Below are 57,671 nucleotides of genomic sequence, written 5' to 3'. Positions count from 1 at the left end.
CGCGTAGTCCGCCTTCGCCCTCCTTGATATTCGGCTCCAGGAGGTAGACCGATGAGCCGTACTTCTTGAGCCGCAAGCGCCGCTCTTCAAGCTTTTCTTCAATATATCTCTTCCCCTGCTTGACCCGGATCGTCGTGCCCACGACCTTTTCATACTGGCCATAAAGAGCATTATCGCCGGCCAGGGGACGGGAATCGAGGAGAGCGGTGCGGGCAGTCAGATCCTGATCAGCGATTTCCAGACAATCGCTGATCGAACGGACACTGAAACCGACCTCGAGTCCGAGATCCCAAAGAAGATACAGGACGCGGTCGGAAATCTCCTTGGCAAATTCCTTCCCTTCCTTCTCTTCGGTCAGAAACATAATGTCGATATCAGAACGCGGATTAAGCTCGCCACGGCCATAACCGCCGATGGCTATGAGGGTCGTCCGATCTTTCGGACCGCACGCCACCCCACCGGAGACACAGGTATACAGGTTGCGAATCAGAGTGTCGGCGACCGAGGTCAGACTCGCCACCACCTTGCGCCCCGAGGCACCGGACCGGTGTTCATCGCGAATACCGGCATGGTGGAAATCGAGGAAGGCACGGGCCGCGACCAGCAGGGCGGCGCGCCGCTCTTCATAAGGGGTGCGGGGATCGACGAGTTCAGGGAGGAAAAAGCGGCCGGAAGAGTGTAGAGGTTCGGTCATTGCTGTGCCACCACTTGTGAACTGCCGTCATAAGCGCGCAGACCGTCGATGATCGCCCTCGTCGTCTCTACCTGGTATTTGCGGGTGGCCAGGCGCGTCTCTTCCTCAGGATTACTGAGGAAAGCGGCCTCGACCAGGACAGAGGGCATATTGGCACCAAGGAGGACATAAAACGGTCCCTGCTTGACGCCGAGATTTTTCACCTCGCCGAATTCACGAGTGAGGCCGATGATCAGGGCGTGCTGAATATCGGAGGCAAGACGGCTCGACTCCTGAATCTTCGAGTGCGCCATCAGATCGAAAAGGATCTGTTCGAGATCGCTCACTGCACGCAGAGTGGTGCCGTTCTCTCGCGCTGCCACCGCCGCCGCCTTTTCATTCTTGGAGAAGTTAAGATAATAGGTTTCGACCCCGTGCGCCGCGCTGTTAGAACTAGCATTGACATGCAGGGAGACGAAGAGATCCGCCCCGACCTTGTTGGCAAGGGCGGTGCGCTCCTCCAGCGGGATAAAGGTGTCATCGTTGCGGGTCAGCACTACGTCCCAGCCGAGTTTATCTTTCACCTCCTCGGCAAGGAGGAGGGCCATGGACAGAACAATATCCTTTTCCAGCAGGCCGGAGGGGCCGACGGCGCCGGGATCCTTGCCGCCATGGCCGGCATCGATGACGATGCGGCGCGATGGACGCGAGGAGACTGGCGGCACGGGACGCGGAGCCAAAATCGCGGGGGGGGCGGCGGCAACGATAGCGGCAATGGGATCTGCCGCCGGCAGAGGCTGCGCTGTTGTTACCGGAATTGTGCCGGCACTGCCGGCAATATCGATGATGATACGAAAGGGATCCGGGAGAGTGAAAATCTTGTAATTATCGAAACTGAGGAGATCGAGAACAACGCGGGTGCGCCCGACTTCCGGTTTACCGGTGCGAATCTGGCGCAGCAGGCCGTCATTGACAACACTCGATTCCGGTAGACCGCCGACCGGCAGCGTTTCAAGAAGATCAAGGAAAAGGCGCGGCGGCGCACCGATGGCGGGATCGGCGGCAAGAAGTGTCGAAGTATAGTCCGTCGGTTGGGAAAGATCGATGACGATCCGGGTGTAGCCGGGGTTGGACCAGGAGCGGACACCGTTGAGTTGGCCACGCTCCCCCTTAACCACCGGTGTAAGCGGTGCAGATGGGGCAGGAGGGGCCGCAACCACCGGGGGCTTCGGGGCGGGCTTAGGGGCATAAACAGCCAGCCGCTTGAGCTCATCCTTTGCTTTGCCGGCATATTTGCTCTGCCCCTGTTCTGTCTTGATCCGCTCATAAACTCGATACGTGGCAGCCGGGTCCTGCAGATTCTTTTCCGTCAACCGGGCGGCGGCCCACAGTCCGTCCGCGGCATATGGACTACTCGGTGCCGCATCGGCAACAGCAAGGTAGGCTTCCTGCGCGGCAGCAAAATCCCCGGGTAAACGGGAGATCAGCGCCATCTTTTCCTGCGCCGTCGCGGCGAGATAAAGAGCCTCGGCACTTTTGCCGTGGCGGGGATGGCGGGCACGGAAGGACTCCAGATCAGCAATCACCTTCACCCAGCGGTCGCGATAACTACGCGCCTTCCCCTTATCGGCATCAAGGCGGGTCAGGGCGGCCTTGGCCGCAGCGAACTCCTTGTCCGGATTTTTGCCCGCAGCGTCAGCACCGGGCGTCAGGAGCGTGCAGAAGAACAGGAGGAGAAGAAAGAATGTCCAGTGTTTTTTCATAGTAACCGTTTCAGTTGATCGAGAAAGTTGAGCGCTTCCAAAGGGGTCATGGTCGTCGGATCGCAGATTTCGAGCTCACGCCGGATCTCAGCACCGCTGCCGCTGTCAAAGAGGGCCATCTGCGGGGTGGGGGCTGACTTCTGCCCTCCCTTGCGGCTCTTGGCGAGGCGCGGCGCCCCTTCTTCCTCGAACTCGCCCGATTCAAGGTTGCGGAGGATCTCCTTGGCGCGTTCGATGATCAGCGGTGGCAGACCGGCGAGGCGCGCCACCTGGATGCCGTAGGAATGACTCGCCGGGCCGGCGACGATGCGGCGCAGAAAGATGACCTGATCGTTCCACTCGCGCACGGCGATATTGAAATTCTTCACCCGCGGCCGGGTCAGGGCAAGATCGGTGAGTTCGTGATAGTGGGTGGCAAAGAGGGTCTTGGCCGCGACGGGTGCGTGGTCATGCAGATACTCCGCCACCGCCCAGGCGATGCTGATGCCGTCAAAGGTCGAGGTGCCGCGGCCGATCTCGTCGAGAACAAGGAGGCTGCGTTCGGTGGCGTGGTGGAGAATGTGCGCAGTCTCGGTCATCTCCACCATAAAGGTCGAGAGGCCGCGGGCGAGATTATCACTGGCACCGACGCGGGTAAAGATGCGGTCGACCAGGCCAATGCGCGCAGATTTCGCGGGGATGGCACTCCCCATATGCGCCATCAGGGTGAGGAGGGCGACCTGACGCATGTAGGTCGATTTCCCTGCCATATTCGGGCCGGTGATGATGAGAATCTGTTCGTCGGCAAGGTTCATCCGCACATCATTGGGGACAAAGCGCTCAGCCAAACTCATGGTCTCGACCACCGGATGCCGCCCTTCGACGATGATCAGATCGCTGCTTTCATCAAGCTCGGGGAGGACATAGTTACGCTCGTGCGCCACTGTCGCCAGACCGAGGAGGACATCGAGCTGGGCCAAAGCCGTGGCGCTCCCCTGCACGCGTTTCCCTTCGGCAGCGACCTGCTGGCGGATCGCTTGAAAGAGCTCGTACTCGCGCTCGACCAGCTTCTCCTCGGCACCGAGGACCTTCTCTTCATAAACCTTGAGCTCGTCGGTGACATAGCGCTCGGCATTAGCCAGGGTCTGTTTGCGCTGGTAATGCTCAGGAATGCGCGCCACCTGCGAACGCGGCACTTCGATATAATAGCCGAAGACCCGGTTATAGCGCACCTTGAGAGTACTGATGCCGGTCTGCTCCTTCTCCTGCAACTCCAGCCGGGCAATCCACCCCTTCCCTTCCCGGCCGATCACGCGCAGCTCGTCAAGTTCGGCATCAAAACCGTCGCGGATCAAGCCCCCTTCCCGCAAAACAAAGGGGGGATCGTCGACAATCGCCGTGGCAATCAGTCCATACAGATCTTCCAGGGGATCGATATCACCACAAAGCGAAACCAGAAGAGGACTGGCGAGATCGTCAAAGCGGGCGCGCAGCGCCGGCAGCCGGCCGAGGGAGAGCCGCAGCGACACCAGATCCTTGGCATTGGCCGTCGCCATGGCGATCTTGCCGTTCAAGCGTTCGAGATCATAAACGCCGTCAAGGTCGCCCTGCAGATCACTCCGCAGCAGACTCTTCTCCACCAGCTCGGCAATCGCCGACTGCCGGGCACGGATCCGACTCAGATCCAACAGGGGCTGCTGCACCCAACGCCGCAGCAAGCGTCCCCCCATCGCCGTCACCGTGTGATCAAGGATGCCGAGGAGGGATCCTTTGCGGCTGTTATCGCGCATCGTCCCGACGAGTTCGAGGTTGCGCCGCGTCGTTTCGTCAAGGAGCATATATTCAGCGACCTGATAAGTCGCCAGAGCCCGAATATGACCGAGCGCCCCTTTTTGCGTCTCCTGCAGATAATGCAGGATGGCACCGGCCGCGCTGATGGCACCGGGGAGATCCTGACAGCCGAAGGCTTCAAGGCGCTCACAGTGGAAGAAATCACAAAGGAGGCCGCTGGCCCGATCGCGGGCAAAGATCCACGCCGGCAGACGGTTAAGCATCCGTCCTTCGAGGAGAAGGGCCAGCGTCTGCGCTGCCGCGAAACCGCTTTCATCATCGGCAATCAGCAACTCCGCCGGATCGATGGCGACTATTTCGCCCCGAGCCCCGTCGAGATCGGCAACTTCCGTCGCCCGAAATTCGCCGGTACTGAGGTCAAGGAGAGCAATCCCCCAGCGTCCTTCTTCCCCGGCGGCCAATGCCAGCAGGTAGTTGTTCTCCTTGGGCCGCAGCAACTCCGCCTCGGCCATAAGACCGGGGGTGACAATGCGGACGATCTCGCGACGGACGATTCCTTTGACCGACTTGGGATCTTCGACCTGCTCACAGATGGCGACCTTGTAGCCGGCTTCGACCATCTTGACCAGATAGGGCTGCACACTGTGATAAGGAATGCCGCAGAGAGGGACTTCGTCAACCGACCCCTTGTTGCGTGAGGTCAAAGTAATATCGAGGATGCGCGAGGCAATGACTGCATCCTCAAGGAACATCTCGTAAAAATCACCAAGGCGAAAGAAGAGGATGGCGTCCGGGCAGCTGGATTTAATCTCCAGATACTGGCGCATCATCGGGGTCAGATTGACCTGAGGGGGCGTTGAGGAGTGAGTTTCTGACATGGCGAAGATACTAACAAAAGGGGTCGCTTGGTGTAAACAGTTTATCCTGCTTGAATGTTGCGGCCCAGACTGACGCAGTCTGCAATTCACTGGAATGACGGGCGAGGAATGATGTGCTGCGGAGAGTTAATTCCGCCACCTTCAACCTTGCAAGCCTGCCTCCTTGCGTTATGAGTCCCGATAGTTTGCTTATTACTGACAACAGACATTAAAAAAACTTGTAGTTAGTTGCAATCCTTATTATAAATTGGAACAGGGTAATTATTAACGCACCCCGTCAGAGGAGAGTGAAACTGATGTTTTTTTCCACCATTGCCAGGGTAACGTTTTCCTTCCTGCTGCTGGTTGGCTTACTGATTCTTCCTGTTGCAGCCCTCTCCATCACGGTGCGGGCCGGGCTTGAGCAAAATCCTCCCCTCTCCTATATGGATGAGCAAGGCAAGCCTGCCGGTCTTCTCGTCGAACTCCTCGACCATGTGGCCGCCCGTGAAGGGTGGGAAGTCTCTTATCAGCCCGATACCTTTGATCGCTGCCTGGAAAAACTCCGCAACGGCGAGATCGACCTGATGGTAACCATTGCATACTCCAAGGAGCGGACTGAGCTCTACGATTTCAACAAAGTCAACATCGTCAGCAACTGGGGACACCTCTACACTGTGCCGGGCGCCAGCATCGAGTCCTACTTCGACCTTGAAGGGAAGAGAATCGCTGTGATGCGCAAGGACACCCATCATCAGGCATTTCGCTCCATGCTCAGCAATTTCGGTATCCACGCTGACTATCTCGAAGTCGACAATTTCGATCAGGTCTTCGCTGCCTTGCAGCAGCACCAGGTCGATGCCGGTGTTGTTGGCCGATTTTATGCCCTGAATGCCGAAAAGGCGTACAAGGTTGCGGCGACCCCGATCATCTTCAATCCCATTGAAGTTCACTATGCCACGCGCAAGGGAGACAACGGCAAGCTGCTGCGGGATATCGACCGCATTCTCCATGAGCTCAAGGCTCAGCCCCAGTCCTTCTATTATCAAGCCCTCGACCGCTGGTTTGGGGGGTTGAGCAAGGCAGCGCTGCCGCACTGGGTCAAACCGACCGTTTTCGGCGGACTCCTCCTTGTCGCCCTGCTCGGGGGATTTATCCTCTTGCTGCGACGTCAGGTACTCAATCGCACCCGCTATCTGGAACGAGAAGTCGCTGAACGCACAAAGGCCGAGGATGCCTTACGCGAAAGTGAGCAGAATTACCGTGAACTCGTGGAGAGCGCCAATGCCATCATACTGCGTCTCGACCCGCAAGATATGAACATCACTTTTATTAACGATTTCGGCTTAAGCTTCTTCGGGTTTTCCCGCGAGGAACTGGTGGGACACAGCATCCTTGAAACCATCGTCCCCGTCCGCGAGTCTGACGGCCGCGACCTGACTCTTCTCTTGGAGGAACTCAGAAAACACCCGGAGGAGTACCTGATCAATGAGAATGAGAACTTGCGAAAAAATGGTGAAAGGGTCTGGATCTCCTGGCGCAACCGGCCTATTCTCAACGCCCGGGGCGAACTCGTCGGCATTCTCTCCGTCGGTCAGGAGATCACCGAGCGCAAGAAGGCCGAGGCGGCAAAGCGCCTCTTCGATCAAGCCAAGGACGATTTCATCAGTACCGCCGCCCATGAACTGCGCACCCCCTTGACCTCAATAATCGGCTACGCTGACCTACTGTCCGGGGGAGATTTTACCCAGAAGGAAAAGAAGGAGTTTGCCCAGATCATTTCCGCCAAGGGTGAAGTTCTGTCGCGCATCATCGACGATCTTCTCGATATCAGCCGCATTCAGAGCGGGGTCTCCCTTCCCCTCCATTGCCAGCATGAGGATCTGCGAGAATTGGTCGTTCAGACCGTCCATAAGTTTGAATTGATGACACCTCAATACCGCTTCGTTCTTGATGTCACAGCACAAGTGCCCATTACCATTTTCTGTGACCGTGATCGTGTAGTCCAGGTGTTGGAGAATCTTCTCGGTAACTCTGTCAAATATTCCCCTTCAGGGAGTACGATTACGACATCGGTTGCCATCGATGGCGAAAAGGTCAGAGTAACCATAGCCGACCGGGGGATCGGCATGACCCCGGAGCAGGTGGAGCACATCTTTGAGAAGTTTTACCGCGCAGACACGACCAATACCGCCATCGGTGGTCTCGGCCTCGGCATGAACATCGCCCGGCAGATTGTCGAGTCCCACGGTGGCAACATCTCGGTCGAAAGCGCTCCCGGCGGCGGTACCCGTGTCAGTTTTACCCTGCCAATCTGTTGATTAAAAATGGTTCTCCATCGACTATCAAACTCCTGAACGATTCGAACAGGCGTTCTTTAAAATAGCAATTCAGGCAATCTCCCATGTCCTCTCTTATGAAGATAACTCCGCTTATTACCGGAAGACGTTGCCTCGCCGCCTTTCGCCTTGACCATGAGCCGTCGTCAACTGTATATGAAGGACAATTTTAAGGAGCGATCATGACCGAAAAAAAAGTCCTATCCATCAACGACCCGGCCTTTGCTGTCGAACATTTTCTCCCCGGCAGCCTGAGCGATGAAATCCGCATTGACCAGCTTATTGTTGCGCTGCTGTCGACCTTCTGCCGCGACTCGGTGACGGCCGGCGTTGATCCCCTGCGCGCCGGCGCGTGGGCCCGCGGCGCGGACTATTTTCTCCGCGACTTTGTTGTCGACCATTGCCGCAACAACCTCTTTTCCCTCCCGGCCGGACAAGTCCGCCACTTTGCCGGTAACTGGTACATCATCAAGACCGTTGAACCGAATCGCGCCGAGTTGAGTGAAATCCTTGAAGGGGTCGAGGCCTTTTACCGCTATCTGCAAGAGCACGGTAAAGTGACAAAAGAATGCTATGAGGAGGTAGCCGCCGCCTGTCACGATCTCGATTATTACGAAACACGGATCAATGCTTTCTGGGAGATCAGCGAAGGGGGCTATCAACCTTGGGATGAAGCCTGCTCACTGCAAAAGGTTACGAGCTGATTTATGGAGCAGAGTGCAAACTCGACCTTAAAACTCCGCGCCGCTCGCTATTCGATCTTCACCGCCCTGACCCTGGCGATCATGAAGTTTGTTGTCGGCCTCCTCACCGGCTCGCTGGCGGTAATTGCCTCGGCCGTCGATTCTCTCCTCGACATTGTCATGTCCGGTGTCAATTTCCTCGCTATCCGTCAGGCCGAACAGCCGGCGGATGACGGCCACTCCTTCGGGCACGGCAAGTTCGAAACCCTGGCTACACTCATCCAGTCGCTGGTAATCTCCGCTTCGGGGGGGTGGATCCTGGTCGAGGCGATTCGGCGCCTGAATGCCGGGGATTACAAGGTACAACAGATCGGCAATGGCGTGATCGTCCTTGCCCTCTCCATGGCAGCCTCCTTCTGGATCAGCCGCTACCTGCGCCGCGTCGGCAAAGCCACCGAGTCCTCGGCGCTGCAGGCAGATGCCCTGCACTTTGCCATGGATATCTACACCAACGGTGCGCTGCTGGCGGGACTGGTAATCCTCTCCTTTGTCGATGCGCCCTGGCTCGACCCGGTCATGTCGCTCTTTGTCGCCCTCTATATCCTCAAGGAAGCCCTCAGCCTCGCCCGCTATGCCCTGCGCGACATGCTCGACGCCGAACTCCCCGATGAGGTGCGCAACGAAGTTATCCGCCTCGTCAATGAGCACCACGGTGAACTCCTCGACATTCACAACCTCCGCACCCGCCGCGCCGGTTCGCAAAAACTCATGGATTTTCACCTCACCGTCTGCAAACACCTCACCGTGCAGGAAGCACACGATCTGGCGGATCGCCTCGAAGAAACAATTGCCAAAGAGATTCGCGGCGCCAACGTGACGATCCACGTCGAACCGTGCCGACGCCCGGATTGTCCCGGAACCGATAAGTGCGTCTCCGTCAAGAATCGTATCGCATAAAAAATGGTGCGCAACGAACTGCGCACCATGAACCTATAGCTCCCCTCCTTTGTTAAGGGGAACCCAACCTCGGGGCCTAAAGGGCTGGGGGTGGTACCCCGGCACCTGCTCAATCGCCGAAACAGATCCCGAGATCACGAGCCGTCAGCACCGTATCGCCATCGACCCGCACCCGCTTGTGGATCTTCAGTGCTTCTGCTAACGGCACCAGTCCGATATCAGGAGACTGGAGAGCAACCATGTGGTCGAATTTCCCCATCTCGATGGCGCGCACCGCACTGGTGCCGAAACGCAGGGAAAGGAGGCGGTCGAAGGTCGTGGGCGATCCGCCGCGCTGCAGGTGCCCGAGGACCATGGAACGTGTATCCTTGCCGGTGCGCTGGCTGATTTCCTTGGCGACAAATTCGGCAATCCCCCCGAGGACAACATGCTGACGACCGGGTCCGGCGGGACTTTTAATAATCACATCACCACCCTTGGGGAGCGCTCCTTCGGCGGCGACGACGATGGCATATTTGCGGCCATGCAGTTCGTTCTCCATGAGCTTGTCACAAACTTTTTCAATGTCGAAGGGGATCTCGGGGATCAGGATTATATCCGCATTCCCGGAAATACCGCTATTGAGAGCGATAAAACCGGCATTGCGCCCCATCACCTCCACCACCATCACCCGATCATGGGACTTTGCTGTTGAATGCAGACGGTCGATCGCTTCGGTGGCGATGCTCACCGCCGTATCGAAACCGAAGGTGAGGTCGGTTCCGCCCATATCGTTGTCGATGGTCTTGGGGACACCGACCAGCGGCATCCCTTTTTGCGCAAAACGGTGGGCAATCTCCATACTTCCGTCACCACCGACTGCCACCAGGGCATCAAAGCGGAGACGTCGGAAGTTATCCATGATCTTGTCCGACATATCCCGCTGCTGGCATTCTCCAGCGACATTGCAAACCGGCATCATGAACGGGTTGCCTTTGTTGGTGGAGCCAAGGATAGTTCCTCCGACACTGGCAATGCCATCGACCTTCTCCGGAGTCAGGGTAATGATCTCATCTGTGTTGAGGAGACCGGTATAGCCTGTTTTTATGCCGTACACTTCCCATTGCCGGGTGTAGGCCGCCATGGTGACCGCCTCGATGACGGCATTCAAGCCCGGCGCATCTCCGCCGCCGGTATTGATACAAATCTTCATCCTTTTGGTCATTTGGTGCCTCCGTAGGGGCGGTTCATGAACCGTCCTTCTGTCGCCGTAACGAATATAAAATCCGGGCAATTCATGAATTGCCCCTACTATTCCAGGGCAATAATCTCCCCCGCAATCCCCTCACCGATAGTCAGGATGCCGAGAGAATGGAAGGGGGCGTTGCGCCGATCGGTGGGGCTGCCGGGATTAAAGAGGAGTATGCCTTTCACGACATGACAGGCCGGTTGGTGGCTGTGGCCGTAAACGATGCAATCGACCTGCTCACCGCTAAAGGCCCGCAAGATCCGCTCTTCGAGATCGTACTTGGCACCCCAGCCATGGATAAGGCCGATCCGCTTCCCTGCAATCGGGATAATCCGCCGCAACGGCAGCTCGGGGGGATCGAGATTGCCGCGCACCGCCAGCATCGGCTGCGGTAACAGCGGCAGAAGTTGCGGATCGACAACATCGCCGGCATGAAGAATCAACTTTGTGCCGGCAAAGTGGTGCTGACAGCAGGCCAGCAAGGCCGCTAGCCGCGTATCACCGAGGGTCAGATGAGTATCGGAAAGGACACCGACGCGCACGGACTCACTCATTTTCGAACCGGTCAGCGCACCAGTTTGGAGAGTTTTTTAAATTCGTCACTCCCCGCCACGCGCAGCAGTTGAAAGAGGGCCGTTTCGGTCGAAGTGATCACTGCCCCGGCCTGCTGTGCCATCGCCAGAGCAATCTGCCAATTTTCCTTTTTTCGGCTCATCACTGCATCGGCAACAACATGCACAATATAACCGGCTTCCAACAGTTGCAGCACCGTCTGCAGGACGCAGACATGCGTCTCCATGCCGGTGATGATGATCTGTTTGCGGGCGAGTTTCCGGAGCTGTTCGGGAAAGGGCTCTTCACCGCAGCAACTGAAGGTCATCTTCTCGACCGCCGGTGCCGTAAAACGCTCCTTCAATGCCGGGATCGTCTCCCCCAGTCCTTTGACATACTGTACGGTACCGATCTGCGGAATCTGTAATTCCTGCGCTGCTTCCTGCAAAATCCCGATCCGCTTGGTCAACCCTGCGAGGACCTTTTCATCCATCGCCTGGCAGAGTTTTTCCTGAACATCGATGACCACCAGCACGGCATCTTGACGATCGAGCATGAATTCACTGACAATTCCCATGAGTGACTCCTTGAAAATGCGACCGTTAAAAATCAAGAACGCCCGGCAGGCAGAAAGCTCACCGGACGTTCAGGATCATAACCTACAAAAAGAGACTATTCAAGGACCATCAGGAGCGCCCCTTGCGGTACCTGCTGTCCTTCCTTGTAAAGGATTTCCTTGACGACTCCATCCTCTTTTGCCTTGATATTGGTCTCCATCTTCATCGCTTCGGTCGCCAGCAGCGTGTCGCCGGCTTTGACGGTATCGCCGACCTTGACGTTGATACGGAAGACCTTCCCCGGCATCGGCGCGCCGATTTCATGATGATTCGCCGGGTCGGCCTTGCGCTGGCTCGCGTCATCGCTCTTCACCGAAAGATCCTGTATCTGCACCTGGCGGGGTTCGCCGTTGAGCTCAAAGTAGATGTTACGGGTGCCGTCCTTCTGCAGTGAGCCGACGGCGTTCAACTGAATAATCAGGGTCTTGCCTGATTCGATATCGATGCTGACCTCGTCACCGACTTCCATCCCGTAAAAGAAGACCGGCGTCGGTAGCACCGAAGTATCGCCGTATTCCTGACGATGCCGATCGAACTCTTCAAAGACACCGGGATAAAGGATGGCGGAGAGGACTTCGCGCTCGCTGATGCTGTGCCCGACCTTCTTCTCGATCTCGATCTTTTTTGCGCCGAAATCCGCCGGTTCGAGGAGCTCGCCGGGGCGGCAGGTCAGAGGCTGCTCCCCCTTGAGAATAATCTTCTGCAGCTCCTTGGGAAAGCCGCCATAGGGTTGACCGATCATCCCCTTGAAGAAGTCGACGACCCCCTGCGGGAAGGTCATTTCCTCCCCCTTGGTAAAGACATCTTCCGGCTGGTAGTTGTTCTGGACCAGAAACATCGCCATGTCGCCGACAATCTTCGAGCTCGGCGTCACCTTGACAACATCACCGAAAAGATCGTTGACCTTGCGGTACATCTCTTTGCACTCTTCCCAACGATGACCGAGGCCGAGGCCTTCGACCTGCGGCTTGTAGTTGGAGTACTGGCCGCCGGGGATTTCGTGATGATAAACCTGGGCGGTGCCGCTACGCAGTTCCGACTCGAAGGGGGCGTAATAAGTGCGCACTGTCTCCCAATAATTGGCGAGCTTCTGCATCCCTTCCTGATCAAGCTTCGGGTCCCAGATCGTCCCTTCCATCGCCGCGAGGAAAGCATTCATGTTCGGCTGCGCCGTCAAGCCCGAGACCGAGGAGAGGGCGAGATCAACAATATCAACGCCGGCCTGGGTGGCGAGCAGGAGCATGGAACCACCATTACTCGACGTATCGTGAGTGTGGAGATGGATAGGGATGCCGATCTCCTGCTTCAATGTCTTGACCAGTTTCTCGGCAGCAAAAGGCTTGAGCAGACCGGCCATATCCTTGATCGCCAGGATATGTGCGCCCATCTTCTCCAGCTCTTTGGCAAGATTGACATAGTAAGCCAGGGGATATTTATCCCGTTTCGGGTCGAGGATGTCGCCGGTATAGCACATTGCTGCTTCACAGACCGCGTCATTCTTGCGGACGGCATCCATGGCCACGCCCATCCCCCGTGTCCAGTTGAGGGAGTCGAAGACGCGGAAGATATCGATGCCGCTCTTTGCCGCCTGAGCGACGAACTCCTGAACGACATTATCGGGGTAGTTGGTGTAGCCGACAGCATTGGAGCCGCGCAGCAGCATCTGGAAACAGATATTCGGGATCTTGGCGCGCAGCCGGTCGAGACGCTCCCAGGGATCTTCCCGCAGAAAGCGCATGGAGACGTCAAAAGTAGCGCCGCCCCACATCTCCAGGGAGAAGAGGCCGCCCCCGAGATAGCTGGTCGCTTCGGCAATGCGGTCAAGGTCATCGGTGCGGAAACGCGTCGCCATCAGCGACTGGTGCGCATCGCGCATCGTCGTGTCGGTGATGAGGATACGGCGCTCACTGCGGGCCCATGCCGCCAATCCTTCCGGTCCCTTTTCGCGCAGGATGTCGCGACTGCCGCGGGGACGCTGTGCGGCGTAAGGGATTTCCGGAACGTCCGCTTCACGCAGATTTTTAAAGTTGAGGACTTTTTCCGGTTTGATCCCGGGGTAGCCGTTGACGACGGTGTGACCGATAAAGCGCAGAGTCTTGCTGGCGCGGTCCTTCTTCACCGGGATCTGCATCAACTCGGGATGGGCATCGATAAAGGAGGTATTACACTTGCCGGCAAGGAACTCCGGATGGGTGACGACATTTTCGAGAAAACCGATATTGGTCTTGACGCCGCGGACGCGGAATTCCTGTAACGCCCGGTACATGCTGCGGCGTGCCGAATCGAAGGTCAGTCCCCAGGTGCTGATCTTGACCAGCAACGAATCGTAATGGGGCGTGATTTGTGCCCCGGCATAACCCTGTCCGGCGTCGAGACGTACTCCGAAACCGGCGGCGGTACGCATTGCCTTGATCGTGCCGAAGTCCGGGGCAAAGTTGTTCTGCGGATCTTCGGTGGTGACACGGCACTGGATGGCAAAGCCGCGCAGTTCAATATCTTCCTGGCTGGCGATCCCGATCTCGGGATCGGAGAATTTGTAGCCTTCGGCGATGCGGATCTGCGCCTGAACGAGATTACGACCGGTGATCTGCTCGGTGACAGTATGCTCGACCTGTATGCGCGGATTGGTCTCGATGAAGTAGAATTTCCCTTCCTTGTCCATGAGAAATTCGACGGTTCCGGCATTGACATAGTTGACTGCAGAGGCAATCTTCAGTGCGTAGGCACAGATTTCCTGGCGCTTTTCTTCGGTGAGATCAAGGGAGGGGGCGAGTTCGATGACCTTCTGATGACGACGCTGAATCGAACAGTCGCGCTCATAGAAGTGGAAAATGTTGCCGTGGGTGTCTCCCATGATCTGTACTTCGATATGTTTGGGATTTTCCAGATACTTTTCAAGAAAGACCGAGGCGTTGCCAAAGGAGGCCAGCGCTTCACTGCCGGCGCTGCGCAACCCTTCGAGGAGTTCCTTCTGATTGCGGGCGACACGCATACCGCGTCCGCCGCCGCCGGCAGCCGCCTTGACAATGATCGGGTAGCCGCACTCCTTGGCAAAGATCAGCGCTTCCTCGTCCGTGGTCACCGGTTTGGCAGTGCCGGGGACAACCGGGATGCCGGCGGCAACAGCGACCTTGCGCGCCGCCACCTTGTCGCCAAGCTGGCGCTGGATCAGCGCCGTCGGTCCGATAAAGACGATACCGGCGCGCTCGCAGGCCTCGGCAAATTCGGCATTCTCGGACAGGAAGCCGTAACCGGGGTGGATGGCGTCGACCCCCTTCTTGCGGGCCAGATCAATAATCTCACCGATGCCGAGATAAGCATCGATCGGCCCCTTCCCTTTGCCGATCAGGTAGGCTTCATCGGCTTTGTAGCGGTGTAATGACCCCTTGTCCTCTTCGGAATAGATGGCGAGCGTCTTGATCCCGAGTTCGGTACAGGCGCGAAAGATCCGGATCGCAATCTCGCCCCGGTTTGCCGCCATAATCTTCTTGAATTTTCTGATCCCCATGTTCTTCTCCTTTGTCGTTTCTGTGGAAAGTTTTATCAAAAATAAAACAGGTACAAGCTTGGTAAAAATTCACTTTAAGTAAAATATTTATTTATATTCAATAGGTTACACGTCTGCAAGATTGTGTGCAAAGTAAAGTAATGTGGCAGCTTAAGTCAACATATAATCTTGTTCTGAATATATAAACTGATGTCTTCCAGCAGCGAATACCATTCACCCCTGCGGATAAATACAATCCACAAAAAGAAAGGATAGCAGTGACCTTCCGGGATGCAACCCGGCGAGTCACCGGCAAGAAATGATTGACTCATGAAATGAGGAAGTATTTAATATCACGAGTTGTCCTGCCAACCGGGTTGTCCGCAACGCAAACTGATGCTTTTCATCTTGGGAAATGAGCAGAAGAGATCATGACCGTCAACACCACTGAACTGACAGCGCAGATCCTCATCGTCGATGACGATAGCGGCAACCGTGATGGCCTCACCCTCCTTTTGCGCCAGGAGGGATACCGGATCACTGCCACCGACAGCGGTGAAGGGGCTCTGCAACACCTCGCAGAAACGACCTTTGCGATCGTCATCACCGATCTCCTTTTGCCGGGGATCAGTGGTCTCGACATCCTCCGTCATATCAAAGAGCAGACGCCGCAGACCCATGTCATCCTCATGACCGGAAACGCCTCGACCGAAACAGCGGTCGAGGCGATGAAAGAAGGGGCCTTCGACTACCTCACCAAACCGATCAACGTCAAAGAACTCAAAATCCTCCTCGACAACGCCTTGGAAAAGAGCCGCCTCGTTGCTGAGAATCAGTACCTGCGACAGCAACTGCGCGGCAAATACCACTTTGCCAACATGATCGGCAGCAGTCCGACGATGCAGACGATCTTCAAGCAGATGGAAAAGATCATCCAGACCGATTCGACCGTCCTCATCCTTGGGGAATCCGGGACAGGAAAGGAGTTGGTCGCCCGGGCCGTACACTTTAACAGCGCCCGCAAAGAGAAACCCTTTATCGCCATCAACTGCGGCGCCATTCCGGGAGAACTGCTGGAAAGCGAACTCTTTGGCCATGTTAAAGGGGCATTTACCGGGGCGGGGAGTGACAAAGCCGGAAAATTCGAAGCAGCAGAAGGGGGGACGATCTTTCTCGACGAAATCGGCACCATGCCGATGCAGTTGCAGATGAAGTTGTTGCGGGTTTTACAGGAACGGGAGGTGGAACGGGTCGGCTCCAGTCGCAAGATCCGCTTGAATGTCCGGATCATCTCGGCCACCAACGCTGACCTGGCTGAACTGGTTAAAACCCGCGAGTTTCGCGAAGACCTTTACTATCGGCTCAACGTCATCCCGGTCCATCTCCCGCCGTTACGGGAACGCCGGGAGGATATTCCGCTGCTGGTCAAACACTTTCTGAAAAAATCGTGCGAAGGTCAGAATCATCTGCCCTGCACCCTGAACGGGGAGGCCGCGGCGGCCCTGCAGCAATATGATTGGCCGGGGAATGTGCGGGAGCTGGAGAATGTCATTGAGCGGGCCGTCGCTCTGGTCGATGGGGAGATTATCGAACTGGACGATCTGCCGACGCAGATCAGCCAACAACCGGTCTGCGCCAGCGTCGTTTGTTTCCCGCTCTTCAATGAAAGTGGCGTCGACCTCCCTGCCTTGGTCGCGGAACTCGAATGCCGGATGATTCAGGCCGCTCTGGAGAGATGCGGCGGAGTCAAGACCAAGGCAGCTGACCTCCTCCATCTCAACCGCACCACTCTGGTTGAAAAGATCCGCCGCTACAATTTACCGGTGTAGGGGCACCCCCCTGTGGGTGCCCAAATCCGGCTAGGCACGGGGCCCTGCCCCTACGAAATCAACGCCGCTGCCGGCGCGCTTCAAAGAGGATCAGGGTCAAAGCCTGGGCGACATTGAGAGAATTGACGGCGCCACACATCGGCACCGTCACCCGTGCATCCGCCCCCTCCATCCATAAATCGGACAATCCTTCCTTCTCTGTTCCAACCGCAATCGCCACGCTCCCCTGCAGATCGAGATCCCAGTAAGCGATTGTCCCGGCCGGCGTTGCCGCCGCAACGAAAATCCCCCGCTCCTGCAAAAATTCCAGCGTCGCGGCTGAGGTCGCCTCGACGACCGGCACGCGAAAGATCGTCCCCTTGCTCGCCCGTACCACGTTCGGGTTATAGAGATCGGTAGCGCGATCACAAAGAATCAACGCATCAGCACCGGCGGCATCAGCCGAACGCAGAATCGCCCCGAGGTTTCCCGGCTTTTCGATCGATTCGGCGACCACGATTAATGCCTTCTCCGGCAGCGCCAACTCGCTCAGGCTCCGCTTCGGAATCGGGGCAATCGCCAGCCAGGCATCGGGATGCTCGCGGTAAGCCATCTTGGCCAGTACCGCCATCGTCACCTCTAAAAGCGGGGTACGGGTGCTGCGAAAGTGTTCGAGAAGATTGTTTTCCTCGCTACGGAGCCGCTCCGGGCAGTAAAAAACCGTGGTCGGGACCATGTGCGCCCGCACTGCTAAAGCGAGTTCGTGGTAGCCTTCGACCAGCATCAAACCACTCTTCTCACGCGCCCGGCGTTCACGCAGCGCCACCGCTTCTTTGACCCGGGGATTCTGCAGACTGCTGATCAACATGCTTTGACCTCAGTAAAATATTTCACGCAATAGTCCTTGACCATAGCGGCGGCGATTTCTATAATCCGCTCGCCATCATTAATCACAACCCTAAACCTTCACACTAAAAGGAGCCCAGCCAATGAGCAATCCGCTCGTACAGATGGAAACAAGCAAAGGGGAGATCGTCCTCGAACTCGACGCCGAAAAAGCCCCGATCTCGGTCGCCAACTTCCTCGATTACGCCCGCGCCGGCCATTATGACGGCACGATCTTTCATCGCGTCATCAAGGGATTTATGCTGCAAGGCGGCGGATTCACTCCTGAGATGAGCCAGAAGCCGGTGAACGCGCCGATCAAGAATGAAGCGACCAACGGTTTGAAGAACAAGGCCGGGACGGTCGCCATGGCCCGCACCTCGGTTGTCGACAGCGCCACCAGCCAGTTCTTCATCAACACCGTCGACAACAAATTCCTCGACAACGCCGGCCTTAACCCCGACAAGTTCGGCTATGCTGTCTTCGGCAAGGTCATCGACGGCATGGATATCGTCTACGCTATCGAGCAGGCCAAGACCGGTAACAAGGGCGGCCACGCGGATGTCCCGGTTGAGACGATCAGTATCAACAAAGTGACGATTGTCGAATAGAAAGCTGACAGCTGACCACCCCTAACCCCTCCTTAACTAAGGAGGGGGACTCAGCCTTTAAGCTCCCCTCCTTTTTCAAGGAGGACCCAACTTCGGGCCTAAAGGGCTGGGGTGGTGATTTAATCCCGCACCGCAATCACATATTTAAGATAACGCCCCTCAGGAAAGGTCACCGGAAAAGGAAAATCCTCCGGCTGCCCCAAGGTCTGAATCACCCGCAGCTCGCTCCCCGCCTGCAACGCTCCGCGCCGCAACTCCTTGAGATAATCAGCAAGATCTACCTTCTGATGATTGGAACAGGTAACCAGCAGCCCGCCCGGCGCCAAAAGAGGGAGAGCTGCCGCCACTACCTCGGCGGTCCCCTGCCGGGTGGTGAAGCGACTCTTGCTCGTTGTCGAAAAACTCGGAGGGTCGGTGACGATGATATCGAAGGTGCGGCGCGCCTTGCGTAGATTGGCGAGGACGGCAAAACAGTCGCCGGTTAAAAACTCATGCCGCTTCGGGTCAAGACGGTTGGCGCGAAAGTTCTCCTGCGCCCAATCGAGATAAGGGGCAGAGACGTCGACACTGCTGACCTGGGTTGCGCCGGAGGCGGCAGCCGCCACCGAAAATGCACCGGTGTAGGCAAAGAGATTGAGCACCTTCTTACCCCGCACCCGCTCCATCAAATCGGATCGGTTGCGGCGCTGATCAAGGAAGAGGCCGGTATTCAGCCCTTCTTCAAGATCTACCAGAAAATTCAGGCCATTCTCCTGCACGACGCTCCGACCCGGCGCCGGCCGGCCACCAAGGAGGCGACTGTACTTCCTCCCCCCTTGGGCGCCGAGCTCTCGGGTTTCCCGCGGGCGGGTCTTCTCGTAGATCCCTGCGGGTGCAAGGCGCGCCTGCAACTCTGCGCTCAACAGGGAAAGATGCGGACGCCAGGCTTCGCTGTAAAGCTGGAGGAGAAGGTGGTCGCCATAACGATCGACCGTCACCCCCGGCAAACCATCTCCTTCACCATTGATCAGGCGATAAGCACTGGTCCCCTCCAGTCGGGCATGCTGCGCCCGCAAAGTTACAGCCTTGTCGATCTGCTTCCCCAGCCATTCTCGATTGAGGACTATCGACTTCCGCGCCAGAATCCGGGCAACGATGCGATCGTGCGGATCGAGAAGAGCGGTCGCAACAAAATCCCCGGCGCCGGTCACCAAGGTTGCGACCGTACCAGCGGGGAACGACGGCCAACTCTTGGTAAAACGGTCGGCAATGACCCAGGGATGACCAAGTTCGAGCATCCGCACCGTCTCCGGACCGACGACCAGCTTGGGCAGTTCTTTACATTCCTTCTTCTGCATATACGACCTCGAAAGAATTCTGCGACTTAAGTAATTACGATAATGGCACAGCATCTGACATCAAACAAAAACATTAGCCGCTGAAAAAGCGGATAACTACGGATAAAGGCAGATAAAATCTGTGACAAATATTTCACCGGACGGGTAAACAGATCAACACAATGAACATCTTGATTTATCAGATGTTATGCGAACTTATCCGCGGCTGACCGCCATTTCCAATGTTAGACTTGGAAACGCTCGCCAAATTACTTGAAGGGAGCCCGACAGTCAAGCACCGCGCGCCCTGCTCCTTGACACTTTACGATCAAATCTGCTATTGTTTTTAAATATTTGACTGAATCAGACATCACCGCAGGGCCCGGTATACCGCCAGGCCCTTTTTTGCGGTCAGTAGAACCGGACAAAAAATATCCGGACATTTGAAAGGATCACATGGATTTCACCAGCTTCAATCTTCACCCCAAAGTCGCCGCCGGGGTCACCGCCGCCGGTTACGACACCCCTACCCCCATCCAGAAACAGGCCATTCCCAAAGTCATGGCCGGCAGTGACGTCATGGGCCTCGCCCAGACCGGCACCGGCAAGACCGCGGCCTTTGCCCTGCCGATCCTCCACCGTTTGGTCAACAGCGGCAACCGCGGGCATGTCCGCGCCCTGATCGTCGCCCCGACCCGCGAGCTCGCCGAACAGATTCACGAATCGTTCGTCTCTCTCGGCGAGAAGACCGGCTTGCACAGCACCACAGTCTACGGCGGGGTCAGCATCAATCCGCAGATCCAGAAGCTGAAGAAAGGGAGCGAGATCGTCGTCGCCTGCCCGGGTCGTCTCCTCGATCATATCCAGCAGAAGACCATCGATCTTTCCCGTCTTGAAGTCCTGGTCCTAGACGAGGCCGACCAGATGTTCGACATGGGTTTCCTGCCGGCGATCCGCAAGCTCCTCACCCATCTCCCCAAAGAACGCCAGACCCTTCTCTTCTCGGCGACGATGCCGATCGAGATCCACCGTCTCGCCAGCGAAGTGCTGAAGAACCCGCAGACGGTGCAGGTCGATACCGTCGCACCGGCAGCGACCGTGAGTCACGCCCTTTACCCGGTCGAACCTCACCTGAAGACGGCGCTGGTCATCGAGCTATTAAAACATACTGACACCGAATCGGTCCTGATCTTCACCCGCACCAAACATCGCGCCAAGCGTCTGGACGAGCAGCTCAGCAAACTCGGCTACAAGGCTGCCTCGTTGCAGGGGAACCTGTCCCAGAACCGCCGCCAGGCGGCTCTCGACGGCTTTCGCGACGGCACGGTACAGATTCTCGTGGCAACCGATATTGCCGCCCGCGGCATCGACGTCTCAAAGATTTCGCACGTCATCAACTACGATATTCCGTCCACGACTGACGCCTATATCCACCGCATCGGCCGCACCGGCCGCGCCGCCCGCAGTGGTGATGCCTTCACCCTGGTGGCGCGGGAAGACATGATCATGGTCCGTTCCATCGAACGGGTCCTCGGCAGTCCCATTGAACGCCGGATGGTCGAAGGTTTCGATTACAACGTCGCCGCCCCGAAGAAAGATGTCGAGTTCGCCCGGCCGCCGCGCCCGCCGCAACAGCGCCGCAAAACTGCGGATGGTGCCCCCCGGAGTGCAGCGAAACCGCCGGCCCAGGCTTCAAAACCGCCAGTGGCCCACGAAAAGGTTGCACCGACCGGCAACCAACCGCCCAAACACCGCAACAATCGCTCGCAGCGCGGGCACTGATCAGATTGATGTAGGGGCACCCACCAAGGGTGCCCCTAAAAAATTCGGGCACAATTTACCCGGCAATTCCCCCTCCTACAGACCGCTTACGCCAGTCCTAAAGCCCTTCTTTCAGCTCCATCAACTGACAAAACGATCAGCGAGATCACTCAGACGTTCGGCATCAAGGATGACGATGGTCTTCCCCTCGACGCGGATCAACCCTTCATCGCTCAGTTTGCGGAAGGTACGGGAAAGGGTTTCGCTCACCGTGCCGAGACGCGAAGCAATCGCCGACTTGGAGGTCGGTAATTCAACCGCGCCGTTTTGCTCATTGCCGAGATCCAGAAGGTAACGGGCCAAACGTGAGGGGACGTCACGGAAGGTGAGTTCTTCAATCTGACTGGCAAAGAGACGAAGAAAACGAGACAAACCTCCGATCATATTGATGGCGATCCGCCCCTGCTCGGCAAGAAGATCGAGGAAATCGCGCTTGGGAAAGAAGATCAGCGTCGACTTCTCCAGCGGTTCGGCACTCGCCGGGTAAAGTCCGTCAGCAAAGATCGCCGCCTCAGCAAAGTTGCCACCCGGTTGCACGACGTGCAGGATGCGTTCCTTACCTTCCGGAGAGAGTTTATAGACCTTCACCCGACCGACGGCGACGATGTAAAAACCTTGGGCAACATCCCCTTCATCAAAGAGAACTTCGCCACGTTCGTATTCCCTGACCTTGCAGATGCGCAGGATGGCGGAGATATCCTCATCGGTGCTACCGGCAAACAGTGGGGACTGACGGATAATTTTGGGCAGATCCATTTTCTACACCTCGTTATTTTAAGTTACAGGGCGAACGTATCACCATGAATAATCATTTTTCTCGATATAAGGTCACCATCGTTGCGCCCCATCCGCCACCACTGCCATCGGCGAGACAAAAATGCGCCACAAACGGCAGACGCGTCAGAATGGCATGCACCGAACGCTGCAGGATACCGTGCCCTTTTCCGTGAATAATGCGCACCTCAAAGATGCCACGCTCAGCGCAGAGAGCGAGATAATCCGGGATCAAAGTCTTGCAATCTTTTGGCGCAAAAGCATGGAGATCTAGACAGCCATCGATCGGCAGTTCGATCACTTCCGGGATCTCTTCATCGAGACAAGTCATAGACCCTTCTCGGCAGCGAGTTGCGTCCGGCTGACATTGATCATCGCCGGTGCAACTACTCCACCCGAGACAATGATTTTCATCGCCTCTTCAACACCGAAAGGAGCAGGAAAGACCTTCGCCTCAGCCACATAGAGGATGAAACCGGAAGTCGGATTAGGTGCCGTCGGCACAAAAATACTGCAAAATCGATTATTTTCCATCGATTCCAGACTGGTCATTTGAAAGCCGATGGCATAGCTTCCCGCGCTCGGATACTCGACAAAGACCGCCCGCCGCTCTTCTTTACCACTAGAAGAGAAGACCTGAGTCACCTGTTTAGACGAAGAATAGATCGACTTCACCAAGGGGATGCGGCACAGCAAATTTTCGGAGAGGGTCAGAAAGCGGCGGCCAAGAAAGTTGGCGGTCAGCACCCCGCTTAGATAGATGACGAGTAAACCGGCGACAACGCCGAGTCCGGGGATATATTCACTATCGACATAGAAGACACGGACAATACTGCCAATCAAGGGCCCGAGAAAACCATCGGCGAGATTAAAAAGGAATTTGAGAATGAAGATGGTCAAACCGACCGGAATGACGACGAGGAGTCCCGCCACCAAACTGGTTTTGAGATGGTGAATAAAGCCGTTCCTGACCGGTTTTCCAATGAAATCATCTGCCACGCGAGTTACTCCTGGGGTAATACTTACGCACCGTAGCGTCGCGAGATTATGGCAGAAACAGGAAAAAATCTCCACAAACAAGACGGGGTCCATAATGCGGACCCCGTCTTGTTTATAGCATGATCATTGCCGGTTATATCACTACTTGGCGGCAGGTACCGGTGGTGCCATCGCCGCTGTCAAAAGATCCGTCCCTTTCTTCGCGGCAATGATCGCATCGAAGAGACTGGTCTGGGCCAACTTGGGATTGTGCCAGCCGTCGCTGTTTTCAGCCGTCCACCACTCCCAAAGAACATGCGCAATTTCATGTTGCTGCCGCGCCTGGGCAAGAACTTCTTCTTTGACACCTTTTTCCTTGGCTTTAGCATAGGTATCGATCAATTGACCGATGGCCGCTTCCGCTTCACGCATTTTTCCGCGGGTGTAGTTCTGTACCGCCTGGATCTGATAGAGCTTCTCTTCGACACTCGATTTCGGGTGACAACCGAGGCAGCTCTCCTTGACGTGGTGCTTAGGACGGACGACCTGATGGCTACTGAAGGTCTTGCCAACCTTGTTCTTCTCTTTCGGCATGTGACAATCCGAACAACCGACCCCGGCGAGATCGTGCACGCTCCCCCAGTAGGTCTCCATCTCGGGATGTTGGAGTTTAACCAGACGCGCCCCGGTGACGGCATGTTTGAAATCACGAAATTTGATCTTGTCATAATGAGCAAGGAGATCCAGAGCATTCTTCATCGGGAAGTGATTGGCGCGGCGATCGGCCATCGTCACCTTATCGCCACTCTCGGGCTCAAAGCCGCCGTTACAGTTATATTCCACGTGACACTGGCCGCAGAGCAGGTTCGAATTTTTCTTTGACACCAGACCGATCTTGCGGAAATCGTCACGGAATGAGATGATTTCAACTAGACCTTTGCCTTTATCAGCATCATAAGGCCGGGCACCGTCCCGCTCAACACCTTCGATGAGGGCATCGCGAACAATACGCGGCTTGGCGGCATGCGGATCATGACAGCCGATACAACCGACCGGATTGTTGACATCTTTGATCAATTCATTGACGTCCGAGGTGCGATCCCATTTCGCTTTGGGATCTTTATCTCCCATATGTTTCCAGGTCAGGGTCAAATCGTTGGTCTTGCATTGCAGACAGACCGGATTACCGGCGGCAGCGGAGACTTCTTTCGGATAGGTTTTGCCGGTATCGGTGAGAACATCCCAGGTCCGGCCGGGGCGGGTGTAGCCGAAGGAATCCTTAAATTGGTAGCGGCCGGCAGCGAAACGATCAACAGAAAGCTGGTCGACGACCATGAATGCATGACTGCGCGGCTCGTTATGCTCTTTGGTAAAGCCGTGCGGGGCAATGAGTTTATCCTGCATCGGCGAACGGCCTGTCGGATCCCCCTTTTCTTTACGCGCCTGCGCATCCCAGTTGACGCGATAAAAACTTTCGTACTGATCTTTATGACACTTGCCGCAGGTGGAGAGTTCGAGACTGGTCACCGGTTTGACCGCGTCATCTTTAAGATGATCGGCGAGGCCGGAATGACAGGTCTCGCAGGCGAGCTTGCCGTGGGTCGAGCCGCTATAAAGCTTTTCCACCTCTGCATGACAGGAGAAACAATCATTTTTGTTAACGTCCTTGGCTTGCGATAGCCCTGGCAACCCACTTCCAAGCAGTACGACCGCTGCTAACGACAGCGTCCACATCCTGTTGCGCATCATCTTTTCCTCCTTCTGAATGAATGACCGAACCAGTTTCGGTCGAGTTGAGAGGCTGTTGACAGGGGGAAAAGGATGCGGTCACCCTTTAAGCCCGGTCACCAAAAATAAATTTTCTCAAACTTTAACAGAAGTCAGGAAAATTACTATTGACGCAAGTCAATTCGGAATGGAATCGATGACCAGAGCTTCTTGGTGTCGGCCATCAAAAGATGCTGAAACGGAAGGAGAAAGAGTCGGATAAGGTGACAAGGGGGGGCGATGGTAGCCAGGCGCAACTTTTCAAAAACATAAATTGATGTTCGTCGTTTGCCGCAGAAACCTTGAACGCTTTGCATAATTGACAATGCCGACACTACTTCTTTTTCGCTTTATCAGCCAGTACGCGGCGGGCGGCAGAGACAACAACCTGCGAGACACTTTTACTTTTACTGAGATCTTTAAGCTCTTTTATCGTCAAATAATCCATAAAACGCAACGCCGAGGCGATCGGCGTCTTCGGATGGCTGACCAAGGCGGATCGGATGGATAGCAGCTTGATCCAATCCTTATTGACGAGAACAATACGAATCAACTCTTCACTCGATGTTTTATTCTTACAAACGGCCAGAACCTCACCGTCGGTTATGCGCGGATTTTTGAGGACAGCAGTATTAACCAGTTTATTAGAGTCCTTGAGGAAGATAGAGCGCCACTCCTTATCGCCGGTCAGCGCCATCTTGATCTTTTCGGAAACCCCCATGTCGAGAGCCAGCTGATATTTGGAATAATTCTCTTCGTCAGGGGGGAAAGACTCCTCGTCAACAACTGCCTCCTCTTCATCTTCCACCTCGGCAGTAAAATCCGGATCTACCATATTGACAAGAGCTGAACGCTCTTCCTCGGTCAGCTGCGTATTGTTTAACAAAGCGCTGACCGTTTCCGGAAAGGCCCGCCACAGCGTTTCTCGCTCAAAAATCAGCGGAAGAAGATGGCGGTCGGCACGCTCCAGCAAGAAGACCAAGCTCTCTTGAGGACATGCTGGATTATCAAGAATTTCCTGAAAAAGCAAGGGCTCACTCCCCCGCACCCGGGCGAGAAAATGGAGGATCCTCGGGGATAAATCAGGCAGAGCCGCCACTGCGATCAAAAACTCCAGTGGATATTGACGGAGTGTGCGCACACCGGCAGCGCGAATTTCGCGATCACCGCCACAATAAAGAAAATAAAGGGCGGTGACCAGATCCCGCCCGGCCAGAGTCGTTTCGCCCCAGGCAGCGGCGAGACGATCTGCATAGGAAACGTCTTTACCGACAATCTTGGCAACGGTCGCAGAGACCGTGATCCTTTGTGGTAGTTTTGAAGCCATCATTCCTCAGTCATATCGCTACAGAGACTAACGCTTGGCAACTTGCGCCGTCAGTCCAGCAGCCGCAGCGCGTTTTGCGGCCTTCTCCGCTTCTGCCCGACTTGGGAAAGATCCAAAACTTATTTTTTTCAAAGACATAGACAAAGAAATTGTCTCTTCATCGACAAGAATGCCGCGGAGATAGAGTTGATCGGCAAGACGTCGGGCTTGATCAAGATCCTGAAATGATCCTGCATACAAAGCCACCTTCTCCCCCTGTTGCAGGGCAAAAAGACCGGGAAGCTGAGCTGACAACTCCTGACGCCGTGCCTGTGCCGCTGCGGGGTCATCATATATCCCGAGGAGCAACCGGGTCATCGGAACCATACTTTCAACTGTTTGCACCTGCGGAGTGTAGCCGAGACGACGTATCTTACGCTCGACTTCACGCTGATTTTTCTGACTGACAAAGGCCCCGGCAGTGAGGGTATAGGGTTGACTAACCGCTGGGTTGGAAGCAGTTGCACGCTTCGGTTCTGAAGGGACGGCAGCAGCATCCGGGGCAGGTGTCGTCTCTGCAACGGCCGTGGTCGCAGGAGCGGATTTTTCCGATATGGGAATTACGGGTTGCGGTTCTTGCGGCGGAGCAACGACAACCGGAGCCGGACTCTCCGGTTGCACCGAGACTCTTGTCTTCACCGGCGCCTTGGGCGCAGGTGACGGCGGGACAGAAGTACTGTTCAAGTAATAATAACCACCACCGCCGCCAAGAGCGAGCAGCAGCAAGAGGACGAGAAGTAGGGTGCGTTGCGACAGGGACTGGCGCATTCCCTTGCGGGACTCATTGGCAACGTCTTCATCGACAAAATCTTCGTCGGTAAAGTTTTCATCGTCATCAAAAGGGAGCCTGTCATTCTCTTCAAACTCGAACTGAATCTCGTCTTCTGTCCCTTTCACTTCCCCTTGAGCACCTGTTTTTACTTCTTCACTCTTCTTACCAATACCGAACATAAATTAATAGTCTCCTCTAAAAAACCGCATCCGCAAAATTGAACCGATAAGATTATTCGCCCTTTTTAACCGCGGCTATAATCTTGGCGCTCATGTGGGGTGGAACTTCGTCATAGTGGTCAAACTCAAGGCTGAAAAGACCACGATCAGATGTCATAGAACGTAAATCTTGAGAATATTTCAATATTTCTGCCATTGGCACCAGCACCTGCACCACCTGGCTCCCCGACTGGGGTTCAACGCCCAGGATCTTGCCGCGCCGGGAGTTCATATCGCCGATCACATCACCGATGCAGTCATCAGGGACGGTAATCTCCATACGCATCACCGGTTCAAGCAGGATCGGCATCGCCTGGCCCAAAGCTTCCTTGAAAGCCATCGATCCGGCAATCTTGAAAGCCATCTCCGACGAATCGACAGAGTGATGGCTGCCATCATACAGGGAAACACGAAAATCCTGGACAGGAAATCCGGCGAGGATGCCGTGCCGCATTGCTTCCTGAATCCCCTTATCGACCGCAGGAATGTACTGACGGGGGACGACGCCGCCGACCACCTTGTCAACATATTCATAACCGCCCCCCCGCGGCAGCGGCTCGAGTTCAATATGAACATCGGCAAACTGGCCACGGCCTCCTGACTGCTTTTTATGCCGATAGTGCTGCTTCACCGCCTTTTTGATCGTTTCCCGATAAGGAACCTTCGGTTCTTTAAGGATAACTTCTACCCCGAACTTGCGCTTGAGCTTCTCTACCGCCACCTCGACATGCACCTGCCCCATGCCGGACAGGATCATTTCTTTAGTCTCTTCGTCGCGACTGACATGCAGGGTCGGATCTTCTTCTACCAGCTTGTGCAAAGAACTCATGATCTTGTCTTCGTCCCCCTTCCCTTTGGTAGCAAGGGCAAAGGAAATCACCGGTTTTAAGGCGAGCGGACTTTCATAAAGGATCGGCTTGGCGCCGTCACAGAGGGTATCGCCGGTCTCGGTCTCTTTGAGTTTAGCGACGGCGACTATATCACCAGCCTCGGCCTCGGCGAGAGGACGCTGCTTCTTCCCTTCCAGCTCATAAAGCTGACCGATCCGTTCCGTCACCTCCTTGTTAGGATTATAGACGACCGAATCGCTCTTCAGTGTCCCGGAGTAGACGCGGAAGAGGGTCAGTTTGCCGGCAAAGGGATCGCTGATCGTCTTGAAGACCATGGCTGAGAAGGGATCCTGCGGATCCGGATGGCGGTGCACGACCTCACCAGTCTTCGGATTCGTCCCATACTGAAATCCGCGGTCCAGCGGTGAGGGTAGACAGTTAACGATAAAGTTGAGGAGATTGCGCACACCGATATTGGCGGTGGCGCTGCCGCAGAAGACCGGGGTAAAGGTTTTGGTCAGCGTCCCTTCCCGCAGTCCGAGGAGAATTTCCTCTTGGCTCAGCTCACCACTCTCCAGGTACTTCTCCATCAGGACATCATCGGCCTCAGCCGCGGCTTCGACGAGAAGGGTGCGTAACCGCTCGGCCTGCTCAAGATGCTCGGGAGGGATGTCGGTTTCGTCGTAACTCCCCTTTTCATCAAATTTGAAGAAACGGGCTTTCATCGTCACCAGATCGATGATCCCGCGAAATTCATCCTGTTTGCCGACCGGCATACTCACCGCCACCGCCCGGGTCTTCAGGGTCTTTTCGACTTCGTCGACCGTCTTGAGGAAGTGGGCGCGCTCGCGGTCCATCTTGTTGATAAAGACGATGCGCGGCACCTCGAACTCATTAGACCATTCCCAGATCTTCGTCGACTGTGCCTTGACCCCGTCGACCGCCGAGACGACCAGGACAGCGCCGCCGAGGATGCGCAGACAGTTACGGGTATCATGGAGGAAGTTGGTATAACCGGGGGTATCGACGATGTGCAGGGAGTGATCTTTCCACTCGCAATGGTTAAGGCTGGAGCTGATGGTGATACCGCGTTTGATCTCTTCGGGCTCGAAATCCATGACCGACGTCCCCTCATCCACTTTGCCGAGACGATCGTTCATCCCGGTATTAAAGAGGATTGCTTCTGTCAGTGAAGTCTTCCCTGCCCCGCCCTGCCCGACAATGCCGAGATTACGAATCTTTGCTGTTGTGTACTTGCCCATGAAACTTCTCCTTTTCCATTAAAGGGTGATGAGAAATAACTGCACTTCACAACAATCCGACCGGTACCAAACTTTTTAATCTGTGGTCATAAAACTCCAGCGTTCCGCTGATGAATAAGAAACAATCCCTCTAGGGTCAGATCCGCATCGACCTGAGCGATCGTCCGGGAAATCGGGGCGATCAGCGGCGCCAGGCCGCCGGTGGCAACGACCAGCGCCTCTTCTTTACTTTCCTGCTGCATGCGACTGACAATGCCGTCGACCAGACCGGCATAGCCGTAGATCAAGCCGGCCTGAATACTGTTGACGGTGTTGCGGGCAATCACGGCCGGAGGAGCGACAAATTCGACCCGCGGCAATTTAGTCGCCTTCTCAAAGAGAGCTTCGGCGGAGATGCCAATCCCGGGAGCAATTGCGCCGCCGAGATATTCCCCCCGTGCCGTAATGAAATCAAATGTCGTGGCTGTGCCGAAATCGATAACAATCAAGCTACAGCGATGCTTATCGTAAGCCGCCACGGCATTGACAATCCGGTCGGCGCCGACTTCACGCGGGTTATCGTAAAGGATCGGCATACCGGTTTTGATCCCCGGTCCGACCACCAACGCTTTTAACTTGAAATAATCGGCGCAGAGCCCTTCCAGGGTCGCCAGCAGCGGCGGGACAACACAAGAGATCGCCACATCCTTGACGTCAGCAAAGCCGATTTCGGCCATTTCGAAGAGATCGCGAACGAGCACGGCGTATTCATCAACCGTGCGTTGCTTGTCGGTGGTAATCCGCCAACTCCGCTGCAGCGTTGTCCCGGCATAAATTCCCAGGACGATATTGGTATTGCCGACATCGATAACCAAAAGCATGGGGCAATGACTCTCTTTGGTTAATTTAGTAGAAACTCAAGGCAGCGGACGCACATCACCGGCGAGAATTCGTTCGTTATCGCCGTTTTCCAGAGAAAGAAGCAGAGCGCCGTCGGCAGCAATACCGGTGATGATGCCGACAATGCTGCGTGACGGCTCCTCGATCGTGACCTTTTTGTCGAGCAGATCGAAGTAGGTCAGCCAACCGCTAAGTATCGCTTCCTGCCCGGTTGGATAATCGCGATAAAGAATATCGATTTCACTGAGGAGACGGCGACAGAAGCGGACGCGATCGACCGGATGCTGCAGTGCCAATGCCAGCGAGGTCGCCGGATAACGGAGATCATCCGGAAACTGTTCCTGTGTCATATTGAGATTAACACCGATACCAAGGATGACATAATTGACCCGTTCGGTCTCGGCATTCATTTCGTTGAGCAGACCCGCCACCTTGCAGCCGCCCAACAGGACATCGTTCGGCCACTTTACCGTCGGACGCAGACCAGTCTCCAGTTCGATCGTTCGGGCCGTCGCCAAAGAGGAAAGGAAGGTCAAGAGCGGCGCTGATCGCGGCGCAATCGCCGGGCGTAAAATGATCGACAGATAAAGATTGACTCCGGCTGGCGAGATCCAGCGCCGGCCAAGGCGTCCTTTACCAGCACTCTGCGCTTCAGCGACAATCACGGTCCCGTCCCTAGCCCCCCCTTCGGCGAGGAGGGCGGCGCGGTGATTGGTCGAATCGGTTTCAGCAAAATAGACGATCTCGCTGCCGATAATGGCTGCCTTCAGCCCGTCCTGAATCTCTTCACTGAAGAGCCGGTCAGGTCCGGCAGCAAGACGATAGCCTTTGGAGGGGAGAGCGTTTATGGCGTAGCCCTGCTCGCGCAGCACGCCGATCTGTTTCCAGATTGCCGCCCGGGAGATGCCGAGTTGCGCGCTCAAACGGGCGCTCGACAGATAGCCGCCGGCCGTTTCCTTGAGCAAACGCAAAATTTCAGCATGACTCTCAGCACTCATGACAGCCAGTCCTAACGAAAGAGCAAAGAAATATCGACGGCGCGAAACGAATGGGTCAGGGCGCCGACCGAAATCAGATCAACCCCGGTCTCGGCAATTGCCCGCACACTCTTGAGATTGACCCCGCCCGACGCTTCGGTTAACGCCCGGCCGGCCACAAGCTTGACCGCCTGCCGCAGTTCATCAAGCGTCATGTTATCAAGGAGGATAATATCGGCTGAGGCGAGCAAGGCCTCTTCGACTTCGGCAATGGTCGTCGTTTCAACCTCAACCTTAATTGTGTGAGGAGCAGCGAGCTTGGCGCGTTGAATCGCCGCCGTCACCCCGCCGGCGGCATGGATATGGTTTTCCTTGATCAAGATCCCGTCACAAAGGGCATATCGATGATTTTGCCCACCGCCGGCCCGTACCGCATACTTTTCAAGATAACGCAGCCCCGGCGTTGTCTTGCGGGTATCGACGATGCGCGCTCTGGTGCCGTCGACCGCCTCGACAAAGAGACCGGTGAGCGTCGCGATCCCGCTCATGCGCTGCAACAGATTCAGGGCGACCCGCTCCCCCTGCAGCAGAGAAGCCGACGCCCCCTTGATCCAGGCAAAGACTTCACCGCGGCGGATAGTCCGACCATCTTCGCGCAGCTTTTCAAAGGAGACCGTCGCATCGACAGCGGTAAAGACCTGAGCCGCGACATCAATACCGGCCAAGACAAAATCCTCTTTGGCAACGAGCTCGGCCCGGGACTGGCTCCCAGGCGCAATGCAGGCCCTGGTGGTGATATCACCCCAGCCGATATCTTCTGCCAGCGCCGTATCAATGATTCGATCAATTTCGTTCATCTAACGATCTCCATTGACTTTAAAATTGTATTTTTATAACACAGCGACTTTACAGCCGGCAACCGAAAAGCCGCTCGCAATAGCAGAGATTATCCCTTTACTTTTCACCCTGACTCGGTTCAAATATTCACCGTCTCAATACTCTTGCTTCCCTCCGATGAAAGGTAACACATGAAACATCTTCGCTCTCTTACCATCCTGAGTCTTATCAGCCTGCTGGCTGCCGGCTGTGTCAGCACCTCCACCCATAAAAAAAGTGTCGATGAGGCTGCAGCCCTCTCCGCAAACCTGTCTGCCCTGACTGCCGAACACGGGAAACTTCAGGATCAAACAGCCCTGTGCAGCAAAGATCTCGCTAACAGCGAACGCCGGTGGGCGGAGACACAAAAGCAACTCGATGAGAAGCAGATCGCTCTTGAACGGGCCCAGGCCGACATTGTCCGCATTGAAAAAGTCCTGTCCGACCGTAATCAGGAAGCAGGTAAAACGATGACGCAGATGCGGCAAGAGATCGACCGCCTCACGACAGAAATTCATAAAGTAAAAGAAGAAAGAGCCCAACTCATAGCGGAACGGGATCGTCTCACCCTGGAAAAGGAGAATCGCGAGAAAGAACTCCGTGCGGCACAGGATACCTATGGTGAATTGATCGACAAGATGCGTTCGGAAATCTCCCGCGGCGAAGTGACGATCTCCGAACTGCAAGGAAAACTCACCGTCAACCTGGTAGAAAAGATCCTCTTCGATTCCGGCAGCGCCGACATCAAGAGCGGCGGCAAAGAGGTCTTGAGCAAGGTCGGCACCATCCTCAACGAGGTCGAGGACAAAGAAATCCGCGTCGAAGGCTACAGTGACAATCTGCCGATCAGTCCCCGTTTGAAGTCGATTTATCCAAGCAACTGGGAACTCTCCGCTGCAAGGGCGATCAGTGTTGTCGAGTTCCTGCGCAATACCCTCAATATCCCCGGAGAACGTCTCTCCGCCAGCGGCTTTGCCGAGTTCCGGCCGATCGCCGACAACGGTACCCCTGAAGGCCGCGCCCAGAACCGGCGTATTCAGATTATTCTCGCCCCTCTTGAGGCTGAGGTGGTGAAGTAGTTTCCCCTCCAAAATTTTCAACATAAACGACAAGGCCGCTTCTTTTGATTGGAAGCGGCCTTTTTCATTAGCAAGGGGAAGGGTGTTTTTATTTGGGTGCCGACACTACCCACATCCCGGCTTACATTCTTGCCAATCGCTGAAAGGATAATGCAACTGCATTCACGCGCCAGCCAATCGACCGACCACACAGTGCAGAAACAAATGACAAAATCGATGTTAACTACAAAACAATGCTGAGCTAAACATCTTGACGCCCTAAAAAAAAAGGCGGCCCCCGAAGGGACCGCCCAAAATGTCAAGCTAATTATTGCATTGTTTACTTGTGTACGGTTTCGACATCAGCGGAACGCCCTGCGCCGTGACAAAGAGCGCAGGTTTCATTGGCGTCATAACCGACACGCGGCCCGTAGTAGGCACCGTTCTGCTCCATATGTCCCTTGGCCAGATCGCTGTCATGGCAGTAGACACAGCCGGCGGCATTCGGCGAAATCACCGTGTCGGCGTTGTTCGGCAAGCTGGCACGACCTTCAGCCACCGTGGCGATAGCATCCACGTCGCTACCATCGGTTGGCGCAGTTACCATCGTAGTTGGCAGAGCGTTAACATTGACTGGCAGACTGTAAGTCCCGTCTTTGTGACAAGTCGAGCAGTTATTGAGGATGCCGGGGAAGGTCACTTCCGCCCAGTCGTAGTAGTAGACCCCGCTGGTCCCACGGTCACGGACGAAAGTGTAATCAAACGTGCGCATTCCCGAAGCGTGGATACCGTGAATCATATCCTTGAAGTTGTTGGTATCTTCTGGGAAATTCATCGGATCTCCAAGGGCGAGAAGAATCGGATCGGTGACATTAGCAAGAGCAGCTCCACGACCACTGGTGCTCAAATTCGGCACGTGGCACATAACGCAGATCTGCATATTGTAAACACGATTACCGCCATGTCCTTCAAACCACTCGTGGCAATTTCCGCACTTGGCACTGTCGACGACTTCACGACGGGGCGTATCATTGGTGACCGCCTTGACGGCCGAAATAGTATGGCGGGCGGTGTTGGCTGCAATGCCATTCGTCCCGGCTACCTGGGTAAAATAGCCCTGCAGTCCAATCCCCCGCAAGGTAGCACCGACAGGGAATTGATAAACAGGATCAGTGATGGTTGCAACGTAGTAGCCGTCAGCAATCGGGCCGCTAATGGTCCCCCTGGTGTTACCTGCCGCCCTAAGATAAGCTATCCCGACAGAGGCAGGCTGGGCTGCAGCTCTCCCGCGGTTGTTGTACTCGGCCGGAGCAGTGATATCACCCTGTGGAAGGGCATAAGCGATCAGGAAACTCGGGCTGCCGGAGTAGCCGCTCAGCAAGGCGCCCGCAGGCACAGAGCTGGCCGTCGATCCGGCGCCGTCAAAGACCACTGGGGTGGGAGTGGAACCGTCGACACTGCTCAAGATGCGGAAGGTAATGACCGGCTGATTACTGCCGTTGACGGTGACTTCTTTGATTTCATAAGTGAGGTTGGCCGCTCCAGCCGGAACATTCGGATTGTTTTCGGTAGCATTGTCCGACAGGTGATAGCCTTCAATCGCAGTGGGAGAATGACAGCCGGCACAGGCGCTGTTATCGGTCTGTCCGCCCTGATGGGTAGCGAAGTCGACCGTGTGGCAACCACCGCAGGCGGCCATGATCGGCTTGGTCTGCCAGTTATTCCCCTGCGGTGTCGCACTGTCCGCCCCGTTATGGCACTTGAGACAGTTTTTCTCCTGGGGGTAGGTCACTTCAGCAAAATCGCCGTCGACATAGGTCGAGTTTGCCGAGTGGATTTTGTGGACCATTGTCGACATATCAAAAGAATCAGGACCCACAACTAGGTCAGGGTTGTGGCAGGTCACACAGTATTCAACTTCAAAGCGGCGGCCATGAAAGACCAGATTACCATGGCATTCGTTACAGGAACTCATGGTCGCGATGTTACGCATGGCGGTCACGGCGCCCCCGGCCGGGACAAAATCATAGGCAAAGTTTTGCGCTTCCAGGGCCACAGAACTGCTACCAATCTGTCCACCGAGGCGATGGGTCAAGGTCGGCTGATAGGTAACGCCTGCAACCTTTGCCACATCAGTGGCAAAGGTGTAGGTATAGCTGCCGTCGCCATGATCGACCAGAGTACCGGCGTTGTCGTAAGTAGGCAGACCATCGCTATCCCGGATATAACTAACCCAAGAACTTGTGTTGCCACTGTTAGCTGCGGCAGGGACCAGTTTAACTAAAGTAAAACGGATAAAGCGGGCATCATTTTCTTTTAGAGCGGCCAACCCGGTAATGCCGATTCCGTTGCTGTCTTTCAAGGTAAAGTTAACAACGGGAGGACTGGCAATGGTCACACTGGTAATTTCGGACTGCACATCAATCTCTGCCAGAGTGGCGGCAGAAGTGGTTGACGCATCAACAACTGCCCCCCCCGGAGGTCCGGCAGGGCCTTGAGGCCCTTGAGAGCCGTCATCGCCCTCGCAGCCAGCCAAGGTAACCGCCAGAGCCAATAACGCAACTAGTAAGAATTTCTTCCCGTTCCCATTTTTCCACAAATCAGTTTTCATGTCCTTATTCTCCTTTCCCTGTTAAGGGATCTAAAAAGGTGGCTGCCATGGTCTACCCAACCCCCATTAGCGGCCACTACGTTCCTGTACTTTCCGTCATTTTAAAGGGTTAACTGACTTAATCTTGCAGTCGTTACTAATACTGAACCAATTGTCAAAAACGCTCGGCCGCAGTCCCTCCATTGACCGCCCCATTATTAATCAGGTAAGCGATGGCACTGGACTTATAAACAGCGGAAACATCGAGGGCATTGAGGGTGGAAAAGACCGAATAGTTAAGTATGCCGTCATCCAGATGGTCGATAGCATCGTAAATCAGCCGCCGAGTGTAGCGACGGTTATGGGCCACACCACCTGGATCATGAATCAGCAGATTGTAATTGAAGGCGGCGCCCATATTGGCTTTGCCGTCGCTAGAGATACCCACGGTCCAGTTCGTATTGGCGAAATAGGGGTAGCCAGTGGTGAATGCGTAGCCATTGTTGGCCAATTGCACTTTCAGCGCCTCAAGAGCCGCCTGATAACGTGCCTTGTGGGTCGACCCCTGCAGGGTCGCTGCAATCTCATCCGTGCCAAGCCATGTGGTCTCGGCATTGGTACCGGCGCCGCGGGAAGAGTGACAAACGACACAAACCGGATTCAGAGAGACATCGCCGGGGGAGTACTCAGTCAAGGGACTGAGTGTGTGCGAGCCATCATTGTTGTCGAAGTGACAAGTGACGCAGGGCCCCTCGGTGTAGTTGCCGCGCACGGCATCAAAATTGGCGTCACCGGTGGCAATGCCCATGCCGATTTTGTCGTGGCGGTCGCCAGCGGGGATCGCATAATTACGATCTCCAAAGGTGTAGCCAGACTTCCCGAAAACCGTGCCTCCAGCGGTAAGGTAATGCGAGTTTATGAAACCGGTGGCGGCGAAATTAGCGCTGGAATTTTTGATTGATTCGCCACTCTCAACTCCGGTGTGACAAGCCAAACAGAGATTAGACCCGGCAGCAGCGGGGTATTGGTCAGGTGCATTGGTATAGGGAGCAGTAATTCGGCCTGTGGTACGCAGGGTACCGACGCTATCGGTATGGCAACCGTTGCACTTGAGCATCTCCGGCTTGAAATTGGAGTTGTACGCCAGTGGCGCCGCATATTCAGCGGGATCGGCATCGGTATTGGCGGTCAAATAGGCAATGACACCGGTAGTGGTATGACAACGCTGGCAGGGGCGACGGTCACCAAATGCGCTGACGACGGTGAAGTCGTTACGAACGGCGCCGGGAACTTCGGTCCAGTTGTAATGAGCCCATGCACCGGCCGCCGTTGTATCTGCGTGTCCGGAGGCGGCCCACTGCTTATTGATGGTGTTGTCGGCGTTATGCGGGTTGTGACAGTCGCGACAAGCGCGATTGCTGGAGAAATCGAAAGCATACCCGGAAATATCGGCGTTATTAGTACCGTTGACGAAATTTCCGGGAGTAGCAAAATGGGTGTCGGTAATGATCTCATTCACAGCACCGTACTGATTGGCTGCCGGATCATGATAAGCAATGATCTTTGCACTACTGCTCGCTTGCAACAGTTGATGACAGTTGGTGCAAGTGTTGAACTCTGAACTGCGGCCTGTCGACTCCGCCTCAAGCAATTGATCTTCCTGGTGTGGAGAGTGACAGGTGCGGCAGTCAATGTTGTTTGCATCGCTTACTGGCGCCAAGGTATTCGGCAAGTTGGCGCTGAGGTACGCGTAGTCGCCATCAACGTTCAGATACTGCTTCGCCCCTTCGTCGCTATGGCACTTAGAGCAACGGGCACGCACATTGGTAGTTCCCGCTACAAACACACTTGCATTGAGAGATCGAGAATGCGGCGATGCCTGAAATGCTTCGACGATTCCTTTTCCTTCAGGGGAAGACCCGTGCGGGAAGGTGGCGTTGTGGCACTGCCCGCAGCGGTTGGAATCGGGGGAGGCAAAAGGGATACCTGCAGCAATCCCGTTGTGATACTGCCCTCCACCGTGGCACGATTCGCAGCTTACTACCGGTCGGTTGGCCACAATTCCGTTCGTTGCTGTGGAAAGTTTTTGTCCGTCGCCCAACTGGTCATGGCAGGTCAGGCATGCGGGGTCTACCAATCCGTTGTTTGGTTCACTGACCGCCGGGTTGCCATGAACGCCAGCCAACCAGGTTTTTGCAACGCCAGTCTCAGCCTGATGACAGGTCAGGCAATTATTTATTCCTAACGGCTGGGCATCTGCCAAAGTACTGTCCGGTCCGGTTTGATCGCCGCCCGAATCCAAGTTGCTTCCGCAACCCCAAAGAGTCGACAAGAAGAGCGAAACAACGACAATTGCTAGATACTTATTTTTGCGCATTTTTTCCTCCTTATTCAGAGCGTTTAGTGGCATTTACGACAAGTTTTAGCGTCACTGGCCCGCTTAAGACGATTTTTAACATCATCCCAGTCACGAGGATGAGGGTTGGCCATCAAACCGCTCTTGGCACTGTGGCATTTAAGACAGACATCACCATCAGGATGGCAAGCTTGACAGGTGGCCAGGTTTTTTCGCGCTTCGCGGGCATGACTATTCGACCATTGGTGGCTCGGCAGCACTGAGTTAGTGTGACAGCCCTGGCATTGTTGATCGCTGTAAAAAGCATGTTGCCCACCGAGGGTGCCGTTGGTAAAGCCTTTGCGATGGGAGTCAAGGGCCAAATCGGCAGGATTGAAATCATCGTGACACTCAACACAGAACTTGCTCTCATGGCATTTGTTACAGAGTTGCGGGTTGGTGCGCGCCGCGATCGGGTGGGTGACGGTAAACTCGGAGCGGTGAACGTTGGTCATGGTGTTACCGAGCTTGCCCATTTCATCGGCCCGCCCGGCTTTGTGGCAGTCGAGACAATAATCCTGCTCGTGACAGGCAGAGCAATCATAGGTCTTGGCGAGTGCTGCGCCACGGTGAGTCAGCGCCCAGGTTACGTCGTGGGTGACTAATCCTGGCAATTTGAGATTATCGACAAAGGCCTCATCGTGGCACTCAAGACAAACCTTGTTATCGGGGCGAATATCACGATTATCCTCCGCATGACAGGCGACACAGGAGAGATCTCCAGCCATGAGTTGATGGCCGGCGTGGTTAAAATCGGTGGCCCACAGTGTCGATGCCCCGAGGAGCAGGCCGACGGTGAACAGTTGCAGTATACGAATCATATCGGCACTCCTTTCAGAAGAGAATGTTCAGACGAACGCGACCCCGGTAATACTCGTCCCACAGGTCGCTTTCCGCCCGTTCGACTTTGGCCTCGACGTTGATTTTTTTACTGATTGTGGCGGTCGCATCGACCCACACCCGCGAGCTGCTTGTTTCATCGGTCTCTTCAATGCGCCGTTCAAGCACATCAAGATCAGCGCCGATACCGGCCCGGAAATAACGATTGAAGAGCCAGGAACCATGCGCCCGAATTCCTCGCAGATCCTGCCCATCGTTCCCTTCGCGCAGCACGCCGGCAAGGTAGTAGGACAAACGATCGGTGCGGATCTTCTCGACCCCGCCTTCAAGGACATTGGCGTCATCAAAGTCCTGATAAATTTCCCGGGTGTATTTGACAAATGACCGGACGCCCTGACCGTGGCGGAAGCTGAGTTCGGTTGCGACCTCCTGATATTCATCCACGGCAAAGACCGAATAGATCGATGTTGAGGAGAAGACCGGGAGCGAATAGAGGTATTCGCCGCGCAGCGACCAGTTTGGGTCACGGTGGTAAACAAAGCCGCCATTGAAATAGGAGATGCTATTCGAGAGGTAGTTGAACTGGCCCTCACCGAAGAGGCTGAACATTTTTCGGTACTCATAATCGGCATTGAAGCCGATCAATTCGTTGGCGAGTTCGCTCTCTTCCCAGCGCTGAATGTAGGAGATCCCTAGCTGAAGAGCATCGAACTTCCCGGAGAGTTCGACACCATCGATCAAATCCTTGGCGTTGTAGCCGGCGTAGTAGGAAACATCGCCGCCGCCAAAGACGGTCAAGCTGAAGGGTCCCAGATCCCGGGCTTTCAGATAGAGCCCGTCCATTAACGAAGCCCCGCCCGCCGTAGAGATAAACTGGCGACCAAGCTTGATATCGAAGTTAGGTAGCAGTTCACGCTTTTCCAGATAAGCGTAGTAGAGCCGACTGTCAACATTGACCTCATTGGCCAGATCATCGGCGATGCGACCGTAACCACGGAAGTTAAGGCCGGCGCCATCGATATCCTTGACATTGAGCAGCAGGTACTCGTAGGCGGGAACTGCCGTGTCTCCATCAGCATTGTCAAACCATTCGATTTCGGAACTTGATCGTCCCGAAATCGACAACGCCTGAGCGCTCTCGGCTAGACTGATGCCAAGCAGACACACGGCAAAACCCGCCAACAGGGATTGCCATCTTTTCATGTCGCCTCCTTTGTCATGCGTAAATCTCCTTTCGGTCACAAAGCGTTTTGTGCTTATGACCATCCATTCTCACCAAAAAACTCCCTCAAATACCCGATAAATCCTGTCTCATTCAGCCACCAGAAAGAAGAACACGGGCTAACTCGACAAAGAAATACACAACATTATAAATTAGTTAGCATTTTCTACTGAGTCATTCTACCTAAGCGGAATAAAATTTCACTTAATAATCAAATTCTAACAGCTTATTATTTTGAAGCAACTGGTCGATAAAATTATATTTTGCAAATATCCCTCTTAAATCATTGGCACTTGCGACCTATGCGCCCTAACGGACGTACACAAAAAAAGGACTTAGCTTAAAAAGCCAAGTCCCTAATTTTACTGTGGTGCCCGAAACGAGAATTGAAGGAGTATCCAGCAAAATCGTTCTGCCAAGCAGTTTTAAGTATTACTTGTAATTTTAAATAGTTACAAACTATCAAACCTCGAAAGTTTGCATGGAATCCGGAATGGCCACGTGTTCGAGACCCAGTTCATTGCGCAGGGCATTGGCCAGACTCTCGGAGGAATCGTCTTCTCCATGAACAATAAAGGTGTGTTGCGGTTTCTTTTTCATGGCACGCACAAAATTAATGAGCCCGTTCCGGTCGGCATGGCCGGAGAAACCGGGCAGGACCTCCACCTTGGCCCGCACTTGGAACTCCTCCCCAAAAATGCGCACGGTCTTTTCTTTTTCGACGAGGCGGCGACCGAGGGTGTTGGGCGCCTGCCAGCTTGTCAAGAGAATGGTGTTGCGCGAATCTTCGATGCGGTTCCGTAAATGATGGAGAATTCTGCCGCCCTCCAGCATGCCCCCGGAACTGATGATAACCGCCGGGGTTTTCAAACTGTTGAGTGCCTTTGATTGCTCCACCGACTGAGTGTACTGCAGGCGACCAAAACCAAAAGGGTTTTTGTCGCCGTCAGTGAGGAGAAACTCGCGAACGTCTGCATCAAAGACTTCCGGATGGAGGCGGAAAACTTCGGTGGTGCGGGTGGCCAGAGGGCTATCGACAAATATAGGCAGGTCGGGAATGGCCCCCTTGCTGTGCAGCTTGTGGAGTGCGTAGACAAGCTGCTGTGTGCGGCCGACGGCAAAGGCCGGGACCAATAGTGCTCCGCCACGACTCACGGTTTCATTGACAATGCGCTCCAGCTCCTTTTCCGACTCAAGGTAGTCAGGGTGCAACCGATTCCCATACGTGCTCTCCATGATCAAAATATCGGCACCATCGCTAATCGGTACAGGGTCACGGATGATGGGGATATCAGGCCTCCCGACATCCCCACTGAAGACGAGGCGGCGCTTCTGCCCGGAGCCCTGTTCCTCGAACTCAAGAATGACATGGGCACTGCCCAGCATGTGACCGGCATCCACCAGAGTAAGAGAGATGCCGGGGAAGAGCTGGTGGGGCCGGTTGTAGCTTAGCCCGACGAATTGATCCATGGACCTGGTCACATCGGCCTTAGTGTAGAGGGGCTCAAAGAGACTTTGCCCCTGCTGCTGGCGACGACGATTGACGAATTCCACGTCCTTTTCCTGGATAAAGGCGCTGTCCATGAGCATCACGGCACACAGGTCCCTGGTTGCCGACGTACAAAAAATATCGCCGTTAAAACCGTTCCTGACGAGGCAGGGAACCCTGCCCGAGTGATCGATGTGAGCATGAGAAAGAATCAGGCAGTCGACGCTGTCTCCTTGGCAAAACTCGCTACGGTTTTTCTCGAAGGCTTCCTTGCGCTTGCCCTGAAACAGGCCACAATCAAGCATGATAGTTTTGCCGTTAATTTCGAGCAGATGTTGCGAACCGGTCACAGTACGCACGGCACCAATGAAGGTAATTCTCATTTCAAACTCCCGTTCAGCAACTCCAGTCGGACCGGTAGCGGTTCAGAATCCCATGTAATTTCTGGATAGAGAGATTTATTCAACTTAAGATAGGTACCGTCCAAGCCCGCTTCAGCCCACCAGCATTCGTTGCCTCTCTTGGGTAATTCAGCGAACAGGTACAGGTCGTTATTCTTGTCTCTGGCTATGAACATGTTAGTTCCTTTCGCTATGATGTGAATTGACCCAGACCTTCTAAAAGCTCAACTTCTAAACACTCAATTGTAGTGTAGCACAATAAAAAGAGCCCCGAAAATTCTCCGGTCTCAATTTTTTCATTCAATACTTTTGTGGTCCATTTATGATACCGATAAGAGAAACAATAAAAAAAGGACCCAGCATTATCTGCCAAGTCCTTAATTTCATTAGTGGTGCCCGGGACCGGAATCGAACCGGTATGACCTTACGATCGAGGGATTTTAAGTCCCTTGTGTCTACCTATTCCACCACCCGGGCGAGGGAAGTCATTATTTTCGTTTCTGCTGCTTCTGTCAATCAAAAGCTTTCCAATTGCTACAAAAAATCTGCCTAGTGGCATCTATCATTCGAAGAAACGAAGGAGCGGTTCTTCTATGAGAAGGCCATGCCGGACGCAGAGGGAAAAATAGAGTTGTAATCCCGTCCGATGCTGCGGAGAGAGATCGTAGGACATGGCGCGCCAGTAATCGATCAGTGCGGCTTCTCCCATCCATTGCCTTTCAGGAGTCTTTGCTGCCAAAAGGGAAAGATCGGCAAAGGCCATTTTCCGGGACTGCGCCAATTGTTGCTGTAAGATACGCAGAGCAGGCGCCTCTTCTGCAACAATAGCGGCGCGGACGATCCACAGGGCAAAGACAAAAGGAAGGCCGGTAAAGCGCCACCAGAGTTCGCCAAGGTCGTAAATGTTGGTCTTTCCACGTAGCTGCTGAGCGGTGCACAGCGCGCGGTCGCCAATTATCAAGACACTTCCCCCTTGGGCGGCAATCTCTTCTGCCGGTTGTGCGGCCGGACGACAACAGCAGGGATCTTTCCCAAGAAATTCGGCAAGGAGGAGTTTGAGAAGATTGATCGACGTGGCGGATTCACTGGTCAGATCGATGGACGTACTACCGAGTGCTTCGAGGGAGAGCGGAGAGAAGAGGAGGACGCTCTGCACCGGGCCGCAGGAACTGATCGAATGCCCAGGAAGAAGAAAGTAACCGCCAGAATTACGCCCATATTCGAATGAAGAGGAGGGTGCAAGATCAATCTCACCGACGGAGAGAAGTCCATTAAGCTCCGATGGAACTCCGGAACGGATTTCGCCGGAAAAACCGCATTGACGCAGATAGTAAAAGAAGGGGACACAGTTAGCGTAGGCAATATGGCCTATGCGCAGCGACATCAGTGGTTTGCTCCGCTAACAAAAGAAGGCGGCAAAAACGGATCATGAGTGAAACGGATTCCTTCATAATCGAGAAGACGTCCGCTAGCCCGCAGATAGCTGGTGATCGCATTATCGTAGAGGGCCTCAGCATCGGCCATATCGGTTTGTGCCCGAGCGAGATCGGTCTCCCCCTCAAAGACCGCGCGCGTCGTCGTCAGCCCGACCTCCCGCCGCTTGAGGAGATTTCGCAACTTTTCAGCAGCGAAACGCACACCATCACTGGCAACTTGCAAACGCAGTTCACCGAGGAGTATCTGACGCTGGGCCGTGCGTAATTCACGCCGGACGACCTCACGCAGACGCTCGACATCTCGTTGTGCGCTTGTCGCCAGATACTTTTTACGGGTTGCTTCGCCAACTGCCTGACGGTTACCCAGAGGATAGTTAAAAACCAAACCGACGGACCAGTTCTGCAGATCATCCTGTAGTGATTGTTCCAAACTCTGTCCGTAGTCGTCAGCAAGCCCCTTCTGCCCGTAACTGGCAAGCAGATCGAGAGCCGGACGTTGGCGCTCTTCGGCAATCGTCGCTTCAAGGCGGCGGCTTTCTCCCTGTGCTTGCGCACGAAGCAGTTCCGGGCGATGTAGCAGGGCATAGGCCAGATCAGCTTCCTCGGCGGGAGCGAGTTTGTTCGGGGAGAAACCGGCAAGAATAATTTCAGGGGGGGCAGAAAGATTCAGCTGTTCTGCGAGGCGATCGAGAAGTTCCTCGGCTGACTGCTCGGCGTCAAGAAGTTCGCGCTGCCGGTTCTTCAATGCCACTTCGGCCTCAAGGAGATCAAGAGGGGGGAGTAGGCCGGCATCTACTTTGGCCTTATTCTCGGCGAGGATCTCTTCGGCAAGGGCAACAGAAGCACGGCGGGAAGCCAGGATGGCGTGAGCACGCCGCAAGTCCGCAAAGAGAGTACGAAGGTCGGCAACGAGGAGAGTCACCTCTTCCGTCAGTGTCGCAATAGTGGAATCGCGTCCCTTAGCAGCAAGGAGAATCGGTTCTTCCGTCGCCATCCGTCCAAAGCCCTTGAGCAGCGGCTGGGTCAAGGAGAGGTAAAACTCATTACGCCAGCTCGGATCGAAAGCGGATGTCGTTTGCAGATTGTCGTCACGGCGCTGATTTATCCCCGCTACTACTTCTGCACCGCTCGACAATTTTTGCAGGAGAGAAAAATTGAAGCGGGATGCGAAGTTCTCACTGGTGGTGGCGGGAGTACTGTTTTGCGCATCACGACTAGTGACAGCATCAAGGAGGAGTTGCAAACGGGGGTCGTAAAGTCCCTGTGCTTCAGTAATCGCCGCCTCGCTTGCCTGATATTTCATCAATTCACTCTGGACAGCAAGATTTCGCTCCAGAGCTATCCGGATAGCCTCTTTTTGAGTGAGAGGGTCCGCTACGGCAGCGTCACTGGCGACACAGAGCCATAATATAATGAGGATCAAGAGCGACGAAAATCGTTTCACAAAAAAGCGTCCTTGTCAGGTGACTCGTACTTAAAGTATGTCAATGCTGTTGACATCGACTGCACGGATAACAAAGGCACCGTAGCCGGTAGAGCCGTTGAAGATCAACCGTTTCCGTAGATGCAGCTGAACTTCCAAGCCATCCTTGAGCTTGATAGTAGCGATAATTTTATCTTTCTCATCAGCGGTTCGAAGCGTCAGACTATCGATGTCGCGGAGTTGAATTGTGACGCTTGCATTGCCGCGCTCCCCTTCGATAACGGTCTGCCCATCCAGCGAGAACTGCTGTAATGTGGTAACAATCCCGCTCTGATCCGTCACTTTAGCTTTGATCTCTTCTTCAACCTTGGGTACTGTCCCCACCGGAGCTCCGCCTAGGTTTCCCATACCGGTAAGGAAAATTGCAGAAATCAGCAAGAGGAGGAGAGATTTAAAGGGGTGCATAAGAAGATTTCCTTTCAAGACAATAGCGAACATACTTTTAAATATTACATGACGTTTGTAAAGTGGCAAAGCGCAAAAGCTCTATTTGCTTTTTTTGCTTGTTTTAGCAGAAAGGCCGGGCCGTAAGCCCGGCCTTTCTGCCGTCAGTCTCTAAATAACCATGCGGTCGATAAAGCCGGTATCGACATCCCCTTCGAGGAACTCTTTACTATTCATGACCTTGGCGTGGAAAGCTATACTGGTCTTGATACCGCCGATAATATATTCATCGAGGGCCCTGGACATGCGGCGGATCGCCTCTTCCCGGGTATCGGCATGGACAATAAGTTTGGCGATCATCGAATCGTAGTGCGGCAAGACTGTGTACTGGTCGTAGACGAAGCTGTCAACACGCACACCAAGACCTCCCGGCGGATGATAACCGTCGATTTTTCCAGGGGAAGGAGTAAATTTAAAGGGGTGCTCGGCATTGATCCGGCATTCGATCGAATGTCCCTGAATCTTGATATCGTCCTGGGTGTAACGCAAGGGGATACCGGCGGCGGAACGAATCTGTTCTTTGATGATGTCAACGCCGGTGACCATCTCGGTGACGGGATGTTCGACCTGCACGCGCGTATTCATCTCCATGAAGAAGAAGTCACCATTTTTATCGAGAAGGAATTCCATGGTGCCGACGCTGGTATAATTGACCGCCTTAGCCGCGGCGACAGCGCATTCCCCCATCTTCTTGCGTTGTTCAGGTGAAAGGACTGGACAGGGGGCCTCTTCGATAAGTTTTTGATGTCGGCGCTGAATCGAGCAGTCTCGCTCGCCAAGATATATACAATTGCCGTGCTGATCTGCCATAATCTGGATTTCAACGTGACGAGGGCGTTCGCAATATTTTTCGATATAAACTTCAGGATTGCCAAAACCGGCCTGAGCTTCAGAGCGGGCGGCAGCAAAAGCATTCGGCAGCGAAGCCGGGGAATGGACGATCTTCATGCCGCGGCCACCACCACCGGCGGTTGCCTTGATTATGACCGGATAACCGATCTTACCGGCAATCTTGACGGCTTCTTCTGCGGTAGCCACCCCGTCTTTAGTGCCAGGGAGGATCGGCACACCGTATTGGGTGACAGTCTGACGAGCGCTGATCTTGTCCCCCATCAGGCGCATTGCTTCAGGAGTCGGTCCGATGAAGGTGATGCCGCAGTTACCACAAATTTCAGCGAATTCGGCATTTTCGGACAAAAAGCCGTACCCGGGATGGATCGCATCAGCATCTGTCACTTCGGCGGCGCTGATAATTGCCTTCATATTGAGATAACTTTTGCTGCTGAGAGCCGGGCCGATACAAAGGCTTTCGTCGGCCAACTTGACGTGCAGCGACTCACTGTCGGCATCAGAATGGACCGCGACTGTCTTGATACCGAGTTCTTTGCAGGCACGAATGATTCGTACGGCAATTTCGCCCCGGTTGGCGATGAGAATCTTATGAAACATACTCTTCTCCGTCACGAAAGCAAAATTCTTAAAGGCGTTCAACCCTGAAGAGGGGCGCACCGTATTCGACCGGTTTGGCGTTCTCTCCAAGAATTTCGACAACCTTGCATTTAAACTCCGCCTCGATCTCGTTCATCAGTTTCATCGCTTCAACAATGCAGAGAGTCTCGCCCTTCTCAACGATCGACCCGACCTTGACATAAGGATCAGACTCCGGCGACGGGGAGGAATAGAAAGTACCGATGATCGGCGAGGTAATCACTTCTCCTATCTCAGTGGCTGCAGCAACGGCCACAACTGGTGCGACTGCTGCAGGAGCAGGGGCGGCAATTGGAGCTGTGGCCTGAACGGGAGCAACAGCATAGTTCGGTGCAGCCGTGTAAGTTACGACTTCGGAATGACCACGCTTGATGATGATCTTTTCCTGCTCACTCTCCATCTCAAATTCGGTAATGTCGGTCTCGGTGACCATTTTGATCAATGTCTTGAGATCTTTAATATCCATGGTTCTTTATCCTCCTGAGTATGACGGATCATCAGCGTTGTAGCGATCCGTTCATGAGTGAAACCAAGCGTCACTGTCAGCCAAGGCGCCGCAGTTTTTTGGGAATACGGGTTAACTTCCGGCAGCCGTCATTGGTTACAACCACCATATCTTCGAGTCTCACCCCGCCTTTGCCGGGGAGGTAAATTCCCGGTTCAACGGTAAAAACCATACCAACTTGCGCCGTATCGACAGACCGCGGCGAAAGTGTCGGATACTCGTGAACTTCGAGACCGACTCCATGCCCCAGACCATGCCCGAAAAAGGAGGCATAGCCGGCGGCAGCAATAGTTTTGCGAGCAAGGGCGTCGATCTCTTTGAGGAGAACACCCGGTCGAATTGCCGCGATCGCGTCCTGTTGTGCCTGATAAACTGTGTCGTAGACGTGTTCTAATTCCGCATCGGTTTCACCAAGAGCGATCGTCACGGTTTCATCCGAGCAGTAGCCATGCAAACGCAGACCAAAGTCGATAGTGACAAATTCTCCGCTACGGAGAATGCGTTCACTCGCAGCTCCGTGCGGCAGTGCTCCGCGTTCCCCGGAGGCGACGATCAAATCAAAGGACTTTTCATCGCCACCAAGTCGACGCATGGCGAACTCGAGGGCGAGAGCAATCTCGCGTTCAGTTATACCGGGACGGAGCAGCGGAACAATTTCTTCAAAAGCCGTCGCTGCCATATGCGCGGATCTCTCCAACGCCACAATCTCAATGCTGTCCTTGATACCCCGCAGCCCTAACATCGGTCGATCAAGACCAACCCACGTCATCTCCTGCCCACTGCGTGTGCGCAAACGTTCAAAGGCAGCACAAGTCAGATGTTCCGCTTCGTAACCAACTTTTCTGACAGTAAAATCCTCAAGAGCTGCAATAACTCCCTCGGTTTGTACAGAATATTCACGTCGATGGTCAACTGTAACCTCTTCACTTGCCTGAATAGTGTAACGCGAATCGGTAAGGAAGATCGTTGCCTGCGGCGTGACAATCAACGCACCGTCTGTCCCAGTAAACCCGCTGAAATAACGGAGATTGGCGGGTCGTGTCACAAGCAGGGCATCGAGATGCTGCTCAAGCAGCAAAGCTCTGAGTGCTGAAGCTCTGTTATCTAACATAATACCATTTCATAAACAATAAAATATTATTTCATTTTAGCTAAAAGTCCGCGCATTGCAAGTTCATAACCGATTGTTCCCAGACCGCAAATCTGTCCAATGGCGACTGGTGCGATGTAAGAATGATGACGAAAAGTTTCACGAGCGTGAATATTGGACAGATGAACTTCCATGGTCGGCAGCGCAACGGCTGCAATCGCATCGCGCAGGGCGACACTGGTGTGGGTATAGCCACCAGGATTGATGATCAGCGCCGAGAAACCAGCACTTTGGGCCTGCTGGATCCGGTCAATGAGAGCACCTTCGTGGTTTGACTGAAAGGTCTCGATATGCAGTCCAACTTCTGAACCAAAACGCTGTAATGCCGCATCGACCTCGGCAAGGGTTTCACTGCCATAAATCTCAGGTTCACGTGACCCCAGCAGATTGAGATTCGGGCCGTGCAGCACCAAAAAGGAAAAAGTCGTTGTCACTGCAATGCCTCACGGAGTCGTTCATTATCCCGGCGCAGGACATAACGCCCTTTACCGAAGTTCCCCTCACGATCCAGGGCTAATACGACAAAGTATTCTTCCGTGATGGCCCGAATAACAAAGCGATAACGCCGCGTCTGGATATTCACTTCTTCCATTTCGCCAATCGCCAGGACCGCCGCGGCATTGCGAATTTCTTTCAAGACATTCCCATACTCAATAGCGATCATTTGCACATCAAGATCATCCCCGGGAAGGAAATGAGAAGAGATGGCGATGCCGTCATAGCCCATCAAGACTGCACCGATCGCGCCAGGAGTTTCACCGGTCAGATTTCGAAGTATCTCAGTGAACATCTGCTCTCCTCCTGTTGACAGCATCGAGCCAACGATCATACATGAAAATCAATGCCTCTTTCCCCTTCAACGCCGTAAGTCCGATCGGCCTTATGGCTGGCTCAGCTTCAATCTGTGGAATCTTGACTGCTTTTGGTTCTACCAAGGCCGCAGGATTGATTTGCTGTAATAACTCATCAAGTCGCTGCCGAATTTCCGTATTGGCGGGATCTTCTTCCAACAGATCACTGAAGACTTTAATTGCTCTTTCCGGGAAGCCCTGCTTTATATAGATGTCGGCTAACGTTGCTGTAGCAATGGACGGCAGCGGAGCGCTCTCCGTTGCACGATCAACTTTTTCTTCTAAAACTGGCTGGGGCAATTCGAGAGGCGACTCAGGAGGGGGAACAAGGTTATCGTGCATACTTAAGGAAGACACAGGAGCGGGAATTGCTACTAGTTTCTTTACCACCGCAAAGAGTTGTTTAACAACTTCGTCATCAGAGTCAATCTCCTGCGCCTGGTTCAAGAGCGAGAGAGCTTCTTCCTTTTGTCCGCAACCGAGACAGGAACTGGCGAGACCAGTCAATGCTGCCAGATTGACGGGATCGAGAATCAATGCTTTGCGGTAGGCAGCACTGGCACCAACGGGATCCCCTTTTTCGGCTAGAGCGCGCCCGAGTGAAACAAAGCCCGGGGCATAACTGGGGACCATTTCGCTCCCCCTTTGCGCCACGGCCACTGCCTCATCGAGCAGATTAAAAGTACGATAGATATCGCTTAAAGCGGCAAAGATCGTCGAATACGGGTCCTTGACCAGCATCTCGATATAGCCGGCCATTTTCCCGAGTAAAGTGATATCCACGACGACAGTTTGTTGGGCCATGTCAGTACCTTTATTCCGCAATAACCGGGGAGGTTATACCAGAAAAGAGCGCGCCTGGGTCAGCAACTGTCCGAATCTCAAAATCGCCTATCCCGCGATTAAGGATCATGCGCAAAATACCGGTGTGTACTTTCTTATCGCGCCCGATAGTTTCCAGCAACTTATCTGTAGAGTATTGTGGCGCGACCACCGGCAGGTCAAAAGCAAGGAGCAACTGTCGTACCGCCTCGACATCCTGGTGAGTACAAAGGCCGAAAGCTTCGGAAATTTCTGCAGCAACGACCATGCCGATTGCAACCGCCTCACCATGACGATATTCGCCATAACCAGAGAGGTTTTCAATAGCGTGACCAAAGGTATGACCGTAATTGAGAATAGCACGTAAACCATCCTCACGTTCGTCACGTTCTACAATATCCGCCTTGATTTGGCAAGACCTCATTATTGCCATGACCAATACTGAAGGGTCGTGATTGCACAGTTTTTCAGCATTTTTCTGTAACTCGATGAAGAAAGACTGATCCCGGATCAATCCATACTTTACAACTTCAGCAAAACCGGCGCGATAATCACGGGTGGATAAGGTAGAGAGGATCTTTACATCAATCAGAACCAATCGAGGCTGATAAAAAGCTCCGATCAGATTTTTCCCAAGGGGATGGTTAACACCAGTCTTTCCCCCGACAGAACTATCAACCTGTGCAAGAAGGGTCGTCGGAATTTGTACAAAAGGGATGCCGCGTAAAAAGGTTGCAGCCACAAAACCGGCTAGATCACCGACGACGCCACCACCAAGGGCCAGCAGGCCGCATCCCCGGTCAAAACCAGCAGCCATCAACGCGTCGTAAACCGTGCTGACAGTATCAAGAGTCTTGAATTCTTCACCATCCGGGATATCGATTCGTAATGGAGAAAATCCCGCCGCCTTCAGGGCATCCAGAACAATATCGCTATACAACCGTCCAACCAGAGGGTTGGTGATTACTGCGATTCTTTTCGGGAATGAGATGGCGAGCAACTCTGCCCCTATCTCTTCAAGAATTCCTTCACCGATACGAATTGGATAACTGCGCTCATGCAAGCCGACAAGTAAAGTTTCTGCCAGCATCTATACCTCCGCCAGCCTCTGCAAAATCTCAGTGGCAATCTCATTTGGATTTTTATCGTTGGTGTCGATAATCAAATCAGCAGTTTCATAAAAAGGAATCCGGCTCAAGAGGAGAGTTTCAAGCGCATTCCAGTCCGGTTCTTCCTTGACCAAAGGCCGATCACTGGAAAGTTTAAGTCGTTTTTGTAAGGTGGCAAAGGCAGTACGAAGATAAACAACACGCCCGACAGATCGGACCAATTCACGGTTCTCCGGTCTACCCAGAACTCCCCCGCCCGTAGCCACGACCAGCCCATTTTGGCCGCGCAATGCGGATAGAGCTGCACTCTCCAAATCGCGGAAAACATTTTCGCCATGCTGGCGGAAAATTTCTTGGATCTTTAGACCACTTCGGCGCTCAATCTCGACATCGAGATCGAGCAAATGACAATTGCAACATCTAACCAATTCCGCGGCCACCGTACTTTTGCCCGCCCCCATAAACCCAACGAGAATGATATTTTTTTCAGACATAACATCCCTTGTGCCATAAAGAAAAGGACAGACACTCCAAAGAGCCTGCCCTTTTCATCTCAATGTAGAGAACGACTATTCAACAATCCTTGGAGTAATAAAGATCATCAATTCTGTCTTGTCCTTGCCTTTTCGTGTCGACTTAAAGAGGTGGCCAAGGATCGGAATACTGCGCAGCAGCGGAATTCCCACTTCGCTTTCTGTCTCGGTCTCAATAAAAATTCCACCTATAACCGTTGTCTCGCCATTTTTCACCAACACCTTGGTTTTTGCCTTTTTGGTATTGATCGACGGTGCCGAACCGACACCAACCGCTACAGTCGAACCGACTGAATCGTTGGAGACTTCGATTTCCAAAATCATCGAGTTATCCGGGTTAATGACCGGTTTAACCTTTAGCGCCAGAGTCGCATCAATGAACTTGGTCTCGGTCCCCTTGTCGCTTGTAGTCTGATAGGGGATTTGTGTCCCTTGACTAATTTCAGCCGACTCACCATTCGAGGTGGTAATCCGCGGCGTCGAAACGATCTTCCCGTAGCCTGATGCCTCCAGAGCGGAAAGACGGAGGTCGAGGATGGTACTATCAATTCCGATACGACCGAATGAGAACATAGAACCGATCCCCGCAGAGTTATTAAATACGGGTCCGGTAGTATTCGTCGCCTGCGTTCCGGGATTAATTGTAAAGCTGCCGCCACCGGTGATCATCGCTCCGCTAAGATCCCAGGGACCCTTAGCCGTTCCCTGCTGGCTAATTCCCCAGGAAACACCAAGATCTCGGGTGAAATTAGAGTTAGCTTCAACAATCCGTGCTTCTATAGTCACCTGTTGGTCGGGAACGTCTAGACGCCTGATGATCTGCACTTCAATCTCTTTGAGTTTGTCCGATGTTGTTGTCACGAAAATTTGCCGGGTTCTCACATCCGCTGAAACGGTACCATTATCCTTGATTTGATCCTTTATTTTTTGGGCAATATCGTCGACCGGTCCATAATTTACGGAAAACGCTCTAGTCTCCTTAACGCTTGTTTCGCTGAGCTTCATCTCTGTTTCCGCATTGTCTAACTTACGTTTTAACATAACTTCTTTAGGAGCAATGCGGAGTATGTTCCCTTCTTTCTCCATCCCCAGTCCCTTTGACTCCAGAATCACATCAAGGGCTTGATCCCAAGGAACGTTATTGAGGCGTAGGGTAATAACCCCTTTGACGTCATCATTGGCGATAATATTCATATCACTGACTTCAGCAATAAGCAGGAGAACATTGCGAATTTCTATATTGTCAAAGTTGAGAGAGACTATCTGACCAGTATATTTTTTATCCGCAGGCACTTTAAGCGTTTCATTCGTGATTACTTCAGGACGGGTTTTCCCAGCACGGTAAGGCGCTGCAGTCGCTTTTTGCGGTACCTCAACAGCGACAGCGAGGGGAAGCTCAATTGTCTCATCCAGCGGTCCATATCCCTTTGCAAAGGAACCATTGTCAACTATCAATGTGACAACTTTTCCGTCATTCTTCAACTCGTAAGGAGTGTCGCCTTTCAGTTCAACTGCGAAACGGACATCGGACTTCCCCCGGTTGCTCACTATGTACGGCGTAATTTGCCGGATCACACTCGGGAAAGCAGAAGCATCGATGGTTCGGCGTAATGACGGAATAATCGTTGCTCCCTTGATACCGAAACGAAGCAAGGTCTTGTCTTTAATCGGTTGCATCACCTCACCCGGTGCGGAGAGGACAACTATGACCAAAGACTTACCATCCTCGACTTTAAAATCAACTTTTTCCACCGTGAGCGGTGCCGACGGCCCTTTCTCGATTTTTTCCGGAGGATTAGTCTGCAGCACAGGAACTGCCGCTGCAAGGGCTTTCCCTTCATCAGAAGTTACTTCCTGCGATGGAATCTTCCCCTTCCCATCGAAACGTATCGACAAACCATCAATAACCGGGAACGATTCCAACCTGTCAACAACCTTTGCGTCACCTTCCAAGACAAATCTGACTTTATCAGGATAGTTACCAATGCGAATAAGTTTGATCGGTCCGGATAAAGGCACATCCTTAGCCGCGATTTTTTCGATCACTCCGAAACAGTCAACAACATAACGGGAAGGATTCTTCAGCGCGAAGGACTTGCAACGATCAAGTTCTCCATCCGCACGCAAAAATATTTCGCTCTTGCGGCCGATTACTTCCAAAATACTGGAAGCAGGAGAAGTTAGCTTTTCAAGAGGAGCAGAAAAAGTTGCAGGGTCCACCGGCGGTTTCACCACTTCAACCGGAGGTTCAGTAGCAACTGGCGGAGCAACTACTGGAGGAGTAGCAGGAACGGAAACGTCAGGAGTAAAATCGACGTTTAAAATGTTCCCGTCTATTTGCACCTTGTAGGGAACACGATCCGTCAAGATCAATTCGATTCGACCGGATTTTACAGATGCAGACTCATAAAGGGAAACCCGAATCTCACTAACAGGATGTTCGGATAATTTAGAGATAACTGGAAGCGTGGAAATATCCGCGCCCTGGAAATCAAAGACTACCCGCGGCGGCTTCGACAGAAGATAACTGGTGTAGCGCGACCCGATCTCTTTTTCCGCTATAATCTGTATGCCGCTGCCGCCCTTCTTCTCAATAGCCATAATCCGGTTAGTAAAATCGGCAGCAAAGACTGTTGTCGCCATTACCATACCGACAAGAAGATAAATAACAGCTAGAACTCCTCCACTAACAATAGTGCGCAAGGCGAGTTTATTCGATTTTATCTGGTCACATCGCATTAGTTCAGACTCCTTCCCGCTTCGGGAGTTTGATCTCTAAAATATTGGTTCGAACTACATCTGTGAAGTCACGATACTTCTCTTCCACAAGGAAACCCTCTTTATTGATCTGTATAACTGTCCCACCATTTTTGCCGATTTTCATACCTTTGCGTACAACATAACTCTTGCCATCCGGGGCAATGACCATGACCATCGGTTGGCCATAACCAACGATGACAGCAGAGAGTTTGTACTGCATCGTCTCGTACTGCTGTAACGGTGTTTGTGCCGAAAGATCTGCGTCGGCATCAACAGGCCGCTTAATTAAAATAAAGGGCTGAAAGGGATCCCGGCGATTCTCTGTAACAAAAGTGTACTTGGGGGGAAGGGCATCCATCACGGTGACACCCCCCTCTACCGATCCTGGTGCGACTTTGGCTGCTTCTACTTTCCGAGGTTGGGGTTTGGCAGGGGCCACCGGTGTGACGGGTGTTTCCTCACCACAAGCCACGAGTACAGTCAATCCACAGGAGATAACGAACCACTTAGACAGATTTCGTTGTGCCTTCATCATGATTAACTCCGACTGTCTACTTTTTCTTCGCAGGGGGAGGATTCTCTCCAGCACTCAAGAAACGATAAGTTGTCGCTTGGCAGTCGACCGAGATCAGCACCTGCCCGGCCGCTTTCCCACCGACCGTCTTCATCTTAATATTTCCGACCGTGACAATACGAGGCATTTCGCTGATATCAAAAAAGAACCTGCCAATATCAAGATAGCGACCAGTTAAAGTCAAAGTGACCGGCACCTCGGCATAAAAACCCTTAGCAACTTCGCCCCCCGGCTGAAACTTTTTCACTTCGAGTTGATTCTGTTTGGCAATTGCAGCAATACTGGTCAATAGCTCGGGAAGTTCCTTGTCGTTAGGTAATTCTTTCAAGGACTCATCGAGACGCTGCTGCATCTTATCGTATTCATCGCGAAAACGTACGAGATTATCGGCAATACTCTTTTTTTGAACTATTTCCGCCTGCAAGGTCTCACTCTTCTTGACCAGCCCTTTGTACTCATCCATCTTGGGCACAAAAACAAAGAAGTAAAAAGCGCCGGTAATACTAAGCAATACGACAAAAACTATAAGAAAGCGCTTATAAAAAGGCAACTTGATAAACTTTTCAACCTGCGGATTCATCAATAGCTCCCTTACGTTTTTTGGGCGGGCTCAGACTTCTTCACGGCCGCTTTATCGTTATCCACGTTTTTAATTGGAGGCACTTCTTCCTTTGCAACAACTTTAAATCTCTGAAATTTATTCCCTTCAATCGTCGCCTGTTCAAGACTCTGCAACTCAACTCTCATGTAATAAGGCGAGGCTTCCAGTTGCTGTAAAAAAATCGCTACAATCTCTTCGTTGATACCCATACCACTGAGATTGACGGCACCAGCAATATTATCAAAAGAATCAATCCACAATTTTTCCGGAATGGCCATACTCAATTCATCCAGCATGTGTGCAGGACCGGTCTTATTTGCCTTGAGTTTCCCCAGTATATCGAGCTTGGACTGAAGTTCAGCTTGCAACTTTTTTACTTTTTCCACTTCGCCGATCTGTTTTTTTAACTGTTCAATCACCTTGGTCTGTTCACTGATTACGTCTGTCTTCTGACTGATTTTAGCAAGGATAGTTGTGTAGGCAGCAGCACAACCGCTGACTGTAAAAATGGCGCAAGCGAGTAAAACAACTACTTGCTCACGTAGCCTTTCCTTTTTTTGCGATTCCCTGACCGGGAGGAGATTGATTTTAATCATTCTTGTCCCCTACGCGACGCATCGCCAATCCGACAGCGACGGCAAACATCGGACCTATCGATTTTAAATATTCGATTTCAAAGTCTTTTTCATTCACAACTATTTGCCGGAATGGGTCAATAATCTCCACATCGATACCAAGGCGATTTTCCAGAGCATGGCGTATTTGAGGTAACTGGGCGATCCCACCGGTGATATAAAGATGTTGAATTTTATCGTCCGCTGCAGTGGCTGTGAAAAAATCAAGTGAGCGTTGGACTTCCTGCGCCAACATCTCCGTGGCGCTGAGAAGAACTTCCTCGATTGCTTGCTGTTCTATCCCGGGAATTTCCTGTCCTAACTTGGCACGCTCAGCATCAGCGCTACCGAGACCAAACTGCTTCTGGATCTCTTCGTTGAGAATATTTCCACCGATTTGAATATCACGGGTAAAGATTGAGGCGCCGTCCTTAAGGACACTGACATTCATCCCACCGGCGCCCATATTAACGAGTCCGATTACCACATTTTCATCAACCGCATAATTCAACTCAAAAGCATTTTGCACTGCAAGAGAGTCAATATCCATCACCATGGGAGTCAAACCGCACTCCCTGAAGATAGCAATATGATCGTTGACAAAATCTTTTTTGGCTGCAACCAGAAAGACATTCATCATCGTCGGGTCGTTAACGTCCGAACCGATAATGTGAAAATCGAGAAAGACTTCGGTAATATCGAAAGGGATATACTGCTCGGCCTCAAATACAATCGAATTTTCCAACTCTTCTTCGGTCATAATCGGCATTTGAATCTTGCGGATAATGACCGAATGTCCGGAAATTGAGGTTACGACATTCTTTGTGCCAATCCTTAAATTGGTATGAAGACTTTTGACGACATCAATGACCGCCGAAGAATCCATAATGGCGTTATCGACAATCGCCTCCTGAGGAAGACTGGCCATACCAATTGCCTGCAGATGCCAAAGACCCTTGACTTCCCGCAACCGCACGACCTTAACAGCCCGCGAACCGATATCGATACCGACTAAATCTTTTTTTGATCCAGAAAACATAACGATCCCTCGGCAATAACTTAATGTGTGCTCTCATTTATTTAGGCTGACAAGACGATAAAATTACGGAAAAATTTTGTTCCTGTCTTCAATTTTCAAACCAAAGGCGAGAATTATCTTGCGCATGGTAGAAATTCGACAGGCCGATCCACGCTCAATCCTGTCAATGGTCAACGCAGAAAGCCCCGCTTTGCGAGCGAG

The 57,671-nt window shown here is 53.6% G+C and carries 49 protein-coding genes and 1 tRNA gene (2 of these 50 only partly in view); 7 read left to right on the top strand and 43 right to left on the bottom strand.

Features of this window, described 5'->3' with window-relative positions; translation table 11 throughout:
* The 3 genes in view from glnD to CVU69_02185 are tightly spaced (each overlapping or abutting the next) and all read right to left on the bottom strand, a layout consistent with a single transcriptional unit that may run on beyond the window.
* Positions 1–694, bottom strand: the 5' portion of a protein-coding gene (gene glnD, locus CVU69_02195) for a [protein-PII] uridylyltransferase (protein ID PKN13506.1). It extends 2,009 nt beyond the left edge of the window; only the first 694 of its 2,703 coding nucleotides appear in the window; it begins with the start codon at positions 692–694; the stop codon falls past the left edge of the window.
* On the bottom strand, positions 691–2,436 hold the full coding sequence (locus CVU69_02190) for an N-acetylmuramoyl-L-alanine amidase (GenBank protein PKN13505.1): 1,746 nt from the start codon (positions 2,434–2,436) through the stop codon (positions 691–693). Before CVU69_02190 ends, glnD begins: the two co-directional genes overlap by 4 nt.
* On the bottom strand, positions 2,433–5,084 hold the full coding sequence (locus tag CVU69_02185; GenBank protein ID PKN13504.1) for a DNA mismatch repair protein MutS: 2,652 nt from the start codon (positions 5,082–5,084) through the stop codon (positions 2,433–2,435). Before CVU69_02185 ends, CVU69_02190 begins: the two co-directional genes overlap by 4 nt.
* A gap of 296 nt (positions 5,085–5,380) precedes the next feature.
* On the opposite strand from CVU69_02185, the gene CVU69_02180 reads away from it, so the two are divergent.
* The 3 genes from CVU69_02180 (at position 5,381) to CVU69_02170 (ending at position 9,042) form a co-directional block, all read left to right on the top strand.
* A complete protein-coding gene (locus CVU69_02180; GenBank protein ID PKN13503.1) occupies positions 5,381–7,384 on the top strand; it encodes a hypothetical protein in 2,004 nt (667 codons plus the stop codon).
* Positions 7,385–7,584: 200 nt separating this feature from the next.
* Entirely contained in the window at positions 7,585–8,106 is a 522-nt protein-coding gene (locus CVU69_02175; protein ID PKN13502.1) for a hypothetical protein, read from the top strand.
* A gap of 3 nt (positions 8,107–8,109) precedes the next feature.
* Positions 8,110–9,042, top strand: a complete 933-nt coding sequence (locus CVU69_02170) for a cation transporter (GenBank protein PKN13501.1) — start codon at positions 8,110–8,112, stop codon at positions 9,040–9,042.
* A gap of 109 nt (positions 9,043–9,151) precedes the next feature.
* Here the strand turns inward: CVU69_02170 and CVU69_02165 are convergent, their stop codons facing one another.
* The 4 genes from CVU69_02165 to CVU69_02150 all read right to left on the bottom strand — a co-directional run bounded on the left by CVU69_02165 (position 9,152) and on the right by CVU69_02150 (position 14,947).
* The gene (locus CVU69_02165) at positions 9,152–10,246 is read right to left on the bottom strand and encodes a 6-phosphofructokinase (protein ID PKN13500.1); all 1,095 of its coding nucleotides are present in this window, start codon (positions 10,244–10,246) and stop codon (positions 9,152–9,154) included.
* Between the two features lie 86 nt (positions 10,247–10,332).
* Entirely contained in the window at positions 10,333–10,824 is a 492-nt protein-coding gene (locus CVU69_02160) for a YfcE family phosphodiesterase (protein PKN13499.1), read from the bottom strand.
* Positions 10,825–10,835: 11 nt separating this feature from the next.
* Entirely contained in the window at positions 10,836–11,399 is a 564-nt protein-coding gene (locus CVU69_02155; GenBank protein PKN13498.1) for a hydrolase, read from the bottom strand.
* 95 nt (positions 11,400–11,494) lie between these two features.
* Entirely contained in the window at positions 11,495–14,947 is a 3,453-nt protein-coding gene (locus CVU69_02150) for a pyruvate carboxylase (protein ID PKN13497.1), read from the bottom strand.
* A gap of 410 nt (positions 14,948–15,357) precedes the next feature.
* On the opposite strand from CVU69_02150, the gene CVU69_02145 reads away from it, so the two are divergent.
* On the top strand, positions 15,358–16,755 hold the full coding sequence (locus CVU69_02145) for a DNA-binding response regulator (GenBank protein PKN13496.1): 1,398 nt from the start codon (positions 15,358–15,360) through the stop codon (positions 16,753–16,755).
* Positions 16,756–16,813: 58 nt separating this feature from the next.
* On the opposite strand, the gene CVU69_02140 is transcribed toward CVU69_02145, so the two are convergent.
* On the bottom strand, positions 16,814–17,602 hold the full coding sequence (locus tag CVU69_02140) for an RNA methyltransferase (protein ID PKN13495.1): 789 nt from the start codon (positions 17,600–17,602) through the stop codon (positions 16,814–16,816).
* Between the two features lie 121 nt (positions 17,603–17,723).
* Here CVU69_02140 and CVU69_02135 point away from each other — a divergent pair, with 121 nt between their 5' ends.
* Positions 17,724–18,230 (top strand): peptidyl-prolyl cis-trans isomerase A, encoded by a 507-nt coding sequence (locus CVU69_02135; GenBank protein ID PKN13494.1) that lies wholly within the window; start codon positions 17,724–17,726, stop codon positions 18,228–18,230.
* A 119-nt stretch (positions 18,231–18,349) separates the two neighbouring features.
* On the opposite strand, the gene CVU69_02130 is transcribed toward CVU69_02135, so the two are convergent.
* Positions 18,350–19,567, bottom strand: a complete 1,218-nt coding sequence (locus CVU69_02130; protein PKN13493.1) for a class I SAM-dependent rRNA methyltransferase — start codon at positions 19,565–19,567, stop codon at positions 18,350–18,352.
* Positions 19,568–20,002: 435 nt separating this feature from the next.
* Here CVU69_02130 and CVU69_02125 point away from each other — a divergent pair, with 435 nt between their 5' ends.
* Entirely contained in the window at positions 20,003–21,328 is a 1,326-nt protein-coding gene (locus CVU69_02125) for an RNA helicase (GenBank protein ID PKN13492.1), read from the top strand.
* A gap of 120 nt (positions 21,329–21,448) precedes the next feature.
* Here the strand turns inward: CVU69_02125 and CVU69_02120 are convergent, their stop codons facing one another.
* From CVU69_02120 to nadC, 10 genes are all read right to left on the bottom strand, one after another.
* Complete coding sequence (locus tag CVU69_02120; GenBank protein PKN13491.1) at positions 21,449–22,123, bottom strand: Crp/Fnr family transcriptional regulator; 675 nt, start codon at positions 22,121–22,123, stop codon at positions 21,449–21,451.
* A gap of 52 nt (positions 22,124–22,175) precedes the next feature.
* The gene (locus tag CVU69_02115; protein PKN13490.1) at positions 22,176–22,472 is read right to left on the bottom strand and encodes a DNA mismatch repair protein MutS; all 297 of its coding nucleotides are present in this window, start codon (positions 22,470–22,472) and stop codon (positions 22,176–22,178) included.
* On the bottom strand, positions 22,469–23,233 hold the full coding sequence (locus tag CVU69_02110; protein PKN13489.1) for a hypothetical protein: 765 nt from the start codon (positions 23,231–23,233) through the stop codon (positions 22,469–22,471). Before CVU69_02110 ends, CVU69_02115 begins: the two co-directional genes overlap by 4 nt.
* Before the next feature lie 48 nt (positions 23,234–23,281).
* On the bottom strand, positions 23,282–24,868 hold the full coding sequence (locus CVU69_02105) for an ammonia-forming cytochrome c nitrite reductase subunit c552 (GenBank protein ID PKN13488.1): 1,587 nt from the start codon (positions 24,866–24,868) through the stop codon (positions 23,282–23,284).
* A 352-nt stretch (positions 24,869–25,220) separates the two neighbouring features.
* Entirely contained in the window at positions 25,221–26,213 is a 993-nt protein-coding gene (locus CVU69_02100; GenBank protein PKN13487.1) for a hypothetical protein, read from the bottom strand.
* A 27-nt stretch (positions 26,214–26,240) separates the two neighbouring features.
* Positions 26,241–27,203 carry a hypothetical protein gene (locus tag CVU69_02095; protein ID PKN13486.1) on the bottom strand — a complete coding sequence of 321 codons (963 nt, stop codon included), beginning with the start codon at positions 27,201–27,203 and terminating at the stop codon, positions 26,241–26,243.
* 52 nt (positions 27,204–27,255) lie between these two features.
* Complete coding sequence (gene fusA / locus CVU69_02090) at positions 27,256–29,334, bottom strand: elongation factor G (GenBank protein PKN13485.1); 2,079 nt, start codon at positions 29,332–29,334, stop codon at positions 27,256–27,258.
* A gap of 86 nt (positions 29,335–29,420) precedes the next feature.
* On the bottom strand, positions 29,421–30,194 hold the full coding sequence (locus CVU69_02085) for a pantothenate kinase (GenBank protein ID PKN13484.1): 774 nt from the start codon (positions 30,192–30,194) through the stop codon (positions 29,421–29,423).
* Between the two features lie 36 nt (positions 30,195–30,230).
* The gene (locus CVU69_02080; protein PKN13483.1) at positions 30,231–31,211 is read right to left on the bottom strand and encodes a biotin--[acetyl-CoA-carboxylase] ligase; all 981 of its coding nucleotides are present in this window, start codon (positions 31,209–31,211) and stop codon (positions 30,231–30,233) included.
* A gap of 11 nt (positions 31,212–31,222) precedes the next feature.
* Positions 31,223–32,047: a nicotinate-nucleotide diphosphorylase (carboxylating) gene (gene nadC / locus CVU69_02075; GenBank protein ID PKN13482.1), complete on the bottom strand. Its 825-nt coding sequence runs from the start codon at positions 32,045–32,047 to the stop codon at positions 31,223–31,225.
* A gap of 171 nt (positions 32,048–32,218) precedes the next feature.
* Between nadC and CVU69_02070 the strand changes: the two genes are divergently transcribed.
* Positions 32,219–33,145: a chemotaxis protein MotB gene (locus tag CVU69_02070; GenBank protein ID PKN13481.1), complete on the top strand. Its 927-nt coding sequence runs from the start codon at positions 32,219–32,221 to the stop codon at positions 33,143–33,145.
* A gap of 319 nt (positions 33,146–33,464) precedes the next feature.
* Here the strand turns inward: CVU69_02070 and CVU69_02065 are convergent, their stop codons facing one another.
* The 24 genes from CVU69_02065 to CVU69_01950 all read right to left on the bottom strand — a co-directional run.
* Positions 33,465–35,735 (bottom strand): hypothetical protein, encoded by a 2,271-nt coding sequence (locus CVU69_02065; protein PKN13480.1) that lies wholly within the window; start codon positions 35,733–35,735, stop codon positions 33,465–33,467.
* Between the two features lie 154 nt (positions 35,736–35,889).
* Positions 35,890–37,365, bottom strand: coding sequence for a hypothetical protein (locus tag CVU69_02060; GenBank protein PKN13479.1), 1,476 nt, complete (start codon positions 37,363–37,365; stop codon positions 35,890–35,892).
* Between the two features lie 749 nt (positions 37,366–38,114).
* Positions 38,115–38,930 (bottom strand): cytochrome C, encoded by an 816-nt coding sequence (locus CVU69_02055; protein PKN13478.1) that lies wholly within the window; start codon positions 38,928–38,930, stop codon positions 38,115–38,117.
* Positions 38,931–38,943: 13 nt separating this feature from the next.
* Positions 38,944–40,152: a hypothetical protein gene (locus CVU69_02050; GenBank protein PKN13477.1), complete on the bottom strand. Its 1,209-nt coding sequence runs from the start codon at positions 40,150–40,152 to the stop codon at positions 38,944–38,946.
* A gap of 481 nt (positions 40,153–40,633) precedes the next feature.
* Complete coding sequence (locus tag CVU69_02045) at positions 40,634–42,043, bottom strand: MBL fold metallo-hydrolase (protein ID PKN13476.1); 1,410 nt, start codon at positions 42,041–42,043, stop codon at positions 40,634–40,636.
* The gene (locus CVU69_02040) at positions 42,040–42,237 is read right to left on the bottom strand and encodes a hypothetical protein (GenBank protein PKN13475.1); all 198 of its coding nucleotides are present in this window, start codon (positions 42,235–42,237) and stop codon (positions 42,040–42,042) included. Before CVU69_02040 ends, CVU69_02045 begins: the two co-directional genes overlap by 4 nt.
* 214 nt (positions 42,238–42,451) lie before the next feature.
* Positions 42,452–42,538 (bottom strand) — tRNA-Leu (locus CVU69_02035).
* 85 nt (positions 42,539–42,623) lie between these two features.
* A complete protein-coding gene (locus CVU69_02030) occupies positions 42,624–43,445 on the bottom strand; it encodes a futalosine synthase (GenBank protein PKN13474.1) in 822 nt (273 codons plus the stop codon).
* Positions 43,445–44,941, bottom strand: a complete 1,497-nt coding sequence (locus CVU69_02025) for a hypothetical protein (GenBank protein PKN13473.1) — start codon at positions 44,939–44,941, stop codon at positions 43,445–43,447. The genes CVU69_02030 and CVU69_02025 overlap by 1 nt, the downstream gene beginning before the upstream one ends.
* A gap of 30 nt (positions 44,942–44,971) precedes the next feature.
* A complete protein-coding gene (locus tag CVU69_02020; protein PKN13472.1) occupies positions 44,972–45,385 on the bottom strand; it encodes a hypothetical protein in 414 nt (137 codons plus the stop codon).
* Between the two features lie 150 nt (positions 45,386–45,535).
* A complete protein-coding gene (gene accC, locus CVU69_02015) occupies positions 45,536–46,873 on the bottom strand; it encodes an acetyl-CoA carboxylase biotin carboxylase subunit (protein PKN13471.1) in 1,338 nt (445 codons plus the stop codon).
* Between the two features lie 28 nt (positions 46,874–46,901).
* Positions 46,902–47,378 carry an acetyl-CoA carboxylase biotin carboxyl carrier protein gene (accB, locus tag CVU69_02010; protein PKN13470.1) on the bottom strand — a complete coding sequence of 159 codons (477 nt, stop codon included), beginning with the start codon at positions 47,376–47,378 and terminating at the stop codon, positions 46,902–46,904.
* Positions 47,379–47,454: 76 nt separating this feature from the next.
* Positions 47,455–48,528 carry an integrase gene (locus CVU69_02005; protein PKN13469.1) on the bottom strand — a complete coding sequence of 358 codons (1,074 nt, stop codon included), beginning with the start codon at positions 48,526–48,528 and terminating at the stop codon, positions 47,455–47,457.
* A gap of 26 nt (positions 48,529–48,554) precedes the next feature.
* Positions 48,555–49,007: a type II 3-dehydroquinate dehydratase gene (gene aroQ / locus CVU69_02000; protein PKN13468.1), complete on the bottom strand. Its 453-nt coding sequence runs from the start codon at positions 49,005–49,007 to the stop codon at positions 48,555–48,557.
* Entirely contained in the window at positions 48,998–49,357 is a 360-nt protein-coding gene (locus tag CVU69_01995; protein PKN13467.1) for a GTPase, read from the bottom strand. Before CVU69_01995 ends, aroQ begins: the two co-directional genes overlap by 10 nt.
* A complete protein-coding gene (locus CVU69_01990; GenBank protein ID PKN13466.1) occupies positions 49,347–50,222 on the bottom strand; it encodes a hypothetical protein in 876 nt (291 codons plus the stop codon). Before CVU69_01990 ends, CVU69_01995 begins: the two co-directional genes overlap by 11 nt.
* A 10-nt stretch (positions 50,223–50,232) precedes the next feature.
* Positions 50,233–51,330 carry a 3-dehydroquinate synthase gene (locus tag CVU69_01985; GenBank protein ID PKN13465.1) on the bottom strand — a complete coding sequence of 366 codons (1,098 nt, stop codon included), beginning with the start codon at positions 51,328–51,330 and terminating at the stop codon, positions 50,233–50,235.
* Complete coding sequence (locus tag CVU69_01980) at positions 51,331–51,843, bottom strand: shikimate kinase (GenBank protein PKN13464.1); 513 nt, start codon at positions 51,841–51,843, stop codon at positions 51,331–51,333.
* A 75-nt stretch (positions 51,844–51,918) separates the two neighbouring features.
* Positions 51,919–54,621, bottom strand: a complete 2,703-nt coding sequence (locus CVU69_01975; protein ID PKN13463.1) for a hypothetical protein — start codon at positions 54,619–54,621, stop codon at positions 51,919–51,921.
* A gap of 4 nt (positions 54,622–54,625) precedes the next feature.
* Complete coding sequence (locus CVU69_01970) at positions 54,626–55,177, bottom strand: hypothetical protein (protein PKN13462.1); 552 nt, start codon at positions 55,175–55,177, stop codon at positions 54,626–54,628.
* A gap of 16 nt (positions 55,178–55,193) precedes the next feature.
* Entirely contained in the window at positions 55,194–55,796 is a 603-nt protein-coding gene (locus CVU69_01965) for a pilus assembly protein PilO (GenBank protein ID PKN13461.1), read from the bottom strand.
* Between the two features lie 11 nt (positions 55,797–55,807).
* A complete protein-coding gene (locus tag CVU69_01960) occupies positions 55,808–56,413 on the bottom strand; it encodes a fimbrial protein (GenBank protein PKN13460.1) in 606 nt (201 codons plus the stop codon).
* A complete protein-coding gene (locus CVU69_01955; GenBank protein PKN13459.1) occupies positions 56,406–57,470 on the bottom strand; it encodes a pilus assembly protein PilM in 1,065 nt (354 codons plus the stop codon). Before CVU69_01955 ends, CVU69_01960 begins: the two co-directional genes overlap by 8 nt.
* A gap of 63 nt (positions 57,471–57,533) precedes the next feature.
* On the bottom strand, positions 57,534–57,671 hold the 3' portion of the coding sequence (locus CVU69_01950) for an XRE family transcriptional regulator (protein PKN13458.1). It continues 60 nt past the right edge of the window; the window shows 138 of its 198 coding nt (coding positions 61–198); the start codon falls outside the window, past its right edge; it ends in the stop codon at positions 57,534–57,536.

It is taken from the genome of Deltaproteobacteria bacterium HGW-Deltaproteobacteria-4, from assembly GCA_002841765.1.
In the GTDB taxonomy this organism is placed as follows: domain Bacteria; phylum Desulfobacterota; class Desulfuromonadia; order Desulfuromonadales; family UBA2197; genus UBA2197.
Note: the sequence above shows the minus strand (reverse complement) of the source record. Positions and strands in the feature narration are given on the sequence as shown.

Bases quoted from the DNA above. Each gene is read 5' to 3' on its own strand.
- CVU69_02190 (PKN13505.1), bottom strand. From the start codon at position 2,436: ATGAAAAAACACTGGACATTCTTTCTTCTCCTCCTGTTCTTCTGCACG.
- CVU69_02185 (PKN13504.1), bottom strand. From the start codon at position 5,084: ATGTCAGAAACTCACTCCTCAACGCCCCCTCAGGTCAATCTGACCCCG.
- CVU69_02180 (PKN13503.1), top strand. From the start codon at position 5,381: ATGTTTTTTTCCACCATTGCCAGGGTAACGTTTTCCTTCCTGCTGCTG.
- CVU69_02175 (PKN13502.1), top strand. From the start codon at position 7,585: ATGACCGAAAAAAAAGTCCTATCCATCAACGACCCGGCCTTTGCTGTC.
- CVU69_02170 (PKN13501.1), top strand. From the start codon at position 8,110: ATGGAGCAGAGTGCAAACTCGACCTTAAAACTCCGCGCCGCTCGCTAT.
- CVU69_02165 (PKN13500.1), bottom strand. From the start codon at position 10,246: ATGACCAAAAGGATGAAGATTTGTATCAATACCGGCGGCGGAGATGCG.
- CVU69_02160 (PKN13499.1), bottom strand. From the start codon at position 10,824: ATGAGTGAGTCCGTGCGCGTCGGTGTCCTTTCCGATACTCATCTGACC.
- CVU69_02155 (PKN13498.1), bottom strand. From the start codon at position 11,399: ATGGGAATTGTCAGTGAATTCATGCTCGATCGTCAAGATGCCGTGCTG.
- CVU69_02150 (PKN13497.1), bottom strand. From the start codon at position 14,947: ATGGGGATCAGAAAATTCAAGAAGATTATGGCGGCAAACCGGGGCGAG.
- CVU69_02145 (PKN13496.1), top strand. From the start codon at position 15,358: ATGACCGTCAACACCACTGAACTGACAGCGCAGATCCTCATCGTCGAT.
- CVU69_02140 (PKN13495.1), bottom strand. From the start codon at position 17,602: ATGTTGATCAGCAGTCTGCAGAATCCCCGGGTCAAAGAAGCGGTGGCG.
- CVU69_02135 (PKN13494.1), top strand. From the start codon at position 17,724: ATGAGCAATCCGCTCGTACAGATGGAAACAAGCAAAGGGGAGATCGTC.
- CVU69_02130 (PKN13493.1), bottom strand. From the start codon at position 19,567: ATGCAGAAGAAGGAATGTAAAGAACTGCCCAAGCTGGTCGTCGGTCCG.
- CVU69_02125 (PKN13492.1), top strand. From the start codon at position 20,003: ATGGATTTCACCAGCTTCAATCTTCACCCCAAAGTCGCCGCCGGGGTC.
- CVU69_02120 (PKN13491.1), bottom strand. From the start codon at position 22,123: ATGGATCTGCCCAAAATTATCCGTCAGTCCCCACTGTTTGCCGGTAGC.
- CVU69_02115 (PKN13490.1), bottom strand. From the start codon at position 22,472: ATGACTTGTCTCGATGAAGAGATCCCGGAAGTGATCGAACTGCCGATC.
- CVU69_02110 (PKN13489.1), bottom strand. From the start codon at position 23,233: ATGGACCCCGTCTTGTTTGTGGAGATTTTTTCCTGTTTCTGCCATAAT.
- CVU69_02105 (PKN13488.1), bottom strand. From the start codon at position 24,868: ATGATGCGCAACAGGATGTGGACGCTGTCGTTAGCAGCGGTCGTACTG.
- CVU69_02100 (PKN13487.1), bottom strand. From the start codon at position 26,213: ATGGCTTCAAAACTACCACAAAGGATCACGGTCTCTGCGACCGTTGCC.
- CVU69_02095 (PKN13486.1), bottom strand. From the start codon at position 27,203: ATGTTCGGTATTGGTAAGAAGAGTGAAGAAGTAAAAACAGGTGCTCAA.
- fusA (PKN13485.1), bottom strand. From the start codon at position 29,334: ATGGGCAAGTACACAACAGCAAAGATTCGTAATCTCGGCATTGTCGGG.
- CVU69_02085 (PKN13484.1), bottom strand. From the start codon at position 30,194: ATGCTTTTGGTTATCGATGTCGGCAATACCAATATCGTCCTGGGAATT.
- CVU69_02080 (PKN13483.1), bottom strand. From the start codon at position 31,211: ATGAGTGCTGAGAGTCATGCTGAAATTTTGCGTTTGCTCAAGGAAACG.
- nadC (PKN13482.1), bottom strand. From the start codon at position 32,047: ATGAACGAAATTGATCGAATCATTGATACGGCGCTGGCAGAAGATATC.
- CVU69_02070 (PKN13481.1), top strand. From the start codon at position 32,219: ATGAAACATCTTCGCTCTCTTACCATCCTGAGTCTTATCAGCCTGCTG.
- CVU69_02065 (PKN13480.1), bottom strand. From the start codon at position 35,735: ATGAAAACTGATTTGTGGAAAAATGGGAACGGGAAGAAATTCTTACTA.
- CVU69_02055 (PKN13478.1), bottom strand. From the start codon at position 38,930: ATGATTCGTATACTGCAACTGTTCACCGTCGGCCTGCTCCTCGGGGCA.
- CVU69_02050 (PKN13477.1), bottom strand. From the start codon at position 40,152: ATGAAAAGATGGCAATCCCTGTTGGCGGGTTTTGCCGTGTGTCTGCTT.
- CVU69_02045 (PKN13476.1), bottom strand. From the start codon at position 42,043: ATGAGAATTACCTTCATTGGTGCCGTGCGTACTGTGACCGGTTCGCAA.
- CVU69_02040 (PKN13475.1), bottom strand. From the start codon at position 42,237: ATGTTCATAGCCAGAGACAAGAATAACGACCTGTACCTGTTCGCTGAA.
- CVU69_02030 (PKN13474.1), bottom strand. From the start codon at position 43,445: ATGTCGCTGCGCATAGGCCATATTGCCTACGCTAACTGTGTCCCCTTC.
- CVU69_02020 (PKN13472.1), bottom strand. From the start codon at position 45,385: ATGCACCCCTTTAAATCTCTCCTCCTCTTGCTGATTTCTGCAATTTTC.
- accC (PKN13471.1), bottom strand. From the start codon at position 46,873: ATGTTTCATAAGATTCTCATCGCCAACCGGGGCGAAATTGCCGTACGA.
- accB (PKN13470.1), bottom strand. From the start codon at position 47,378: ATGGATATTAAAGATCTCAAGACATTGATCAAAATGGTCACCGAGACC.
- CVU69_02005 (PKN13469.1), bottom strand. From the start codon at position 48,528: ATGTTAGATAACAGAGCTTCAGCACTCAGAGCTTTGCTGCTTGAGCAG.
- CVU69_01995 (PKN13467.1), bottom strand. From the start codon at position 49,357: ATGTTCACTGAGATACTTCGAAATCTGACCGGTGAAACTCCTGGCGCG.
- CVU69_01990 (PKN13466.1), bottom strand. From the start codon at position 50,222: ATGGCCCAACAAACTGTCGTCGTGGATATCACTTTACTCGGGAAAATG.
- CVU69_01985 (PKN13465.1), bottom strand. From the start codon at position 51,330: ATGCTGGCAGAAACTTTACTTGTCGGCTTGCATGAGCGCAGTTATCCA.
- CVU69_01980 (PKN13464.1), bottom strand. From the start codon at position 51,843: ATGTCTGAAAAAAATATCATTCTCGTTGGGTTTATGGGGGCGGGCAAA.
- CVU69_01975 (PKN13463.1), bottom strand. From the start codon at position 54,621: ATGCGATGTGACCAGATAAAATCGAATAAACTCGCCTTGCGCACTATT.
- CVU69_01970 (PKN13462.1), bottom strand. From the start codon at position 55,177: ATGATGAAGGCACAACGAAATCTGTCTAAGTGGTTCGTTATCTCCTGT.
- CVU69_01965 (PKN13461.1), bottom strand. From the start codon at position 55,796: ATGAATCCGCAGGTTGAAAAGTTTATCAAGTTGCCTTTTTATAAGCGC.
- CVU69_01960 (PKN13460.1), bottom strand. From the start codon at position 56,413: ATGATTAAAATCAATCTCCTCCCGGTCAGGGAATCGCAAAAAAAGGAA.
- CVU69_01955 (PKN13459.1), bottom strand. From the start codon at position 57,470: ATGTTTTCTGGATCAAAAAAAGATTTAGTCGGTATCGATATCGGTTCG.